At 69.4% G+C, this 57671-nt stretch carries 48 protein-coding genes and 1 pseudogene (2 of these 49 cut by a window edge); 34 read left to right on the top strand and 15 right to left on the bottom strand.

Features of this window, described 5'->3' with window-relative positions; translation table 11 throughout:
• From glnII to ACWBNA_RS30420, 7 genes are all read left to right on the top strand, one after another.
• Window positions 1-560 carry the 3' portion of a glutamine synthetase gene (glnII, locus tag ACWBNA_RS30450; protein ID WP_482707727.1) on the top strand. The gene continues 469 nt to the left of window position 1, outside the view, so only the last 560 of its 1029 coding nucleotides appear in the window; the start codon falls outside the window, past its left edge; its stop codon occupies window positions 558-560.
• Between the two features lie 278 nt (window positions 561-838).
• Window positions 839-1684 (top strand): DUF6891 domain-containing protein, encoded by an 846-nt coding sequence (locus tag ACWBNA_RS30445; protein ID WP_482707726.1) that lies wholly within the window; start codon window positions 839-841, stop codon window positions 1682-1684.
• A gap of 333 nt (window positions 1685-2017) precedes the next feature.
• Window positions 2018-2593: a winged helix-turn-helix domain-containing protein gene (locus ACWBNA_RS30440; protein WP_482707725.1), complete on the top strand. Its 576-nt coding sequence runs from the start codon at window positions 2018-2020 to the stop codon at window positions 2591-2593.
• 87 nt (window positions 2594-2680) lie between these two features.
• Window positions 2681-3700 (top strand): SDR family oxidoreductase, encoded by a 1020-nt coding sequence (locus tag ACWBNA_RS30435; protein ID WP_482707724.1) that lies wholly within the window; start codon window positions 2681-2683, stop codon window positions 3698-3700.
• 52 nt (window positions 3701-3752) lie between these two features.
• A complete protein-coding gene (locus tag ACWBNA_RS30430; protein ID WP_482707723.1) occupies window positions 3753-5039 on the top strand; it encodes a sensor histidine kinase in 1287 nt (428 codons plus the stop codon).
• Window positions 5024-5677, top strand: a complete 654-nt coding sequence (locus tag ACWBNA_RS30425; protein ID WP_482707722.1) for a LuxR C-terminal-related transcriptional regulator — start codon at window positions 5024-5026, stop codon at window positions 5675-5677. The genes ACWBNA_RS30430 and ACWBNA_RS30425 overlap by 16 nt, the downstream gene beginning before the upstream one ends.
• A 202-nt stretch (window positions 5678-5879) precedes the next feature.
• Entirely contained in the window at window positions 5880-7442 is a 1563-nt protein-coding gene (locus ACWBNA_RS30420; RefSeq protein ID WP_482707721.1) for a DUF1996 domain-containing protein, read from the top strand.
• Between the two features lie 86 nt (window positions 7443-7528).
• Here ACWBNA_RS30420 and ACWBNA_RS30415 read toward each other — a convergent pair whose 3' ends face one another.
• Entirely contained in the window at window positions 7529-7954 is a 426-nt protein-coding gene (locus ACWBNA_RS30415; protein WP_482707720.1) for a hypothetical protein, read from the bottom strand.
• Between the two features lie 136 nt (window positions 7955-8090).
• Between ACWBNA_RS30415 and ACWBNA_RS30410 the strand changes: the two genes are divergently transcribed.
• The 3 genes from ACWBNA_RS30410 (at window position 8091) to ACWBNA_RS30400 (ending at window position 11403) form a co-directional block, all read left to right on the top strand.
• Window positions 8091-8591, top strand: coding sequence for a tetratricopeptide repeat protein (locus ACWBNA_RS30410; protein ID WP_482707719.1), 501 nt, complete (start codon window positions 8091-8093; stop codon window positions 8589-8591).
• 49 nt (window positions 8592-8640) lie between these two features.
• Complete coding sequence (locus ACWBNA_RS30405; protein WP_482707718.1) at window positions 8641-10590, top strand: hypothetical protein; 1950 nt, start codon at window positions 8641-8643, stop codon at window positions 10588-10590.
• A gap of 123 nt (window positions 10591-10713) precedes the next feature.
• Window positions 10714-11403 carry a TetR/AcrR family transcriptional regulator gene (locus ACWBNA_RS30400; RefSeq protein ID WP_482707717.1) on the top strand — a complete coding sequence of 230 codons (690 nt, stop codon included), beginning with the start codon at window positions 10714-10716 and terminating at the stop codon, window positions 11401-11403.
• A gap of 8 nt (window positions 11404-11411) precedes the next feature.
• Here the strand turns inward: ACWBNA_RS30400 and ACWBNA_RS30395 are convergent, their stop codons facing one another.
• The 8 genes from ACWBNA_RS30395 to ACWBNA_RS30360 all read right to left on the bottom strand — a co-directional run bounded on the left by ACWBNA_RS30395 (window position 11412) and on the right by ACWBNA_RS30360 (window position 25906).
• Window positions 11412-11762, bottom strand: coding sequence for a 5-carboxymethyl-2-hydroxymuconate Delta-isomerase (locus tag ACWBNA_RS30395; protein ID WP_482707716.1), 351 nt, complete (start codon window positions 11760-11762; stop codon window positions 11412-11414).
• A gap of 56 nt (window positions 11763-11818) precedes the next feature.
• On the bottom strand, window positions 11819-13441 hold the full coding sequence (locus tag ACWBNA_RS30390; RefSeq protein ID WP_482707759.1) for a SpoIIE family protein phosphatase: 1623 nt from the start codon (window positions 13439-13441) through the stop codon (window positions 11819-11821).
• 229 nt (window positions 13442-13670) lie between these two features.
• Window positions 13671-19076, bottom strand: coding sequence for a pullulanase-type alpha-1,6-glucosidase (gene pulA, locus ACWBNA_RS30385; RefSeq protein ID WP_482707715.1), 5406 nt, complete (start codon window positions 19074-19076; stop codon window positions 13671-13673).
• A gap of 106 nt (window positions 19077-19182) precedes the next feature.
• The gene (locus ACWBNA_RS30380; RefSeq protein ID WP_482707714.1) at window positions 19183-20565 is read right to left on the bottom strand and encodes an alpha-amylase; all 1383 of its coding nucleotides are present in this window, start codon (window positions 20563-20565) and stop codon (window positions 19183-19185) included.
• A 132-nt stretch (window positions 20566-20697) separates the two neighbouring features.
• Window positions 20698-22377, bottom strand: a complete 1680-nt coding sequence (locus tag ACWBNA_RS30375) for a glycoside hydrolase family 13 protein (RefSeq protein WP_482707758.1) — start codon at window positions 22375-22377, stop codon at window positions 20698-20700.
• Window positions 22378-22528: 151 nt separating this feature from the next.
• Window positions 22529-23440, bottom strand: coding sequence for a sugar ABC transporter permease (locus ACWBNA_RS30370; protein WP_482707713.1), 912 nt, complete (start codon window positions 23438-23440; stop codon window positions 22529-22531).
• Window positions 23441-23453: 13 nt separating this feature from the next.
• Entirely contained in the window at window positions 23454-24458 is a 1005-nt protein-coding gene (locus ACWBNA_RS30365; RefSeq protein ID WP_482707712.1) for a carbohydrate ABC transporter permease, read from the bottom strand.
• A 179-nt stretch (window positions 24459-24637) separates the two neighbouring features.
• Window positions 24638-25906, bottom strand: a complete 1269-nt coding sequence (locus ACWBNA_RS30360; RefSeq protein WP_482707711.1) for an extracellular solute-binding protein — start codon at window positions 25904-25906, stop codon at window positions 24638-24640.
• A 438-nt stretch (window positions 25907-26344) separates the two neighbouring features.
• Between ACWBNA_RS30360 and ACWBNA_RS30355 the strand changes: the two genes are divergently transcribed.
• Both ACWBNA_RS30355 and ACWBNA_RS30350 read left to right on the top strand, forming a co-directional pair.
• The gene (locus tag ACWBNA_RS30355; protein ID WP_482707710.1) at window positions 26345-27379 is read left to right on the top strand and encodes a LacI family DNA-binding transcriptional regulator; all 1035 of its coding nucleotides are present in this window, start codon (window positions 26345-26347) and stop codon (window positions 27377-27379) included.
• 159 nt (window positions 27380-27538) lie between these two features.
• On the top strand, window positions 27539-28393 hold the full coding sequence (locus tag ACWBNA_RS30350; protein ID WP_482707709.1) for a phosphatase PAP2 family protein: 855 nt from the start codon (window positions 27539-27541) through the stop codon (window positions 28391-28393).
• A 1208-nt stretch (window positions 28394-29601) separates the two neighbouring features.
• Here the strand turns inward: ACWBNA_RS30350 and ACWBNA_RS30345 are convergent.
• Together ACWBNA_RS30345 and ACWBNA_RS30340 are read right to left on the bottom strand one after the other, a co-directional pair.
• Window positions 29602-32598 carry a bifunctional [glutamine synthetase] adenylyltransferase/[glutamine synthetase]-adenylyl-L-tyrosine phosphorylase gene (locus ACWBNA_RS30345; RefSeq protein WP_482707708.1) on the bottom strand — a complete coding sequence of 999 codons (2997 nt, stop codon included), beginning with the start codon at window positions 32596-32598 and terminating at the stop codon, window positions 29602-29604.
• An 83-nt stretch (window positions 32599-32681) separates the two neighbouring features.
• Window positions 32682-32819, bottom strand: coding sequence for a hypothetical protein (locus ACWBNA_RS30340; protein WP_482707707.1), 138 nt, complete (start codon window positions 32817-32819; stop codon window positions 32682-32684).
• 130 nt (window positions 32820-32949) lie between these two features.
• On the opposite strand from ACWBNA_RS30340, the gene ACWBNA_RS30335 reads away from it, so the two are divergent.
• From ACWBNA_RS30335 to ACWBNA_RS30325, 3 genes are all read left to right on the top strand, one after another.
• Window positions 32950-33474, top strand: a complete 525-nt coding sequence (locus ACWBNA_RS30335) for a pyridoxamine 5'-phosphate oxidase family protein (RefSeq protein WP_482707706.1) — start codon at window positions 32950-32952, stop codon at window positions 33472-33474.
• Between the two features lie 43 nt (window positions 33475-33517).
• The gene (locus ACWBNA_RS30330) at window positions 33518-33964 is read left to right on the top strand and encodes a VOC family protein (RefSeq protein ID WP_482707705.1); all 447 of its coding nucleotides are present in this window, start codon (window positions 33518-33520) and stop codon (window positions 33962-33964) included.
• A 175-nt stretch (window positions 33965-34139) separates the two neighbouring features.
• On the top strand, window positions 34140-35381 hold the full coding sequence (locus tag ACWBNA_RS30325) for a hypothetical protein (protein WP_482707704.1): 1242 nt from the start codon (window positions 34140-34142) through the stop codon (window positions 35379-35381).
• A 146-nt stretch (window positions 35382-35527) separates the two neighbouring features.
• On the opposite strand, the pseudogene ACWBNA_RS30320 reads toward ACWBNA_RS30325, so the two are convergent.
• Together ACWBNA_RS30320 and ACWBNA_RS30315 are read right to left on the bottom strand one after the other, a co-directional pair.
• Window positions 35528-35614: pseudogene (locus ACWBNA_RS30320) on the bottom strand (glutamine synthetase); the annotation flags it as partial.
• 210 nt (window positions 35615-35824) lie between these two features.
• The gene (locus ACWBNA_RS30315; protein ID WP_482707703.1) at window positions 35825-36022 is read right to left on the bottom strand and encodes a hypothetical protein; all 198 of its coding nucleotides are present in this window, start codon (window positions 36020-36022) and stop codon (window positions 35825-35827) included.
• A 218-nt stretch (window positions 36023-36240) separates the two neighbouring features.
• Here ACWBNA_RS30315 and ACWBNA_RS30310 point away from each other — a divergent pair, with 218 nt between their 5' ends.
• The 3 genes from ACWBNA_RS30310 (at window position 36241) to ACWBNA_RS30300 (ending at window position 40555) form a co-directional block, all read left to right on the top strand.
• On the top strand, window positions 36241-38517 hold the full coding sequence (locus ACWBNA_RS30310) for a HEAT repeat domain-containing protein (protein ID WP_482707702.1): 2277 nt from the start codon (window positions 36241-36243) through the stop codon (window positions 38515-38517).
• Between the two features lie 242 nt (window positions 38518-38759).
• Window positions 38760-39995: a helix-turn-helix domain-containing protein gene (locus ACWBNA_RS30305; RefSeq protein ID WP_482707701.1), complete on the top strand. Its 1236-nt coding sequence runs from the start codon at window positions 38760-38762 to the stop codon at window positions 39993-39995.
• On the top strand, window positions 39977-40555 hold the full coding sequence (locus ACWBNA_RS30300) for a flavoprotein (protein ID WP_482707700.1): 579 nt from the start codon (window positions 39977-39979) through the stop codon (window positions 40553-40555). Before ACWBNA_RS30305 ends, ACWBNA_RS30300 begins: the two co-directional genes overlap by 19 nt.
• 216 nt (window positions 40556-40771) lie before the next feature.
• On the opposite strand, the gene ACWBNA_RS30295 is transcribed toward ACWBNA_RS30300, so the two are convergent.
• Window positions 40772-41167: a GntR family transcriptional regulator gene (locus ACWBNA_RS30295; protein WP_482707699.1), complete on the bottom strand. Its 396-nt coding sequence runs from the start codon at window positions 41165-41167 to the stop codon at window positions 40772-40774.
• A gap of 524 nt (window positions 41168-41691) precedes the next feature.
• Between ACWBNA_RS30295 and ACWBNA_RS30290 the strand changes: the two genes are divergently transcribed.
• From ACWBNA_RS30290 to ACWBNA_RS30230, 13 genes are all read left to right on the top strand, one after another.
• On the top strand, window positions 41692-41955 hold the full coding sequence (locus tag ACWBNA_RS30290; protein ID WP_482707698.1) for a DUF6284 family protein: 264 nt from the start codon (window positions 41692-41694) through the stop codon (window positions 41953-41955).
• A complete protein-coding gene (locus ACWBNA_RS30285; protein ID WP_482707697.1) occupies window positions 41952-42281 on the top strand; it encodes a hypothetical protein in 330 nt (109 codons plus the stop codon). The genes ACWBNA_RS30290 and ACWBNA_RS30285 overlap by 4 nt, the downstream gene beginning before the upstream one ends.
• Entirely contained in the window at window positions 42278-43159 is an 882-nt protein-coding gene (locus ACWBNA_RS30280; protein WP_482707696.1) for a DUF2637 domain-containing protein, read from the top strand. The genes ACWBNA_RS30285 and ACWBNA_RS30280 overlap by 4 nt, the downstream gene beginning before the upstream one ends.
• Window positions 43159-43977, top strand: coding sequence for a phosphoadenosine phosphosulfate reductase (locus tag ACWBNA_RS30275; RefSeq protein ID WP_482707695.1), 819 nt, complete (start codon window positions 43159-43161; stop codon window positions 43975-43977). Before ACWBNA_RS30280 ends, ACWBNA_RS30275 begins: the two co-directional genes overlap by 1 nt.
• A gap of 67 nt (window positions 43978-44044) precedes the next feature.
• The gene (locus ACWBNA_RS30270; RefSeq protein ID WP_482707693.1) at window positions 44045-44347 is read left to right on the top strand and encodes a hypothetical protein; all 303 of its coding nucleotides are present in this window, start codon (window positions 44045-44047) and stop codon (window positions 44345-44347) included.
• Window positions 44348-44426: 79 nt separating this feature from the next.
• Window positions 44427-46010 (top strand): hypothetical protein, encoded by a 1584-nt coding sequence (locus ACWBNA_RS30265; RefSeq protein ID WP_482707692.1) that lies wholly within the window; start codon window positions 44427-44429, stop codon window positions 46008-46010.
• 1 nt (window position 46011) lies between these two features.
• Window positions 46012-48114 (top strand): hypothetical protein, encoded by a 2103-nt coding sequence (locus ACWBNA_RS30260; protein ID WP_482707691.1) that lies wholly within the window; start codon window positions 46012-46014, stop codon window positions 48112-48114.
• A gap of 234 nt (window positions 48115-48348) precedes the next feature.
• Window positions 48349-48660 carry a hypothetical protein gene (locus ACWBNA_RS30255; RefSeq protein ID WP_482707690.1) on the top strand — a complete coding sequence of 104 codons (312 nt, stop codon included), beginning with the start codon at window positions 48349-48351 and terminating at the stop codon, window positions 48658-48660.
• Window positions 48661-48749: 89 nt separating this feature from the next.
• The gene (locus tag ACWBNA_RS30250) at window positions 48750-49097 is read left to right on the top strand and encodes a hypothetical protein (protein WP_482707689.1); all 348 of its coding nucleotides are present in this window, start codon (window positions 48750-48752) and stop codon (window positions 49095-49097) included.
• The gene (locus tag ACWBNA_RS30245) at window positions 49094-49942 is read left to right on the top strand and encodes a bifunctional DNA primase/polymerase (protein WP_482707687.1); all 849 of its coding nucleotides are present in this window, start codon (window positions 49094-49096) and stop codon (window positions 49940-49942) included. The genes ACWBNA_RS30250 and ACWBNA_RS30245 overlap by 4 nt, the downstream gene beginning before the upstream one ends.
• On the top strand, window positions 49935-51410 hold the full coding sequence (locus ACWBNA_RS30240; protein WP_482707686.1) for an ATP-binding protein: 1476 nt from the start codon (window positions 49935-49937) through the stop codon (window positions 51408-51410). Before ACWBNA_RS30245 ends, ACWBNA_RS30240 begins: the two co-directional genes overlap by 8 nt.
• 432 nt (window positions 51411-51842) lie before the next feature.
• Entirely contained in the window at window positions 51843-52085 is a 243-nt protein-coding gene (locus tag ACWBNA_RS30235) for a helix-turn-helix transcriptional regulator (RefSeq protein WP_482707685.1), read from the top strand.
• Window positions 52086-52163: 78 nt separating this feature from the next.
• Window positions 52164-53432 (top strand): tyrosine-type recombinase/integrase, encoded by a 1269-nt coding sequence (locus ACWBNA_RS30230; protein WP_482707684.1) that lies wholly within the window; start codon window positions 52164-52166, stop codon window positions 53430-53432.
• Window positions 53433-53507: 75 nt separating this feature from the next.
• Here ACWBNA_RS30230 and ACWBNA_RS30225 read toward each other — a convergent pair whose 3' ends face one another.
• Window positions 53508-54869 (bottom strand): glutamine synthetase family protein, encoded by a 1362-nt coding sequence (locus ACWBNA_RS30225; protein WP_217237104.1) that lies wholly within the window; start codon window positions 54867-54869, stop codon window positions 53508-53510.
• Between the two features lie 378 nt (window positions 54870-55247).
• Here ACWBNA_RS30225 and ACWBNA_RS30220 point away from each other — a divergent pair, with 378 nt between their 5' ends.
• The 3 genes from ACWBNA_RS30220 to ACWBNA_RS30210 all read left to right on the top strand — a co-directional run.
• Window positions 55248-55910 (top strand): DUF3105 domain-containing protein, encoded by a 663-nt coding sequence (locus tag ACWBNA_RS30220; RefSeq protein ID WP_482707683.1) that lies wholly within the window; start codon window positions 55248-55250, stop codon window positions 55908-55910.
• Between the two features lie 11 nt (window positions 55911-55921).
• On the top strand, window positions 55922-56524 hold the full coding sequence (locus ACWBNA_RS30215; protein WP_482707682.1) for a DUF305 domain-containing protein: 603 nt from the start codon (window positions 55922-55924) through the stop codon (window positions 56522-56524).
• A gap of 138 nt (window positions 56525-56662) precedes the next feature.
• On the top strand, window positions 56663-57671 hold the 5' portion of the coding sequence (locus ACWBNA_RS30210) for a S53 family peptidase (RefSeq protein ID WP_482707681.1). The gene runs 932 nt beyond the window's last position; 1009 of the gene's 1941 nt are visible here — the first part of the coding sequence; it begins with the start codon at window positions 56663-56665; the stop codon falls past the right edge of the window.

Genomic DNA, 57671 nt, shown 5'->3' with positions numbered 1-57671 from the left:
TGGAGAACTGCCTCAAGGCGGGCCTCGCGATCTCCGGCATCAACGCCGAGGTCATGCCCGGCCAGTGGGAGTTCCAGGTCGGCCCGGTCTCCCCGCTGGAGGTCTCCGACCACCTGTGGATCGCCCGCTGGCTGCTCTACCGCACCGCCGAGGACTTCGGCGTCGCCGCGACGCTGGACCCGAAGCCGGTGAAGGGCGACTGGAACGGCGCCGGTGCGCACACCAACTTCTCCACCAAGGCGATGCGCGAGGGCTACGACGCGATCATCACCGCGTGCGAGTCGCTCGGTGAGGGCTCCAAGCCGCTCGACCACGTCAAGCACTACGGCGCCGGCATCGACGACCGCCTGACCGGTCTGCACGAGACCGCCCCGTGGAACGAGTACTCCTACGGTGTCTCCAACCGTGGCGCCTCGGTCCGTATCCCGTGGCAGGTCGAGAAGGACGGCAAGGGCTACATCGAGGACCGCCGTCCGAACGCGAACGTCGACCCGTACCTGGTGACGCGCCTCATCGTCGACACCTGCTGCTCCGCGCTGGAGAAGGCCGGCCAGGTCTGATCACCACTGCTTCCCGCAAGGGGCGCCCGCCATCTCGGCGGGCGCCCTTTGCGCGTATCGTGCGCTGCCATGGAGACCGACGAGGGCCTCGCGATCAAGGTCGCGACGGAGAACCGGCAGACACACGCCCGGATTTCGGCGCCGCGGCTGAGCGAGCTGGTGCACCGCATCGGCGGTGAGGACGACCACTTCCTCGTCGTGCAGCGGATACCGGACCGGCCGGGGGTCTTCATCCAGGTCGCCCACGAACGGGNTCGGCGCCGCGGCTGAGCGAGCTGGTGCACCGCATCGGCGGTGAGGACGACCACTTCCTCGTCGTGCAGCGGATACCGGACCGGCCGGGGGTCTTCATCCAGGTCGCCCACGAACGGGGCGGGGTGTACGAGTTCCAGCACCGCACGGGATCCGTGCCGTACATGTGGATCACCGAGGTGCCGGACCCGGACCTCGTCGCCGCCGTGATGGCCCGCTGGGCGCGCCAGGAGACGGAATGGGACACCGGGATCACCTGGCGGCGCGACGAACTCGCGCCGCCCGAGGAGGTGCCCGAGCCCGATCCGGAGCTCGCGGCGCGGGCCGAGAGGTACGTGCGGGAGATGCTCGACGACGGCTACCTCGGCATCGAGAAGCTGATCCAGGAGACGGTGTACCTGGTGCAGGACCGCGCTGCCGAGCCGCCCCTGTCCTCGGCACAGGCGCGCCGGATCGTGGAACGGCTGTGGCTGGAGCGGGTCGAGGAACAGGCCGCGTGGACCGGCCAGACCGACCCGGACCGGCTGGAACAGGCCTTCGCCGCGCTGGAGCACCAGGGCATCGTCGCCCGCGAGAACTTCACCTGCTGTCGCAGCTGCGGCATGGCGGAGATCGGCGCCGAGGCGGACGGCAGGGAAAGGGCCCGGGGCTTCGTCTTCTTCCACCACCAGTGCACCCGCGGCGCGGCGGAAGGAGACGGACTCACGCTGCACTACGGCGGGTTCGACGACTCGCAGGAGACCACGAGGGCCGTCGGACACGACGTCGTCGCGGCGCTCGGCGCGGCCGGGCTGTCCGCACAGTGGGACGGCGATCCGGACAAGGCGATCGACGTCACGCCCCTGACCTGGCGCAAACGCCTGGTGGGGTGAGGCCGGCGCGAGCGACTTCACGCCAGGCCGCCGTCCAAGCAGTGAGAGCAGGCTCCTGTTGCGGGCCTGCGTCTGCTTCAATGGGGCCATGGCCGGCTTCCAGAACCACACCGCGACGGGTCGCCATGACCTCGAGCCGTTCTGGCCTTCCCGTCAGCACCACGACTTCGACCGGGTGTGTTGCCGCGCGATGAACGCGCCGGCCCTCTAAAGCCGCACATCCCCGGCCTTCGGCCGGCGCGAAACGACGTAGGTCCTCTCGACGAACCCGACCACGAACTCGGGGCCGTCGGCCTTCCTGACGAATCTCTCGCGCGAAAGAGCTGACCTCTCATGGCGACCACTCGTTCTCTCTCCCCCGCCGCCCTCCCCTCCTCCAACGGTTCGCGTCATCGTCTGCGCGCCGTCGACCGGGACGAGGTGATCGACGTCGCGGAGTTCCTGCCGCCGGGCGCCACCTGGCTGCCCGCTCCTCCGCACACCCTCCCCACCCTGCCGGGCCGGCCGCCGATGATCGGCTACCTGGTGCTGGTCCCGGCCGACCAGCAGCCGCCGTTCCTGCCGGTGGCGGTGCCGGACGCGCCGGCGGCCGGCACGCCGGGCGCCGACGCCGGGGACCCGCTCGTCCGCATCGACACCGTGCAGCGCACGGCCGAGGTGAACGGGCGCGAACTCGACCTCACCTACCTGGAGTTCGAGCTCCTGGCGCATCTGGTCACCCACCCCCACCGGGTGCACACCCGCGACCAGCTGGTCACCACGGTGTGGGGGTACGGCCATGTCGGCGACGGCCGCACGGTCGACGTCCACATCGCCCGGCTGCGCCGCAAGCTGGGCTCCGAGAACCGTCAGGCGATCCAGACGGTACGCCGGGTGGGCTACAAGTACGCACCGCCGACCGGGCGCTGAGCTCCCCCCTGAGCCTCCGGTTCCTCTCCGCTCTGCCGACGGCAGATCCGGGTTCCCTCCCGCCGCTCCACCGGGCACAGTCCCGGCATGAGACTTCTGATGCTGGGCGGTACGGAGTTCGTGGGACGGGCCGTCGTCGAGGCGGCCGTCGGGCGCGGCTGGGAGGTGACCGTCTTCCACCGGGGACGGCACGAACCCCCAACCGGCGTGCGGTCGCTGCACGGTGACCGCACCGCGCCCGACGGGCTCGCCGCCCTCACGGAGGGCGAGTGGGACGTCGTCGTCGACACCTGGTCGGCCGCGCCCCGTGCGGTGCGTGACTCGGCGCGGCTGCTGCGGGGCCGCGCCGAGCGGTACGTGTACGTGTCGAGCCGCTCGGTGTACGCCTGGCCTCGGGCCGCCGGACACGGCGAGGACACGCCCCTGGTGGAGGGCGCCTCGGCCGACGCCGACCAGAGCGACTACGCCCGGGACAAGCGGGGCGGCGAGTTGGCCGCCGTCGAGGCCTTCGGCACGGACCGCTCCCTGCTCGTACGGGCCGGGCTGATCCTCGGGCCGTACGAGAACATCGGCCGGCTGCCCTGGTGGCTGACCCGGATCGCCCGCGGCGGACCCGTCCTCGCGCCCGGGCCGCGTGACCTCCCCATCCAGTACGTCGACGTCCGTGACCTCGCACGATGGACCCTCGACTCGGTGGAGCGACAGGCGAGCGGACCGTACGACCTCGTCAGTCCCTCGGGGCACGCCACCATGGGCACGCTCCTCGACGCCTGCGTCGACGTCACCGGCGGGGCCGCCGAGTTGCGCTGGACCGCGCCGGACGTCGTCCTCGACGCGGGCATCGAGCCGTGGCTGCACCTGCCGGTGTGGCTGCCGCCGGACAGCGAGGGACACGCGGCCCTGCACAGGTCGGACGTCTCCAGGGCGATCGCGGCGGGCCTGCGCTGCCGCCCGGTCACCGAGACCGTGGCGGACACCTGGACCTGGCTGCGAAGCATCGGCGGCGTGCCACCACAACGTCCCGACCGGCCGGTGGTGGGACTCGATCCGGAGATCGAGGCGAAGGTCCTCGCGGCGGCCGTAGGTGTACCTGGCACCACCCCCTGACCGGCCGTCCAACCCCCGTGACCCCTGCCTGCCGCTCGGCCAGACTGACGGCATGAACACCGACACGAAAGACGACGGCGGGGGTTCGAAGGCCCGGGGGATGCTGCTCGCCGGCGTACGGGGGCTCGTGCTGGCCGTGGCCGTGCTGCCGTTCACGATCGTCTGCTACGTCCTGGCCCTGGTCTCCATCGCGCTGATTCCCCTCGGCCTCGGTGCCGTCACGACCCCGTGGATCCTGACCGCGGTGCGGGCTCTCGCGGACAACCGCCGTGAACTCGCGCAGAGATGGTGCGGCATACGCATCCCCTCGGCGTACCGGCCGCTGCCCGAGACCGCCAACCCGTTCAAGCGCACCTACGCGCTGCTGCGGGACCCGGCGACCTGGCGGGACGTGCGCTGGCTCCTGGTGGACATGACGGCGGGGTTCGTGACCGCTCTGCTGCCTGCCCTCCTGATCTTCTATCCCCTGGAGGGGTTCGCGCTGGCGGCCGGGCTGTGGCGGGTCTTCGCGGACACGACGGACGGGCCCTACTGGTACGGCTTCGTACCGGTCTCCGACCAGGCCTCCGCCTTCGGCGCCGCCGCTCTCGGCGCCGTCCTCCTCGTCCTCGCCCACCGGTACGCGGTCAGCGCGCTTCAGCTCCACTTCCGGCTCACCCGGGCGGTGCTCACTCCCAGCCAGGCCGAACTGGCCGAACGGGTGCGGGTCCTGACCGAGACCCGGCGCGACGCCGTCGACACCTCCGCCGCCGAGCTGCGGCGCATCGAGCGGGACCTGCACGACGGGGCGCAGGCCCGGCTGGTCGCGATGGGCATGGATCTCGGCACCATCGACATGCTGCTGGACAAGGACCCCGAGCAGGCACGGAAGTTGCTCGCGCAGGCCCGCCAGTCGTCCGTGGACGCCCTCGCCGAGCTGCGCGACCTGGTGCGCGGCATCCATCCGCCGGTGCTCGCCGAACGCGGACTGGGCGATGCCGTACGGGCGTTGGCGCTGCGGATGCCCGTGGCGACCGAGGTGGAGGTGGACCTGCCCGGCCGGGCGGACGAACCCGTCGAGTCGGCCGCGTACTTCGCGGTCAGCGAGGTGCTCACCAACGCGGCCAAGTACGCGGACGCCGACCGGATCTGGGTCGACCTGCACCACGTCGCGGAAGGCGGCGGCATGCTGCGGGTCTCCGTGACCGACAACGGCAGGGGAGGTGCGGTGATCGGGGCCGGTTCGGGACTGGCCGGAGTCGAGCGGCGACTGGGTACATTCGACGGCGTCCTGGCCGTCAGCAGTCCCGCGGGCGGCCCCACCATGGTCACCATGGAGATCCCTTGCGCGTTGTCCTAGCCGAAGACCTGTTCCTGCTGCGCGACGGACTCGTCCGGCTCCTGCAGGCCCACGACTTCGAGATCGTCGCGGCCGTCGAGAGCGGGCCGGAGCTGGCCGCCGCGCTGGCCGAACTGCAGCCGGACGTGGCGGTGGTCGACGTACGACTGCCGCCGACGCACACCGACGAGGGCCTGCAGTGCGCGCTGAACGCCCGCCGGGACAGACCCGGCCTGCCGGTGCTGGTCCTGTCGCAGCACGTGGAGCAGCTGTACGCACGTGAGCTGCTCGCCGACGGCAGCGGCGGGGTCGGCTATCTGCTCAAGGACCGGGTGTTCGACGCGGAGCAGTTCGTGGACGCCGTACGACGGGTCGCGGCGGGGGGAACGGCGATGGATCCGCAGGTGATCCAGCAGTTGTTGTCCCGGCGGGCGGCCGGCGACCAGCCGCTGGGCCGGCTCACGCCCCGTGAACGCGAGGTACTGGAACTGATGGCGCAGGGCCGCACCAACGCGGCGATCGCCGCCAAACTGGTGGTCACGGAGCGGGCGATCGCCAAGCACACCGCCAACATCTTCGCCAAACTGGGCCTGGAGGTGTCGGACGACGACAACCGCCGTGTTCTGGCGGTTCTCGCCTATCTCGACCACGGCCGCTGAAATGGGGACCCCGCTCGGGCACCTCCTGTGAGGGATCAACAACTCCTGGTGGTACCGGGGCAGTTGAAACCGAATTGTCTCGCGCATCTCTCACCAATTTCTGAGACGGCTGAACACCCGAGGGACTCCTTCCGTATTCAGGGACGCCGCTTCACTCCTGTCGGGCGCCTCGAATGCCCCGCAAGGAAGTCAGAGGAGTTCCATGGGACGCAACACAAGAAAACGCCGTATGCCGCTGGCCACCAAGGCCATCGCCGGAACGGCTGCCCTAGCGCTCGGTGGGGGCGGGCTGATCTGGGCCAACTTCTATGCCTCGGCGCACGAGGAGAACGGGGCCCAGAACCAGACCAAGGCCGCCGCCGCGCAGGTTGCGACGATCGACTGCCCGGATGTCGGCCAGCAGCTCACCGATGTGCCGGACAAGGCTCGGGCGGGCGTCGACAAGGAGCTGGCGCTGCTCGACCAGCAGGTCACGGAGGCCTACAAGCGTCTCGCTGACACACGCCAGGCCCAGGCGGGGGATGCCGGCTTCGTCAACAACGCCATTCTCGGCCCGCTGAAGTCCAAGCGGGTGGCCACCCTCGACCGGATCAACATCAACATCAAGCGGGTGGGCGGCCAAGCTCCGCAGGGGATGGACCAGCTCGCCGAGTGCGAAGGCGTGGTGGCCGACCAGCCGGAGGTCGTCGACGGCGAGGGCGGGGGCCAGAACAACGACGGTCAGGACCAGAACAACGACGGTCAGGACCAGGGTGGGGACCAGGGCCAGGACAACGGCCAGGACCAGGGCCAGGACAACGGCGGCCAGGAGGGCAACGGCGGTCAGGCCGGCAACGGCCCGGTGGCGGCCGACTTCCAGGACATCACCACCGTCCAGCCCAACGGCGGCCCGCAGGGCGTGAACGGCAACGGGCTCCCCGCGAACGGGAACGGCGGCTCGACGGGCACCTTCACGACGAGCTGTGGCACCAACGAGAACGAGAACCGCAACTCGGACAACGTGATCGTCGCTCCCGGTGTCAGCAATGGTGCGCAGCACCAGCACGACTACGTCGGCAACCAGGACAACGACGCGTTCGCGAGCGACGAGGACCTGGCGGCGGCGGACACCACCTGCGAGAACCAGGGCGACAAGTCGTCGTACTTCTGGCCGGTGCTGCGTGTGCAGGACGGTCAGGACGACATCGACGCGAACGCGGCCGGTGGCGGTCAGGACGGCAACGTCGGCACGATCCAGCAGGCCAGCGAGGCGCAGCTGAAGTTCGTCGGCAACAAGACGAGCGATGTCGTCGCGATGCCGAAGGCCCTGCGCATCATCACCGGTGACGCCAAGTCGTTCGTGAACGGCCTCAACAACGCCAACACGAACTGGAGCTGCACCGGCTTCGAGGACCGGCAACTGACGGACAAGTACCCGATCTGCCCCGAGGGCAGCTCGGTGGTACGGACGTCCTTCTTCCAGAGTTGCTGGGACGGCCAGAACATCGACAGTGCCAACCACCGCACCCACGTGGACTTCGTCGAGGCGGACGGCACCTGCTCCAACGGTTTCCAGGCCATCCCCCAGCTCCAGGTCCGTCTGGTCTACGACGTGCCGGCCCCGCAGATCGAGAACGGACAGGTCGTGAACCCGTTCGCGGTCGACTCCTTCCCGGACCAGCTGCACAAGCCGATCACCGACCACAACGACTTCATCAACTTCTTCGACGAGGACGTGATGAACCAGATGGTCGACTGCATCAACAGCGGTCAGCAATGCCAGTGACCTGCTAGGCATCCGGCACTGACCGACAAGGAAGCCGGCGGTGGGATCTCCCACCGCCGGCTTTCGCCTGCTCCCGCACCTCGCGGTCAGCTGGTGTGACTGTTGTGACTCCCACCGGGATTCATGTGGGCGGACCCCTCCTCCATGGTCCCGCCGAGCCGGCCGCGCAGCGCGGTGACCGTCTTCTCCTCGCCGACGGCGACCCACTTGCGACCGACCAGGTAGTAGCCGCCGTAGTCCTTCGCCCCGCTCAGCCATTCGGCCTGACCGCGGTCGGTGGAGAACGTGGCGAGGACGAACCTGCCGTCGGGGTTCTTGCAGATGGCCTGGCGGATCGTGTCCGCGTCCGTCTGCATGTTCGGATCGCACTTCGCCTCGGCGGCCAGGTGCTCCAGGCTGCCGGTCGCCGTCTCCGGCACAGCGGCCGCCTTCTCGCCGCCGGATCCGCAGCCCGTCAGCGCGAGCACCAGCGCCGCGCCGGTCAGCGCGAGCTTCGGTCGGGTCACCCTCATCTGTTCCTCCGGTCGCATGCATCAGACCATGCCTCAGCCGGCCCCGGCGAGGGGCCCGTCCCCTTCGATACGGTTCCGGAGCACGCAGCGCTCAAATCGAGTGCCCCGGCCGGCACGCCCGTGCGAAAGTGTCCCGGTGAACCAGGACTGGGAAGATCGCGTGACCACCGCGTGGGCCGGCTTCGACGACTACACGGAAGAGGATGCCGCGGCCTTCCGCGCGGTGATCGACGCACTCGTCGCCGAGCTGCCGACGGACAGCCCGCTCGGCCCCTTCGAGCAGGCCTGCGCCTGGGACTCCACGGGTCACTCGGACAAGGCGGTTCCGCTGTACCGGGAAGCGCTCGCGCGCGGTCTCGACGGCTACAAGGGGCGGCGTGCCAAGATCCAGCTGTCCAGCTCCCTGCGGAACACCGGGCGGGCGGAGGAGGGCGTCAAGCTCCTGACACCCGAACTGGACGGCCCCTCGGACGAGTTGGACGACGCGGTACGCGCGACGCTCGCCCTGTGTCTGTCGAGTCTCGGCCGTGACCGCGAGGGCCTGGCCCTCGTCCTGGGCGCCCTCGCACCCCATCTGCCGCGCTACCAGCGGTCGATGGCGAACTACGCGCGGGCCCTGGTCGAGTCGGAGGGCTGAGTCACCCGGGTGACGGTGACCAACCACCGATTCGCTCGTTCTGCTGAACGTGCAGTCACAGGATGTCGCCCCGCGCCCCGCACCCGGCTCCGGCTCCGGCTCCGCCGCCGCTTCCTCGTCGTCCGACCCGCTCGTCGACGTCGAGCAGGCCGAGGCGGCGCTCGTCGAGCACTACCCCCGGCTCGTCCGGCTCGCCTATCTGGTGCTGCCGCCGGGCCTCGGCCGCAACCGGCGCGTCCTGACCGCGCACGCGCTCACCCAGCGCGCCCTGCCCCGGGGGCGGACGCCCGCGCCGGTGATCCCCGCCCAGTCGACGGGGCGCGAGGGCGACCCGGGCTACGCCTTCGTCCGGCTCCGGGTGCTGCGTACGGCCCTGGAGGCGGGTCTGCCGCTGACGCTCAGGGCGTGGCCCAAGCGGTCGCAGCTGCCGCCGCTGCTACCCCAGGTGTGGGGCCTGCGCCTCTTCCCGCGCTCCGGCGGCGCCGACGAACTCGCCCTGGACCAGCGACTGTCCGCCCTGTCCGGACCGGCCCGCGCCGCGTACGTGCTGCGCGGCCTGGAGAAGCTCCCGGACGGCGACGTACGCGAGGTGCTGACGGCCGCGGGCGTCGACGACGTGGACGACGCGCTGGACGAGGCCGACGAGGTCGCCGCGCAGTACGCGCTGCTCGGCTCCCCCGAGTTCGACCCCTGTTCGCTGCAGGCACGGCCCACCGACCTGATGCGGCGCCGCCAGCACATGAAGGCGGCGCTCGCCGCCGCGGCGGCCGTCGCCGTGTGCGGGGCGCTGCTCGGCCTGCCCGGCGACGGCTGGGCACCCGACGGCGCCGCCGCCCCGCCGTACGCGCAGAACCCGGCGGCCCAGGCCGCCCTCGACCCGGCCCGGTTGACCAGGGTCCCGGCCACCGCCTGGCAGGCCGCCGCGCGCCACGACTTCTCCGTGTGGCCCGCCCGCGGCGACCTCACCGGCGACAAGGCGCTGCTGCGTCGCGCCCTCGCCGTCTGGGCCCGCCCCGGCGAGACCGTACAGGTCTCCGCGACCCCGGGTACCCCGTCGGGCGGCCCGGCGGGCCCGCCCCAGCTGCTGTACGCCGGGAACGTCGACAACGCGCGCGTGGTGATCCTCTACGACGGTCTGCGCATCGCCCGGTACGCGGAACCGAAGGACAGCACGAAGGGCGCCGCCCTCGACTTCGCGCGGGTGGACGGCGCGACCGGCGCCGAGGCGAACGCGGTGGTGCTGGGCCGGGCCGACGGCAACGTCCGCTATCTGACCGCCCCTTGGGTGAGGAAGGCTGCCGAGCGGGACCTGCTGAAGCCGGGCTCCGGCGCGATGGACCTCACGGTGACCGACGGCGTCACCTCGCCGCTGGCGAGCGCCGCCCAGCAGACCGGCGCGTGCACCTCGTGGAACGTGCTCCAGCTGACGGACGGCTCCGGCACCCGCCTGTCGACCGACCTCGGCGAACTGGTCCCGGCCCGCCTCACCACCGGCCGGCCGGGCTCGACGCACGACGCGTCCGGCGCGGCGGGACTGCGCGCCTGGGCACCCTTCGCCTGCTCCCTGTCCGCCGTGCGCTCCCAGGGCGTGCGGTCGGTGAACGCGTGGGAGTACGCCACCCAGCCGCTGCCCGACGCGAGCGGCTCGGCCTCGTGGGTGTGCACCCGCGCCGAGACCTGGCGGGGCGGCGGTACGCGCGTACTGGCGCAGTTCCGTACGCCGGGCGGGCCGTACGGGGCGGTGGCGGCGAAGGCCGAGAACGTACCGGCCTGCGGCCCGCGCGATCCGCACGTGCTGGCCGGGGTGCTGTGGAAGTCGGAGGCGGGTTCCTGGTACCTGCTGGCGGCGGGCAGCCGCGACACTGCGTCGATCACGACGACGGGCGGCGTCGGCGGCTTCGCCCAGGGCAACCTGCTGGCCGTGGAGACGAAGCAGGGGGCCCAGGCCGGCCTGACGGGGAAGCTGGAGAGCGGACGGTCGATCGACGCTCTGCGCTAGGCCCTGTCGTAGCGGAACAGCCGGTGCCGCATCCACTCGAAGTGATCGTCTTGTGGCGGATTCGTGAACACCGCTGGCCGCTCCGGTCCGTTCGGGGCCGGATCCGATCGGTAAGGTGTTCGTATGACTACCGGGGTACGTCGCAGAATGGGTGTCGAGGAGCGGCGGCAGCAGTTGATCGGCGTCGCCCTCGAACTGTTCAGCCGTCGTTCGCCCGACGAGGTCTCCATCGACGAGATAGCGGCGGCCGCCGGCATCTCGCGCCCGCTGGTCTACCACTACTTCCCCGGCAAACTCAGCCTGTACGAGGCCGCGTTGAAGCGTGCGTCGGAGGATCTGGCGAGCCGGTTCGTCGAACCGCGGGAGGGGCCGCTGGGGGCCCGGCTGCAGCGGGTGATGCGCCGGTTCTTCGACTTCGTCGACGATCACGGGCCCGGTTTCTCGGCGTTGATGCGCGGCGGCCCGGCCGTCGGCTCGTCGGCGACGAACGCGCTCATCGACTCCGTGCGCCAGGCCGCGTACGACCAGATCCTTTCGCATCTGCGGGTGGAGAACCCTCCCGCGCGCCTGGAACTGGTCATCCGCTCCTGGATCTCGCTCGCCGAGTCGACCGCGCTGATCTGGCTGGACGGCCGGCGCATCCCGCGCGGCGAGCTGGAGGTGCAACTCGTGCACGACTTCGCCGCGCTGGCCGCCGTGAGCGCCGCCCACGACGAGGAGATGGCCGCGCTGACGCGGCACATGTTCCGGGACGAGCCGGCCGACGGGCCGTTCACCGACCTGGCCACCCGGCTGATCGCACTGACCTCCTAGGTCTTCCCCTAGCGTTCCAGCTTGCGGTACGAGGGGTCCAGGTCGCGGACCTCGGCGGTGGCGTGCAGGGGGAAGCCCTCGTCCTTCACATGCTGGTGCAGCAGTGCCACGACGGTTTCGGTCAGCTTCGCCTTGGTCTCGTCGGTGCGCCCGGCGAGCAGGCCGATCGTGACGTGGACGACCGCGTGCCCCTCGTCGAAGCCGACCAGCGTGTACTCGCTGCTACGGAACTGCGTCTTGCACGCCTCCGGCTTGGCCGCGGCGATCTCGACCGTCGCCGAGTGCAGCGCCTCGGCGAAGCCGGCCCGGTTGAAGGCGGGAGCCATCACGGCGGAGTAGTCGACGGTGATCTGCGGCATGGGCACTCCTGTTCTAGGGGACAGGAGTCACCTTAGTTCTTCAGTCGCAGCGCCAGTTAGTTCTTCAGTTGCAGCGCCAGCATGGCGATGTCGTCCTCACGGTCGTGGCCGAAGCAGGCCAGGAGCGTGTCGCACAGGGCGTCCAGGCCGGGCAGGGCACCGGTGGCGGCCGCGCGGAGGTGCTCCATCGAGGCCGCCAGGTCCGTGCCGCGGGTCTCGATCAGGCCGTCGGTGACCATGAGGAGCCGGTCGGTCGGTTCGAGGAACAGCTCGGTGGGCGCCGGGTGGGGCAGGCCCAGGCCGAGCAGCGGGCCGGATGCCTTGGTGTAGTCGGCGCTACCGGTGTCCCGGATGATCAGCGGCGGGATGTGCCCCGCGTTGGCGATGCGGGTGCGTCCGGTGGCGGGGTCGATCAGGGCCAGGCACACGGTGGCGGTGACGTCGTCGTGGTAGTGCTGGAGCATCCGGTCGAGCCGCTCGGCGAGGACGGCCGGGTCGCTCTCGTCGACGCAGTAGGCGCGCAGCGCGTGCCGGATCTCGACCATGACCGTCGCCGCCTCCAGCGAGTGCCCGACGACGTCGCCGACCGCGGTGAGCACGCCCTCGCGGGTGCGCAGCGCGGCATAGAAGTCCCCGCCGATCTCGGTCTCCCGGGACGCGGGCACGTAGCGGACCACGACGTCCATGCCCGGCAGTACGGGCAGTCGGTGCGGCTGGGGCAGGAAGCTGTGCTGGAGGGTGAGGGCGACATGCCGCTCGACCTGGTACATCAGCAGCGGCTCGGCGGCGAGCGCGGTGGCCTGTGCGAGCCGGGCCACCAGGGCCTCGGTGTCCGGGTCCACCGGGCGCACCCCGCGGGTGGGGGTGGCCAGGCACACCGCGGAGTTGCCGTCCTGGGTGAGGATCAGCACCAGGCGGGCGTCGTGCTGCACGCCGGGCCGGAAGAACCCGGCGGGCCACAGCGGCGCGGCAACCGTGGTGATCTGCACTCCGGCCTGCCCGCGGGTGAGCCGCCGGAGCAGGCCGGCCACGGCCCGGTGGGCGCCCTCGTCCGGCAGCGCGATCGAGGTGCGGTCCCGGGAGATCCCGCGCAGCAGCACGTCGTCCGGGCCGAGGACGAAGACGGCGGCGGGCGTGCCGGTGAGCCGTGCGGTGCCCTCGGCGGCCGCCTCGGCGAGTTCCTGCAGGGAGCGGGCGGCCTGCACGGTCACGATGGTCTCCGACAGCAGCGTCAGCCGCCGTGCCAGCGCCTGGTAGTCGGCCCGCAGCCGTGCCGTGCGCACCGCGGCCCGGATGACCGCGTCGATCTCCGCGGGCTCGGCGGGCACCGTCAGATACGCCTCGCCGCCCGCGTCCAGCCCCTGGCAGCGGTCGCCCGGTTCCATGGCGGCGGCCGAGAAGTGCACGACGGGCAGGCCGGCCGTCTGCGGCCGGCCCTTGATCCGGCGGCACAGTTCGAAGCCGCTCATGTCCGGCAGGTTCACGTCGACGAGGGCGACGTCCGGGAGTGTCCCCTTGCGCAGCCGTACGTCGAGTTCCATGAGCGCCTCCGAGCCGGAGGCGACCGGGACGACCCGATGACCGGCGCGGCGCAGCACGGCGCCCATGGCGTACCGGTTGGCCGCCACGTCGTCCACGACCAGCACGGTCGTCTCGGTCCGCTTGCCGTTGACATCCATCTGCCAGTCCCAGTTCCGGTCCTTGGACACACAGGTGGGGCGGACCCGGGAACCGGGTCCGCCCCACCAAGGTAATGCCCTTGTCAGGAGGTCGGGGAGAATACCGCCACAGTCCGCCCAGGAACGATGAAGGTGCCCGATACCCGCGCGTAGGCCGAAGACTTGACGATAGGGTCCGCGCCCGACGCCTGCACCGGGTNCCCCCCCCCCCACCAAGGTAATGCCCTTGTCAGGAGGTCGGGGAGAATACCGCCACAGTCCGCCCAGGAACGATGAAGGTGCCCGATACCCGCGCGTAGGCCGAAGACTTGACGATAGGGTCCGCGCCCGACGCCTGCACCGGGTGCAGCCGGTAACCGCTGCCGGCGAGCGTGTCGATCCGCTGCTCCCGGGTGTCGGGGGTCGCGTTGAACACGACGACGAGGTCACCGAGCGTCATGGTGATCACGCCGGGTGTCTCGTCGTTTCCGGACAGCGGGAAGGAGAGCTTCGACTGCACCTGGCCGGCCGTGCCGAGGGAGAAGTCCTTCTCCGTCGTACGGATCCTCAGCAGATCCCGGTATGCCGCCGAGGCGCCCTCGATCTGCGGGCAGCCGACACCGGCCGCACTCAACAGGGGTCTGGCGTAGGGCCACTTGGATGCGTTGTCGGCGGCCGTCGGCAGTCCGCGACCGAAGCCGTTGCCGTCCCGGCAGTTCCAGTGGACGGCGTTGAACCAGTCGCCGCTGTCGTAGGAGTTGCGGTCCAGGGACTTGGAGCGCAGCAGGTCGGTGCCCGCCTGGGAGAGGGCGGGGCCCTGCGAGAGGGTGGCCGTCGCCATGGCGAGGACCTGCATGCGGGCGCGGTCGGACGCGGACGTACCCGCCGGCAGCTTGAAGGCGAGCGCGTCGAACAGCGTCTCGTTGTCGTGCGCGTCGGCGTACGCGAGGGCGTCGCCGGGTGCGTCCGCGTAGCCGGCGGGGGCGCCGTTGTAGTCGACCTCGGCGCCGGTGACCTCCTTGCCGTCGGTGCCGGTGAAGGTGAACGCCTTGAGGTTGCCGGAGAGCCCCACCTTGATCAGGTCCTGGTAGTGCAGGAGACGGGCCTTCTGCTCGGCCGAAGTGCCGTTGTTCTCGGAGGAGTTGGGGTCGGTATACAGGCCGGACGCGAAGCCCTGGACGCCGGGGTCCTCGTCGAAGGGGCCGCCGCCGCGTACGGCGTCGCGGGCCCGGTCGGAGAAGGTCGCGATGCCGGTCCCGGCCATGTTCCGCTGCGTGGCCTGCACGAAGCGGGCGTCGTCGGCGACCTCGCCGAAGTTCCAGCCCTCGCCGTACAGGATGATCTTCTTGCCGTCGACACCGTCCTTGGCGACGGTCAGCGCGTCGAGGGCCTTGCGCACCGCCAGGATGTTGGCCTTCGGGTGGTGGCCCATGAGGTCGAAGCGGAAGCCGTCGACCTTGTACTCCTTGGCCCAGGTGACGATCGAGTCGACGACCAGCTTGCCCATCATGGCGTTCTCGGTGGCCGTGTTGGCGCAGCAGGTGCTGCTCGCGACCGAGCCGTCGGCGAGCAGCCGCTGGTAGTAGCCGGGCACGATCCGGTCGAGGACGCTGGTGTCCGCCTGGCCACTGGCGGCCGTGTGGTTGTAGACGACGTCCATGACGACCCGCAGGCCGTCCTCGTTCAGCGCCTTGACCATCTTGCGGAACTCGACGGTACGGCCGGTGCCGTTCGGGTCCGTCGCGTACGAGCCCTCGGGGACCGTGTAGTGGTAGGGGTCGTAGCCCCAGTTGTAGGCGTCTTTCGCGGCGACCGCGGAGACGCATTCCTGCTGCTTGTCCGAGTCGGCCGGGTAGGAGGCCGGCTCGCAGTCGACGGTCGCCTGGTCGGACTTCTTCTCGGGGATGGTGGCGATGTCGAAGGCCGGGAGGAGGTGGACGTACGACGTCCCGGCCTTCGCCAGGTCACGCAGGTGCCGTGAGCCGTCGCTGTCCTTGTCGGTGAAGGCGAGGTAGGTGCCGGGGTGGTCGGCCGTGCGGTCCGCCACCGAGAAGTCGCGGATGTGCAGTTCCTGGATCTGGGCGTCCCGCAGAGCAACGGCCTTGGGCTTGACCAGCGAGGACCAGCCCTTGGGGGCGAGGGATCCGTCGTCGAGGTCGACGACCAGGCTGCGCTCGGAGTCGGTGGTCAGGGCGAGGGAGTAGGGGTCGGTGACCTTGTTGGTGACGACCTTGCGGACGCTGGGCGCCCACACCGTCACGACGTACCGGTATGCCTTGTTCTTCCAGGACTTGGGGCCGGTGACGGACCAGACACCGGTGCCGGCGTCGCGCCGCATGGCGACGGTGGAGCCGTCGAGTTCCAGGGCGACCTTCTGCGCGGTCGGTGCCCACACGGCGAGCGTGGGGCGGCCGTCGTGGAACGTCGGTCCGAGCCGCGCCTTCGTCGCCGCGGGGTACAGGTCGTCGAGTACGCCGGCGATCTGGACGCCCGTCGCGGCCAGTACGGCGCCGTTGGCGGCGCGCTGGGAGGCGACGACCTGGCCGCTCAGCGCCCTGCGCACCCGGTCACGGTCGCGCGGGTCGACGGACCAGGCGGTGGAGTCCTCGAGGTGCGGGAATGCGGCCTTCTGTGCGTCGGTGAGGGCGGTCCTGGAGAGCCTCAGCCATTTCGCCTCCCCCGTCAGCGTGCCCTTGTCGACGGCGATCGAGCCGTCGCGGGAGTAAAGAAGCTGGGTGGAGGCGGCCGCCTCGGAGCCGTTCCAGGCGACCGTGTTCCGGTCGATCCAGACCGCCTTGGAGGTGGTCAGGTCGAGCGCGGCGGCGGAGCCGGCCGGCTGCGGGAGCAGGTACGTCTCCTGGCCGTCCAGCAGCCACACCTCGTGGCCGTTCGCCGTGAGGTCGAGCGACTGGTCGGTGGGCAGGTCCTTCTCGTCGCCCTTGTGGATGATGTAGCTGAGGCTGCCGGCGCCCTCGGTGAGCGGTACCTCGAAGACCGCGCCGTAGCTGTCGGTCCGCACCGGCTTCAGGGGGTTCGACCAGTCGGTGGGGCTCGCGGCGCCCGTCCAGACGTGCAGGCCCCAGCCCTCGTAGTCGCCGTCGGCGCGGTGGTAGTGCAGCACGGCCTTCGACGTGTCCTGCGCGGGGTAGTCGGGCCGCTGTGTCCGTACGGTCTCCTTGCCCTGCTCGATCCAGATCTCGCCGGTCTTGGTGACGTCGATCGTGCGGTCGGCGGAGACGTCCTTGTCGCCGTCCTTGTCGATGACGAGGAAGCCGACGTTGGAGGCGCCGGGCTTCAGCTTGACGTAGGCGAAGGCGCCGTAGGCGTCCCGCCCGGTGAACGGGTGGCTCTTCGGCCAGTCGGTCGACTCGCCGTCGGCGAGGTCGCCCCAGGCGTACAGGCCCCAGTTCTCGTAATCGCCGTCGGTGCGCTGGTAGTGGACGACCGCGTAGTCTCGCGAGGAGGCGGAGGGGATCTCCTCGACGGGCGGGGTGCCGGTGACACTGTCGGCCGTGGCGCTCGCCGTACGGCCGGCCGAGTCGATGACCACCGCCTTGTAGCGCAGGGCGGTTCCGGCCGGTACGTCCTTGGCGACGGTCTGGGTGACCTTGTACGGGGCGTGGTCGGCGGACCCGAGGGTTCGCCATTCGCCGTTGCCGGTCTGGGCGGCGAAGACGACCCGGTTGAGCTGTCCGCCGTCCGGGTCCGCGGTCAGCTCGACGGTGCCGGTGGCACCGGGGGCGGGGGCCTTGAGGGTGATCGTCGGCTTGGTGGCGGGCTTGGCGGGCTTGCCGGACGCCTTGAGGACGATCGCCGAACCGGCCGGGACGGTGACGGTGATCTTCTTGTCGGTGTCGGAGGCCGCCGGTGCGGAGGTCCCGTAGATCCCCTGGAATCTCATGCCCGCCGAACCGGTCGCGAAGGTCGCCGTCCTCGCCTCGCCGGCGTTGTTGAAGGCGACGACGTACTCGGTCCTGTCGGCGGCGGTGCTCGTGCGGGAGAAGGCGTAGACGCCGGGACCGTCGGCCGCGTACCGCTCCGTCTGGACGCCGTCCGTCAGCGCCGGGTTGGCCTTGCGGAGCTCGGCGAGTTCGGCGATCCGGCGGTACAGCGGCGCGCTGGTGTCGTAGGCGTCGCTCGCGTGGGTGCGGTCGGTGCCGATCTCGTCGTCGTCGAGGTAGTCGGCGGTACGGGACGCGAACATCGTCTGTCGGGCGTCCTTGTCGCCGCCGGCGCCGGTGAAGCCCTGTTCGTCGCCGTAGTAGACGACGGGGTTGCCGCGGCTGAGGAACATCAGCTCGTTGGCGAGCCGGTCCTTGGCGAGGAGTTCGGCGTCCGTCGCCTTCGGGTTGTCCTGGTTCAGGAAGTGCCCGACGCGGCCCATGTCGTGGTTGCCGAGGAAGGTGACCTGCTCGTACGCGTTGGCCTTGTCGGTCGTGTACCTGTAGTCGTCGGCGAAGACCGAGGCGAGTTTCCGCGCGCTGCCGCCCTGGGAGGCGTACTGGCGGGCCGCCTCCTGGAAGGGGAAGTCGAGCGTGGCGTCGAGGCGGCCCTGGGTGACGTACGGCGAGGTGACCGACGTGTCGGCGGAGTAGACCTCGCCGAACATGAAGAAGTCGTCGCGTCCCCGCTTGGCCGCGTAGGCGTCCAGGGCCGTCGCCCACTGGGTCCAGAACTCCATGTTCACGTGCTTCACGGTGTCGATGCGGAAGCCGTCGATGTCGAAGTCCCTGACCCACCGCCGGTAGATCTTCTCCATCCCGCTGACGACCTCGGGACGTTCGGTCCACAGGTCGTCGAGGCCGGAGAAGTCTCCGTACGTGGTCGACTCGCCGGCGTAGGTCGAGTCGCCGCGGTTGTGGTACATCGTCGCGTCGTTGAGCCAGGAGGGAACCTTGGTGTTCTTCTTCGCGTCGGCCACGACGGGCGTCCGCGGGAACGCGTCGGCGTCGACCGGGGGGAAGTCCTCGTTGCCGTCCGCGTAGTCGGCGTCGTCGAAGGGCTCGCCGTCCTTGGTCAGGTACGGGAACGCGCCCTTGGAGAGGTAGTCGTAGGACTTCTCCTCGTAGTCGACGACGTCGGCGGTGTGGTTGGTGATGACGTCGAAGAAGACCTTCATGCCCTTGGCGTGGGCCTTGGAGATCAGCGTCTCCAGGTCTTTGTTGGTGCCGAAGTGCGGGTCGACCTGGGTGAAGTCGGTGATCCAGTAACCGTGGTAGCCGGCCGAGGCGTTGGTGCCCTCGCCCTGCACGGGCTGGTTCTTGAAGATGGGGGCCATCCAGATGGCGGTGGTGCCGAGGCCCTTGATGTAGTCGAGCCTCTTTGTCAGACCCTTGAGGTCGCCGCCCTGGTAGAAGCCCTTGTCGGTGGGGTCGTAGCCGGTACTCAGGCGTGAACCGGTCAGGCCGCCCCGGTCGTTGCCGGTGTCGCCGTTGGCGAAGCGGTCCGGCAGGACGAAGTAGAACTGCTCACGGGTGGCGTCGTGCCGGGCGGGCTCGGCGGCGAGCCTCGCGTCGGACGGCGGTGCGGGCGGGGTGTCCGCTCGGGCGGCCAGGGGCTGGACGAGCGCTGCGGCCAACGCGGTCACGGTGACCGCAGCGACCCGGCCGGCATGGGCAGTACGGCACCTCGGCGGCGCCGACCATCTCGGTATCACGGACGTGGACTCCTTGCGATGACGGCTTACGTGGGTCCGACCCCGCGCGACCGTATCGCCGTGGAAACACTTACAGCAAGAGTCCTGAAAGCATGAGAAAGAACTTTCAACAGCTCGACTTGCCCGCGTAGATCGCCAGAGCCGTGTCGGCGCCCAGCGTCGCGGTGAACTGGCCGCTCGCGTTCACCGACACCGTCGAGTTGTTCTGCACGTTGCAGTACGTCCCCGCGGGCAGCGAGGTCTGGAAGGTGCGGCTCAGGCTGCCCGACTCGTGGTTGACGGCGACGTAGCCCTTGGTGCCCCGGCCGAAGGCGATGGCGTCGGCGCCGTTGTCCCACCAGTTGCCGACCGGCTCGCCGCGCACGGCGTTGCGGAAGGCGACCATCGACCTGATCTCCGGCCAGGCGTGCTGGCACTTCCAGCCGTCCTGCCAGCAGGCACTGACCGAACCGCCGCCCGGCGGCCCCGCGTCCGTGTCGGAGAACTCGTAGCCGGAGTTGACGTCCGGGGCGCCGTACGGGTAGGCGAGCATGAAGACGTTGGCCAGTGTGTAGGCGGCGCCGTTCTTGTAGTTCAGGGTGCTGCCGCCCCGCTCGGTGTCGTGGTTGTCGACGAAGACACCGGAGACCGAGCTGTTCAGGTACCCCCAGCCCTCGCCGTAGTTCTTCAGGTAGGCGAGGTTCTCGTTGTTGAAGACGCGCTTGAGGTCGTAGGCGTAGCGGAACTCCTGGACGTCGCCGTTGCCGGTGTACTCGGTCGGCTGGACGGCCTCCCCGCTGCCGTAGATGACCTCCTGCTTCCAGTACACGGACGGGTTCGTCAGCCGGGACTTGATGTTCGCGAGGTCGGTCGCCGGGATGTGCTTGGCCGCGTCGATGCGGAAGCCGTCGACGCCGTACCCGAGCAGGGAGTTCAGGTAGCCGGCGATCGCCGAGCGGACGTAGTCCTCGCCCGTGTCCAGGTCGGCGAGGCCGACGAGTTCGCAGTTCTGGACGTTGCCGCGGTTGGTGTAGTCGGTGATCCTGGCCGTGCAGTCGTCGAAGTCGTACGAGGAGTACAGGCCCGGGTAGCTGTACTTCGTGTACGAGGAACCGCCGGTGCCGGTGCCGGTGCCCGCGGACATGTGGTTGACGACGGCGTCGACGACGACCTTCACTCCGGCGGCGTGACACGTGTCGACCATGTTCTTGAAGGCGGTGGCGTCACCGAGCCGGCCGGCGATCCGGTAGCTGACCGGCTGGTACGACGTCCACCACTGCGAGCCCTGTATGTGCTCGGCGGGCGGGGAGACCTGGACGTAGCCGTACCCGGCCGGGCCGAGCGTGGTGGTGCACTCCTTGGCGACCGACGCGAAGTTCCACTCGAAGAGGACGGCGGTGACGTCCTTGGTGCCGGGTGGCGCCGCCTGCGCGGGGCCGGCGGGGGCGATCACTGCGGCTGCGGCGCCCGCCACGAGGGCGCATGCTCCGGCTAGAGCTCTTCTGGCCATGTGGGGTTCCTTCTCCGTTGAAGGTTCTTGCTGAAAGCTTGCAAAGCCGTGCGGTGCCGCAGATCGTAGAGGCCCGCCTCCCGAAGCGGAAGGCGGGCCTCTGAAAATTCCTGGAACTTCTTGCAGGGACGGTCAGTTGGCCGTCCACCACACCGTCGTGTCCGCGGGCAGCTTGGCCTCGCCGTCCGTCTCGGCGACCTCGCCGCTGGCGAGGAGCAGACGGCCGTACGCCGGGGTGGTCACCGACTCGGTGCCGGTGTTGGCGACGCACACGAACTCGCCCCGGCGGAAGGCGAGGACGCCTTCGGGGGCCTTGAGCCACTCCACCGAGTCGCCCGCGCCGAGGTCGGGCTGTTCGCGGCGGACGGCGAAGGCGGAGCGGTAGAGCTCCAGGGTGGAGCCGGGGACGCCGGTCTGGGCCTCGACGCTCAGCTCCCCCCAGCCCTCGGGCTGCGGCAGCCAGCTGCCGCCCGCGCCGAAGCCGTACGACGATCCCTCGCGCGTCCACGGGATCGGCACCCGGCAGCCGTCACGGAAGCCGTCCTGGCCGGCGCCCCGGAAGTAGGCGGGGTCCTGGCGCACCTCGTCGGTCAGGTCGACGACGTCCGGGAGGCCGAGTTCCTCGCCCTGGTAGACGTAGGCCGATCCGGGCAGCGCCAGCATGAGGAGGGTCGCGGCCCGGGCCCGGCGCAGGCCGAGTTCGCGGTCGCCCGCCGTGCGGATCTGGGTGCCGAGGCCGGGCGGGTTGGCGAAGCGGGTGGCGTGGCGGGTGACGTCGTGGTTGGAGAGGACCCAGGTGGCGGGGGCGCCCACCGGGCGCATCGCCTCCAGGGTGCGGTCGATGACCGCGCGCAGTTCGTCCGCGTCCCACTCCGTGCTCAGGTACTGGAAGTTGAATGCCTGGTGGAGTTCGTCGGGGCGGACGTAGTTCGCGGTGCGCTCGACCGTCGGCGTCCACGCCTCGGCGACGAAGATGCGCTCGCCCGCGTACTCGTCGAGGACCGTGCGCCACTGGCGGTAGATGGCGTGTACGCCGTCCTGGTCGAAGAACGGCATGACATCGTTGCCCAGCAGCTTGAGCTGACCGTGGGATCCGAGGTCCGGGAGCCCCTCCGCCTTCACCAGGCCGTGCGCCACGTCGATGCGGAAGCCGTCGACGCCCATGTCGAGCCAGAAGCGCAGGATGGAGCGGAACTCGTCGCCGACGGCCGGGTGGTCCCAGTTGAAGTCGGGCTGCTCGGGGGCGAAGAGGTGCAGGTACCACTCGCCGGGGGTGCCGTCCGGTTCGGTGACGCGGGTCCACGCCGGGCCGCCGAAGATCGACTCCCAGTCGTTGGGCGGGATCTCGCCGTCGTCGCCCTTGCCGGGCCGGAAGTGGTAGCGCTCCCGCAGCGGCGAGCCGGGGCCCTCCGCGATCGCCCGCTTGAACCACTCGTGCTGGTCGGAGGAGTGGTTGGGGACCAGGTCGACGATGATCCTCAGGCCCAGCTCGCGGGCGTCGCGGATCAGGGCGTCGGCGTCGAGGAGGTTGCCGAACATGGGGTCGACGGCCCGGTAGTCGGCGACGTCGTAGCCGGCGTCCGCCTGCGGGGAGGCGTAGAAGGGGCTGAGCCACACGGCGTCCACGCCGAGGTCGCGCAGGTACGGAAGTCGGGTGCGGATGCCCTCCAGGTCGCCCATGCCGTCGCCGTTGCTGTCGGCGAAGCTGCGCGGATAGACCTGGTAGATCACCGCGTCGCGCCACCAGTCGCGGCGCTTGACGACGGTGGCGACGGCGGAGTTTTCGGCCCGGTCGGCGGAGTGCTGGCTCATGGCGTCCTTGATACGTGACGAGGTTTCGGTCATGGAGGCGTGCGTACGGAGGCGGGGCGGGTGACGAGGCGGCCGCGGTGCCTGCGGGGTCGGATGGACACCGCGGCCGCCACCCGCGCGCCTGGGCGCGCGGGAGTCGTGACGGAAGGGGCTAGCCCTTCGTGCCGCCCGCGGTGAGGCCGGTCACCAGGTTCTTCTGTACGAAATAGAAGAACGCGGAGACGGGTATGGCAATCAGCACCGCGGTGGCGGCCATGAGATTGCGCTGCGCGTCGTGCTCGCTGACGAAGGTCTGCAGACCGACGGCGAAGGTGTACTTCGTGTCGGACAGCATGAACGTCGCGGCGAACGCGACCTCGCCGAATGCGGTGAGGAAACTGTAGAAGGCGGCGACCGCCAGGCCCGGCTTGGCGAGCGGCAGGATCAGTCGCGCGAACGTGCCGAAGGGGGTCAGCCCGTCGACCCGTCCCGCCTCGTCGATCTCGAACGGGATGGTGTCGAAGTAGCCCTTCATCAGCCATGCGCAGTACGGGACCGTGGTCGTGCAGTACACCAGGATGAGACCAAGGTAGCTGTCGATGAGCTGCAGTTCCGACAGGATCTGGTACATCGGCACCATGAGTACGGCCACCGGGAACATCTGCGTGACCAGCAGCACCCACATGAACTTCCGGTAGCCCGGGAAGCGCATGCGCGAGACCGCGTAGCCGGTGGTGGCGGAGATGACGACACCGATGAGCGTGGTGCCCAGGGTGACGATCATCGTGGTCTGCAGCCAGTCGAAGAACTTCGTCTCCTGAAGCACGAACGTGTAGTTGTCGAACGTCATCTTGCCCCAGATGCGCCCGGGATGCAGGTAGTCGTCCTTGTCCGGGCCGAGGGACAGGAACACCAGCCAGGCGACCGGGAAGAGCGCGATCAGGCTCGCGGCGATCAGGATGCCGTGGGAGACGAGGCGGACGGCGGGGGTGCTCTCGCCGCGCCTGGTCCCCTTCTTCGGTGAGGTGGCCATGGAGTCCTCCTTGTTCACCGGGGCGGAGGTCTCGACGGTGGTCGTGCTCATGGTGACTCCTGCCTCAGATCGCGAGCTGCTGGTCATTGCGGTTCAGCCAGCGGCGGTAGAAGGAGGTGAAGACGATCAGGATGGCCAGCAGCAGGATGCCGTAGGCCGCCGACTGCGCGAAGTCGCGCGGCTGCTGTCCGAAGCCGAGGTAGTAGGCCCAGGTGACGAGGATCTGCGCGTCGGGGGCGGTGTTGCCGAACAGCAGGAAGATGATCGCGAACTGGTTGAAGGTCCAGATGATGCCGAGGAGCACGACGGTGGAGCTGACGGACCTCAGGCCCGGCAGGGTGACGTACCTGAAGCGCTGCCAGGCGTTGGCGCCGTCCATCTCGGAGGCCTCGTACAGCGAGGTGTCGATGGACTGCAGGCCGCCGAGCAGCGACAGCATCATGAAGGGCACGCCGCACCAGGTGTTGACCATGATCGCGGCGAACCGCTGCCAGAAGGTGTCCTCCAGCCACAGCGGTGTCGGCAGGTGGAGCGTGTCCAGGAAGGAGTTGATGATGCCGCCGTCGGCGAGCATGAACCGCCAGCCGAAGACGGTCACGAAGGTCGGCACGGCCCACGGCAGGATCAGGACCAGCCGGTAGAAGGTGCGGCCGCGCAGCTTCTGGTTGAGCAGCAGGGCGAGGCCGAGGCCGATCGTGTAGTGCAGGGTGACGCAGAGCGCGGTCCAGACGATCGTCCAGATGAAGTGCGACCAGAAGCGGTCGTAGGCCGTGTCGCCCCACAGGATGTCGGCGTAGTTGTCGAGGCCGATGAACTTGTAGGTGGCGTCGATGTGATTGACGCCGATCGTGCGGGCGGTGTTGAGGCTGTTGGCGTCGGTGAGCGTGAGGTACAGGCCGTACGCCAGGGGGTAGAGCACGAGGACGCCGAGGACGACCACCACCGGGGCGATCATCGCGTACGCGTACCAGTGCTTCTGGTAGCCGCGCCTCAGGCGCCCGCCCCCACCGGGCTTCGGCGCACGGTCACCGCGGCGCTTGCCGGTCGCGCGGTCGATGGCGACTGTCATGGGTTCGACACCTTCTTCGACACCTTCTGAAAGATCTTCGGCCTGAACGGCCTGAACGGCCTGCACTGGCTTGCCCCGGCTGTACGGCTGTACGGCTGTACGGCTGTACGGCCGGCCACAGGCCGGTGGCCGCCGGATCCCTTCCCCGGGTTCGCGGGGGATCCAGCGGCCACTCGAGGTCACTTGCTGAAGTCAGGGACCAGCTTGGCGATCGCGGTCTCCGCGTTGCCCAGGCCCTTGTCGAGGGACTCCTTGCCCCCGGCGACCTGCGGCAGCTCGGTGTCCAGCGGGCCCCACAGGGAGCTGTACTCGGGCAGCGCCGGGCGCGGCTGGGCGGCAGGCAGGACACCCTGGAAGCCGGCGATGCCCGGGTCGGCCTTGACCTCGGCGGTGTAGGCGTCGTCGCGGGTCGGCAGGGTGGAGTTCTTCAGCGCGATGCTCGCCTGGGACTTCGCGGAGGTCATGAAGTTGACGAACTTCAGGGCCGCCTTCTGGTGCGCGGAGTCCGAGCCGGCGTACACGGAGAGGTTGTGGCCGCCGGTCGGGGCGCCCGCCTTGCCGGTGGAGCCGGCCGGGACGGTGGCGATGCCGAGGTTGTTCTTGTCCTTGAAGGCGGTGCCCTTGTAGAAGTTGGTGATCTCCCAGGGGCCCTGGATGATCGAGGCGACCTTGCCGCTGACGAACGCCTCCTGGATGTGGGCGTAGGCGTCGGCGGTGGTGTCGGCCTTGTGCAGGCCCTTGCCGTCGAACAGGCTCAGCCAGGTGCCGTAGCCCTTCTTGGCGGGCGCCGAGTTCACGGTGACCTTCTTGGCGACGGCGTCGACGGTGTCGGTGCCCTCGCCGTAGAGGAAGGTCTGCGCGTAGTAGGCCTGGGTGGAGCCCCAGTAGCCGTCGACGCCGGTCTTGCCCTTGACCGTGGCGGCGGCCTTCTTCAGGTCGTCCCAGGTCTTCGGGGCCTCGACACCGGCCTTCGCGAAGAGCTCCTTGTTGTAGACCAGCGCGAGGGTGTCGGTGACCAGCGGCACGCCGTAGGTCTTGCCGTCGTACTTGGCCTGCTCGATCAGGTTGGGCTGGAACTTGCTCTCGTCGGCGAGGGCCTCGGTGCCGTCCAGCGGCAGGAAGTAGCCCTTCTTCGCGAAGGCGGGGGTCCAGCCGACCTCGGAGCGCAGGATGTCCGGGGCGCCCTTGGAGCCGGCGGCGGTGTCGAACTTGTTCTGCGCCTGGTCGAAGGGCACGTTGACGTACTTGACCTTGACGTCCTTGTTGGCGGCCTCGAACTCCTTGATCAAGGCCTGGTACGTCGGCGCCTCATTCGTGGCGTTGGAGGTGTCCCACCAGGTGATGGTGACCGGACCGTCGGCCGAGTCGCCGCCGTCACTTCCGCCGCAGGCCGTCGCCGCGAGGGCGAAAGACGCCATCAACGCGGTGGCCGCTATGCCACGCCGCATGAGTTCTCCTTGAGGGTGAAAGCCCGTGTGCTCACAGAAGACGGCCCCGTCTGCCGCCCCTGGTGACTTGCCGACTGCGCCGTTGCCGCCGCCGGGCGACGTGAACGTAACAGCGATGTAAGCGCCGCCGAAAGTCCTTGCAGCAAAAAAGTGCAAGACGTGCCGAGAGTTATCCCGCCGTAACCTCGTGTCGACCGTCGCGAGACCCTGAGAACCGGGATTTGCCGCTGTCCAGCGGGTATGGGGACAGTTGTGCAAGACTCTGCAAGCTCTTGCCACACGCTTCCACCGCGCGGGACCATCTGTCGCGGAACCGGACGCCGACGACGAACACGAGGGACCGCGATGAGGCAACAACCCCCTGCGGGCCGTTCCACCGGCCGCGCACGGCGTCCGATCGGTGTGCAGGGCGAGGGCCGGCCGGTACAGTCCACCCCTGTGACCACACGGCTTGCCGACATCGCTGCCCAGGCGGGGGTGAGCGAAGCGACCGTCAGCCGCGTCCTCAACGGGAAGCCGGGCGTCGCCGCCACCACCCGCCAGTCCGTGCTGGCCGCCCTCGACGTGCTGGGCTACGAACGCCCGGTGCGGCTGCGGCAGCGCAGCGAGGGCCTGGTGGGCCTGATAACCCCGGAGCTGGAGAACCCCATATTCCCGGCGCTGGCCCAGGTCATCGGCCAGGCGCTGACCCGGCAGGGCTACACGCCGGTGCTCGCCACCCAGACCCCGGGCGGTTCCACGGAGGACGAGCTGACGGAGATGCTCGTCGACCGGGGCGTGGCCGGCATCATCTTCGTCTCCGGGCTGCACGCGGACACCTCCGCCGACATGCAGCGCTACGACCAGCTGCGCGCACAGGGCGTGCCCTTCGTCCTGGTGGACGGCTTCTCGCCGAAGGTGCAGGCGCCGTTCATCTCCCCCGACGACCGCGCGGCGATGACCCTCGCGGTCACGCACCTGGTGTCGCTGGGGCACACGAGGATCGGGCTGGCGCTCGGCCCCAAGCGGTTCGTGCCCGTGCAGCGCAAGATCGAGGGCTTCGTCCGCAGCATGCAGGACCAGCTGGGTCTGGGCACGGAGGCCATCGAGACGGAGTTCGTCCAGCACTCCCTCTACACCCTGGAGGGCGGCCAGGCGGCGGCCGCCGCGCTCATGGACCGTGACTGCACGGCCGTGGTGTGCGCCAGCGACATGATGGCGCTGGGTGCGATACGGGCGGCCCGGCAGCGCGGCTTGGACGTCCCCAAGGACGTCTCGGTCGTCGGCTTCGACGACTCCCCCCTGATCGCCTTCACCGACCCGCCGCTGACGACGATCCGCAAGCCCGTCCCGGCGATGGGACAGGCGGCGGTGCGCACCCTCCTGGAGGAGATCGGCGGGACGCCCGCGCCGCACAGCGAGTTCGTGTTCATGCCGGAACTGGTGGTGCGCGGCTCGACCGCCTCGGCTCCCGGGGAACGCGGACGCCACTGAGGCGTACGGCTCGTCCGGCTCGTTCTCAGGGCGGAGAAAGCGACCTTCGGCAGTGCGCTGGTAGGAGGTCTCAGAGGTCTTCCGGGTGTAGGACGTGCGGCCCGGACCCGACCGGGGGATGATCGGTGAGGGGTCCCTTTTCTGGCAGACTCTGTGCCTATGACTGAGACGACCGTGACGACGCAGGAAGGGTCCGACGAGACCCCTCCGCAGTCCGTCACGGCCGGGATCGGGCCGGGTTTCCTGCGCCGGCCGCGCACCCCGCGCCGACCCCGGCTCTGGTTCGAGATCCTTTTGATCGGCGTGAGTTACTGGACGTACTCACTGGTCCGCAACGCGGTCCCGGAACAGCGGCCCGAGGCGCTGCGCAACGCCGACTGGATCTGGAAGGTCGAGCACCATCTCGGCATCGCCGTCGAGGAGTCCGTCAACCACGCCGTGAACTCGGTGACTTGGCTCATCGTCGCCATGAACTACTACTACGCGACCCTGCACTTCGTGGTGACGCTCTGTGTGCTCGTGTGGCTCTTCCGCAGTCATCCGGGCCGCTACGCCGCGGCCCGCCTCGTGCTCTTCTCGACCACCGTCGTCGCCCTGGTCGGTTACTACCTGTATCCGCTCGCCCCGCCGCGCCTGATGAACGGCGGCGACTTCGTCGACACCGTCATGGTCCACCAGACGTGGGGCTCGATGGCCTCCGGCGACCTGAAGAACATGTCGAACCAGTACGCCGCCATGCCGTCCATGCACATCGGCTGGTCCCTGTGGTGCGGCCTGACGATCTTCGCGCTGGCGTCGGTCCCGTGGGTGCGGGTCCTCGGCCTCCTCTACCCGGTGGCCACGATGGTGGTCATCGTCGCCACCGCCAACCACTTCTGGCTCGACGCGGTGGGCGGCGTCCTCTGCCTCGCCTTCGGCTTCGCGATGGCCCGGCTCTGGTACGGGACACTGCCATACGCGCTGCCGAAGCGGGTGCCGGGCCGTGAACGGTCCCTGCGTCCGACGAAGGTCTAGCCGGGGGCTGGACCGGGGGCCGGAGGCCGGGGGCCAGGGGCCGGGGGCCAGGGGCCGAACGCCGGGGGCCAGGGGGCCGGGGACCGGACGCCAGGGACCGGGGGCCAGGGGCCAGGGACCGAGGGCCAGGGACCGGACGCCGGGGGCCAGGGGCCAGGGGACCGGACGCCAGGGGCCAGGGACCGAGGGCCGCCCCGGGTCGGTGGTCGTCCGCCCGAGGGCGGGTCCGGCGGCGCCGGGTGCGGGTGAGCGCAAGGCGGCGGAGCGTTCCGATGCCACCGACGTACTGGTGCCATCCCGGACTCGCCTCACCTCACCTCACCTCACCTCACCTCACCTCACGGAGGATGACTCCCGTGCTCGCCCGAGATCTGGCGACCAGGGTCCGCGGCAGGCACCCGCGATGTTCGTGTCGCCGCCGCGCCGGAGGGGCCCGGCGTGCGGGCCCTGCTGTTCACGGGCGGGCTGCGCGCCGCCGACCGCGCCCGCTGCTGCGACCGGCGAGCGCGTGCGTGCCGGTCACCTCCGGGCATGCGGAACCATGTCGGACAGCACCCCAGCCCGCCGCCTCCCGCAACGCCTGTCTCCCGTTGGGCCACGTGGATGCCGCGACCGGCTCCGGACGCCCAACCGGGCGTGCGACCACGTCGGCGTGCCGGCCTCCCAGCCCCAGGCGCGGAACCGGACTGACTCCCGGCCCGGCCGCCACGAAGCCCTGCGCGGTCAGGTGGTTCTCGCTCTCGACCACGAACCTCGACCGGGACCCGGCGGCCTCGCGGGCGCGCGGAGCTGTGCGGCCGGCTCCACGCCACCGACCGGGCCCTGCACCCCCTGCGCCTGGCCGGTCTGCTCCTCGGGTTCGCCGGAAGGTTGCTGATCTTCACGGCCTGGCACCGGTCGGGGCCGCCGAGCTGGAGCGCCCTGGCGCTGCCGGCCGGACGCTGCCGTGAGCGACGCCGTGGCGTTCGCGTCATGGCCCGCGGGTTCACCGCCGGCCGGGACCCGCTCGCTGTCTCCCCGGCCGGCCTCACCAGGCTGCTCGCGGTCGCCGCGCTCAGGGGCCTCGGCACGACGCGCCGCTCCTGGGCGAGAACGTCGGGCCGCGGGTGCCGGCCGGCATGGTGGTGGTGCTGTGGGTGGCGGTGACCCGCGAGCGGTGGTCGGTGGGCGGCGGAGAAGGTGGTGGGTGTCCCCGCGTCCGAGGCGGCCTACGCCCCGTAGAACAGGTCGTCCACCACGCCCCGCGCCCGGCGTGCCGTACGCCGGTAGTCGTCGAGCATGTCGCCCACGTGGCCGGGGCCGTAGCCCAGGTATCGCCCTACCGCACCCAGTTCGCGGGCGTCGGAGGGGAAGGTGTCGCCGGCCCGGCCGCGGACGAGCATCACGGCGTTGCGTACGCGGGTGGCGAGGACCCAGGCCTCGTCGAGGGTGGCGGCGTCCTCGTCGGAGAGGAGGCCGGCCGTGCGGGCGGCGGCGAGGGCGGCGCGGGTGCGGGTGGTGCGCAGGCCCGCCACCTCCGCGCCGTGCCGCATCTGGATGAGCTGCACCGTCCACTCGACGTCGGACAGGCCGCCGGGTCCGAGCTTGGTGTGCAGCTTCGGGTCGGCACCGCGCGGCATCCGCTCCGACTCCATCCGGGCCTTCAGGCGCCGGATCTCGCGGACGGCGTCGTCGCCGAGGCCGGCCGTCGGGTACCGCAGCGGATCGATCAGCTCGATGAAGCGGCGGCTCAACTCCTCGTCCCCTGCGACGGGTTCGGCCCGCAGCAGGGCCTGCGACTCCCAGCCCAGGGACCAGCGGCGGTAGTAGGCCGCGTACGAGTTCAACGTCCGTACGAGCGGCCCGGACTTGCCCTCGGGGCGCAGGTCGGCGTCGATGAGCAGGGGCGGGTCGGCGCTGGGGATCTGGAGCAGGCGGCGCATCTCGGAGACGACCTTGTTGGCCGCGTCGGAGGCCTCGCGTTCGTCGACGCCGTCGCGCGGCTCGTGCACGAAGAGCACGTCGGCGTCGGAGCCGTAGCCGAGTTCGTGGCCGCCGAAGCGGCCCATGCCTATGACGGCGAACCGGGTGGGCAGGGTCTCGCCCCAGCCGTCCCGGACCACCGCGCGCAGCGTCCCGGAGAGCGTGGCCGCCGTCAGGTCGGACACCGCGCCGCCGACCCGGTCCACGAGGGCGCCCTGGTCGGCCTCGACCGGCTGGGCCTCGGTGCCGTAGGAGCCGACGATGTCCGCGGCGGCCGTACGGAACAGTTCGCGGCGGCGGACACCGCGGGCGGCCGTGACCGCCTGCACGGCGCCGGGCGCGCGGCCGACCGCGGCGAGGATCTCCGGCTCCAGGTGGTCCCGGCCGCGTGGTTCCAGGCCGGCCGCGTCGCCGTCGCCGAGCAGGGCGACCGCCTCGGGGGCGCGCATCAGCAGGTCGGGGGCGAGCCGGCCGGCGGACAGGACCCGGGCGAGGTTCTCGGCGGCGGCGCCCTCGTCCCTCAACAGCCGCAGATACCAGGGTGTCTTGCCGAGCGCGTCCGACACCTTGCGGAAGTTGAGCAGCCCCGCGTCCGGATCGGCCGAGTCGGCGAACCAGCCGAGCAGCACCGGCAGCAGGGTGCGCTGGATGGCCGCCTTACGGGTGACCCCGGACGCCAGCGCCTCGAGGTGCCGCAGTGCCGCCGCCGGGTCCGCGTACCCGAGCGCGACGAGCCGCTCCCGGGCCGCCTCGGGGCTCAACCGGCTCTCGCCGGGGGCGAGTTGGGCGACCGCATCGAGCAGGGGGCGGTAGAAGAGCTTCTCGTGCAGCCGTCGTACGACACTGGTGTGCCGTTTCCACTCGCGGGTCAGCTCGGCGACCGGGTCGGCGCGCAGGCCCAGGGAGCGGCCGAGGCGGCGCAGGTCGGCCTCCTCCTCGGGGACGAGGTGGGTGCGGCGCAGCCGGTAGAGCTGGATGCGGTGCTCCATGGAGCGCAGGAAGCGGTAGGCGTCGTCGAGCTGGACGGCGTCGGAGCGGCCGACGTAGCCGCCGGTGGCCAGGGCCTGCAGGGCGTCCAGGGTGGTGCCGCTGCGGAGGGAGACGTCGGCCCGCCCGTGCACCAACTGCAGGAGCTGGACGGCGAATTCGACGTCCCTGAGGCCGCCGGGGCCGAGCTTCAGCTCCCGTTCGATCTCGGCGACGGGGATGTTCTCGACGACGCGGCGGCGCATCTTCTGCACGTCGGCGACGAAGTTGTCGCGCTCGGCGGCCTTCCAGACCAGGGGTTCGAGGGCGGCGACGTACTCCTCGCCGAGGTCGAGGTCACCGGCCACCGGGCGGGCCTTGAGCAGGGCCTGGAACTCCCAGGTCTTGGCCCAGCGCTGGTAGTAGGCGAGGTGGCTGCTGAGCGTGCGCACCAGCGGACCGTTTCTGCCCTCGGGCCGCAGGTTGGCGTCCACGGGCCAGATCGAGCCCTCGATCGTCGTCTCCGAGCAGATCCGCATCATGTGCGAGGCGAGCTTGGTGGCCGACCGCAGGGCCTTGCCCTCGTCGGCGCCCTCGACGGCCTCCCCGACGAAGATCACGTCGACGTCGGAGACGTAGTTCAGCTCATGGCCGCCGCACTTGCCCATCGCGATGACCGCGAGCCGGCACAGCGCGGCGTCGTCGGGTGCCGCGGTGCGGGCGATGGCGAGGGCGGCGCGCAGGGTCGCGGTGGCGAGGTCGGCGAGCTCGGCGGCGGTCTCGGCGATGTCGGTGGTGCCGCACACGTCTCGGGCGGCGATCGACAGCAGGCAGCGGCGGTAGGCGACGCGCAGCAGTACGGGATCGGCCGCCTCCGCGAGGCCCCGCTCGAACTCCTCCACTCCGGGGTGGAGGTCGCTCGGCTCGTACATGACGAGGGCGCGCCAGTCGCCCGGATGCCGGGCGAGGTGGTCGGCGAGCGCGGCGGAGGCGCCGAGCACGCCGAGCAGCCGGTCGCGCAGCGGCTTGGCCGCTATCACCGTGTCGAGCAGTTCCCGCCGGGCGGTGGGCGCGGGCTGCGCCTCCAGCAGGCGGACCAGCCCGTGCAGGGCCAGGTCCGGGTCGGCGGTCGCGCCCAGCGCCTCCAGCAGGACCGGGTCGTCCCGGACGTGCGCGAGTTCCGTGCTGTCCAGGAGCCGCTCGGCGGCGGAGGGGTCGGTGAAGCCGTGCCGCAGCAGCCGCGTGAAGGTACTGCTTCTGCGCCCCGGCGCCGTCATCCCGGCCTCCTGTCGGATCAAGGTCGTACGGCCACGAGCCTAACCGGAGAAGCCGGGGGAAGCGCTGGGGCGCCGGAGCGGTTTCAGCGGGTCACCATCACCGTGGGCGGCCGCGAAGGGTCGGCCAGGACCGTGTCGCCGGGCATGCGGCCCGCGACCACGGTGCCGTCGAGGGGCGGTACCACCGTCGCCGCGGCCGGCCGCCGGACGATCGGCACCACGATCCGTTACACCATGCCGCGCCACACGCCACCGGCCGTCGCGGCGTACCGCACGGCGGGACGCTGCCGCCGCGGTGCCCCGGGTGTTCTCCGGGGCACCCTGGGAAGAGACATGTCAGGAGGGCTGCTGATGACCGACAAGGAAACCGAGCGGATGCCCGAGGCCCGTCTCGACCCCCGCTACAGCGACGAGGCCGCCACCGCGATCTCCTGGCCCGCGGCCGAGGCGCTGCTCTCCTCGGCCGAGTTGTTCTGGATCTCGACGGTGCGCCCGGACGGGCGGCCGCACGTGACGCCGCTGCCAGCGGTGTGGGCGCACGGTGCGCTGCACTTCTGCACGGGTCCCGAGGAGCGCAAGGCGAAGAACCTCGCGCACAATCCGAACGTCGTGCTGACCACCGGCACGAACACCTGGGACAAGGGCTACGACCTGGTGGTGGAGGGCGAGGCGGTGCGCGTGTCCGACGACGGCAGGCTGCGGGAGCTGGCCGCCGCGTGGGAGACGAAGTACGGCGAATTCTGGCGCTTCGAGGTACGGGAGGGGTATTTCCACCACGGTCCTGGGCACGCCGTCGTCTTCGCGCTGGCGCCGCGCACGGTTTTCGGCTTCGGTAAGGGAGAGCCGTTCAGCCAGACGCGCTGGCGGTTCGTCTGACACTCACCTGCCACTCCCGTCAACGGCGACTTGGAGACCAGCGATGGAGTTCACCCTCGAAGTGATCCCGCTGCCCGTGAGCGACATCGACCGGGCCCGCGACTTCTACCGGGACAGGGTCGGTTTTCACGTGGACATCGACCAGGAGGTGATGCCGGGCATGCGGATCGTCCAGCTGACCCCTCCGGGCTCCGGCTGCTCGATCGCCCTCGGCGACAGCATCTGGGAGATGGTCGAGGGCCAGCGCCCGGCCCCCGGTTCCTACCAGGGGCTCCAGCTCTGTGTGACCGACATCAAGGCCGCCCACGCCGAGCTGGTGGAGCGCGGTTTGGAGGTCTCCGAGCCGGTCCAGTACGCCCCCGACGACGGCGCGACCTTCATGTACTTCCAGGACCCGGACGGCAACGGCTGGGCGATCCAGGAGTACCGGCGCCGGGTGACGGAACCCCTGCACAAGGTGCTCGCGGACCTGGCCGGGCGGCAGGACTAGCGGCGGAAGCGGACGGCACGGGAGAGCCGCGGCTCCTCAAAGTCGCGGCTCTCCCGTCCTTGGTACGCGCCGGGCAGCGGCGGAACAAATAGATTGCACGGCCTATTCTCGAACAGAAATTCAGTCACCGTTTATCGCTTGGCAAGAGCCAACAGCATATGATTAAAATCGCCACATGGTCACCTTGGGGGATGCCGGCCGCTCAGCGACCAGCACCTATCGCGGGATACGCGCCGTCCAACGCGTGGTACATCTACGGGCGATCCTGAAAGACATTCGATACAGAGCCGTGGTCGAGGCAATTCATCCGAGACAGAGAAGAGATGAACCGACACCACCAGAAGTCGCGCAATCCGCCAGAATACTGTGCGACGAACTGGACCACACTCCGGTACCAGGGGAAAGAACCCGCGGGATCTTCCGAGCCACCGCGCGTGCGACCCGCGAGCACGTGGTGCAGGGCCTCCGCTTTCCGGAGTGGCGTCACGGTACGAACGCCACATTCCTGAACCGGTGCACGCTGTGGGCGTCGAAGGCAGCGGCCGGAGAGAAGGGTGCCGAGGCCCTCGACATGATCGGCCTGGAACGCACTCCCCAGCGGGATGCGCTCTTCGGAGCCAGGTTCGCCGCCGCCGTCCAGGGACTCCTCCTGGAACCCCGAGGGATGTCGGAGGGCCAGGAAGCAGTCCGTGTCGACCTGGTCAACGAGATCCAGCACGGCATCTCGGACGAGGCTCGCCTGGCCCGGTACCGACTCATGCAGGACGGTGTCAACGCCTTCGCGGCAGGCCTCGGAACCTTCGTCACCAGCTATCTGGGATTCAGCCAACCGCTGCAAAGCGCTCTGGAATTCGGTGGCGCGAGCTTCGGGGTGGGAGCCGGTGTCGCATTGGCCCGCCAACTGGGCATCCGGTTCCTCGGCGAAAAACAGATCGAAGCACGTCGGCAGGCCAAGTACTGGCTTTTCTCACTGCAAGCGTGGATGGTCGGATACGTCGTATGGGGGCGGGACGCGGTAGGAGCCGGCGAATACCAAGGCCTCGACCAGCTCGTCTACATCGCACGGGCGCTCGGCGAAAAGCAAGCAGAAATCCCCGAGCTCCCTCGGGACCAGGACATCCAAGAAGATCTGGCCCTGTTGATCGAGAACTCCGAGAGAGCGGCGGACGGGGAGCTGACGTCAGCCCTGATGCGTCTCCAGGGAGTGCTCCGGTGGCGCAGCGAACAGTTGGGACCCGCCATCGGCAACTTGGTGGCCCTGGTGCAGAGCATTCCCGACTCCGGTGAAGACCCTCATGCACCCGTCTCTCTGCCGAACGGCGGTGCGGGGCCTCCCCTGCTGCCCGGCGCCCGGACAAATCCGGATCCTGATCCGGTCCCGGAGCCCGGACCTGGCCGAGGCGGATCCGGCCCCTGACCTCTCGGCCACAGGTGAACGCAGGTCACGACACCGAGGGCGACCTCGTCGCGAAGAGACCTCACTCGTCCCACAAGGGGGCCGACGGTTCACAGAACCGTCGCCCCCCTGCGCATCTCGCGGTGTGCGCCCCCGCGAGGCGACGCCTACAGCACCGGCAAGTTCTTCCGCAGCTCGAACGCGGTGACCTCCGAGCGGTACTCCTCCCACTCCTGGCGCTTGTTGCGCAGGAAGTGACGATCGACCGGACCGACCTCCGGCGATCGGCATTGGCGCAGCGCCGCGCAGCGCTCGAACGGTCGTCGTTGGTCGTCGTTGGTCACTGTGGGTTCCTGTTCGACGGCCCACAGACGGCCCGGCTTCAGTGCTGCGACAGAGTCACAGCGGCATGGGCAGCCGGGGCTCCCATCCTCGCGCCTACGAGGCGAACCAGCGTGCCCGCCTCAACTGGGGATGTCACAGTCGTTGGCCTCAGACCTGTCCCGCCTGCACCACTTCTGAAAGACCCACGTCCCCACCGAGCAGACGAGCGCGGCGGCAAGCGCGCCAATGAACTCCGGTACTGCGGACAAGATCACATGCTCGATGCCGGTGACCTGGCTGCTCAGAATGACGGAGTCCATGCTTGCGATGTCGTACATGGGCATAGCCACTGTTGCTCTCCTCAGCACATTTACGGGAAGCCGCTTACCTGCGTAGGCCGGCTGAGGCGAGAATCGTGATGGGGCAGGGTGCCCCCAACCTTCACCGGGACAGTCTGGGACGCCTTGAGCGCTCTGGGGACTTGAGCTGGGGCGACATCCGCGTCCCCGCTCTGTCCCAGGGACGCCCCAGGGGCAGAGCAGGGACGGATGGGGACGTGACACAGTCAGTAGATCGGGACGAGGGAGCCGATAAGGCCCTGGGACAGTTCTTGCTGGACCAGAGTCGCGCGGCCGGCCTCAGTGCGAGGGAAATCGAACAGCGTTTCCAGGAACGCGCCGATCAGGAGCGGGCGCGAATCGAGGCTGGGCAAGCCAGGCCAGTCGATCCAGTGAGTGGAATGAACTTCTCCAAATCACACCTGGATCGACTGTTCAAGGGGGCAGCCTCCCCGCCTTCCAAGCGCTTCGTCATGATGTTCCTAGAGATCACCAGCAGTGCTGTTGGCATGAATCCTGCGCTCCACCAAAGGCTATGCCGCAGGGCAGACGATCTATTGACCGCCGTTCACCAATATCGCCGCTACAAACGCGCGGAGAAGTCTGCCGCGCCAACGCCGTCCCCGTCCCCGGAAGCCACTGTTGCCACCCTTCAAATTCATCTAGAACTTGAGCGTGCTCATCGCATCGAGGACAGACTCCGGTGGGCTTTGAGTGATGCCCAACTGTTAATGACCACCCTGCTGCAGATCATCAGCTCATTGCGGGGCATCATTATAGATCTGGACACCAAACAGATTCAGGAGCTCCACCGGGGCGCCGACTCTCTCGCACCGGAACCTGCGACAAGCTCTCGACTGCAAGCACTTTCTCAAAAGGCCACCGCAGAATCGCAGCTGGCCAGAGTAAACGAACGTCGCCTCCTATTGGAGACTCTATGGGAACAGGCGCACGCTAACGTGCACCGCTTGTCTCAACACCCCGACGTGCCGAAGATCGAAACCCTCCCAACTGGCCCTGCCCTGCCACAGCACGAAATTTTACCTACGGAATTTTCAGCAAAGCCCGCACTTGATGACATTGCCACCGCCCTGATTAAGGCAGAAAGCATCAACATTGCAGAAGACCGCAAAACCCACGAATGGCAAGAAAAGGTCGCTCCCGCCGCCGACCTAGAGCCAGCCGACGAACAGGCGATTCTCCTTGCAGCAACTCGACTGACTGACGCTGAAAATCGAAAGATGGCCCTATCTGCTCTTACCAAGAATTGGCCTTATAGCCTCACGACTCGTGACGCCTTGGTTCGGCTGACTTGCGACGAACAATCGGAAATTCGCCAAACTGCAACGCGGACTTTGGGCCGAGATTGGTCCGATGACGATGTGGCCCGGCAGGCCGTCATTGCAGCAACGCGCGATCCTGACCCTAAGGTCCAAGCTGTCGCGGTATGGATATTGGCCCAGGTTTGGCGAGGTGATTCCATCGCTCGTGACGCCGTGGTAGCGCTAACTGTCGACGACTCTGAAGAGGCCCGAGAAACTGCCATTGAGGGTCTAGCGGAAGGATGGCCGGGCGACACGACAGGCCGTGACGCTCTCGTACGTCTCACCTATGACCGCGCCAGTCGTGTGAGCAAGACCGCTGTTGAAGTGTTACTGGAAGGCTGGCCGGGAGATGTCTCCGCCCGAGACACGCTCCTCAACCTTGTCCACTCCAACGATGTCTCCATGAGAGAGGTTGCCGCAGCAAGCCTCTGTGCTGGCTGGTCCGGAGACCCGTCAGTGACCGCCGCCTTTCTTGAGCTCCAGCACGACGACGTTCCAATTATTCGATGGGCAGCCGAACGAGGATTGGTTCAAGAGGGATACCCGCTGAACCCGCGCCAGAGAAACCTCACCCAGCCAGCCCAATCCGCTGACTCCAACGATCATGGCGCGCTGATAGCATCACGCGTTCCCTATGATTACAGCACCGAAAAGCCTCTTGAAGCGATCTGGGCGCTACGTCAGGGAATCAGTTTCGATCCCGGAATCAACGTCATATCAGGCAGAAACGCATCAGGAAAAACAATTCTACTGGAGGCGTTAGCCCTTCGAATAGGAGTCGTAACATGGAGGGAGATCGGAAGAAACTATGGCCATCCCCTCGCCGTGGAAGTCGCGGACAACTTGGAACTATTGTGGCGCGGCAAGCTCCTACCGGAAGAGTGCTTCTACCTCAACCCAAAGTCTTCCAATATAAACAGGATGGCTCATCTAGAGAACGCATTGGGCAAGCAAGGTAAGTATCGCTTGTACCTACTCGACGAGCCGACGGGGGCATGGGATCTAGCTGTGACGCAATCAATCTACTCCAGGATAAATAAACTCGCTCAACAGGGCTGCCAGTTCATCATATCGACCGCAGACTTGAAGCGCGTCGGTTTCAGCGGCGGCAAAATCATCCGCCTTGGAAGGCGCCGAATTCGCGAGCGCGGGAACATCCTCAGCTGGTAGTCAAAATTACTACACCGGGCATTGGGACGTTACCTCGCATAGGTTGCGACTGCCCTCACAGGAGCACCTTAGGCCCACCGGCTGTTCACGGCGCGCATGGCGAGGGGACCCGGACACTGTGTCCGGGTCCCCTCGCCATGCGCCACTCACCCTTGTTCTTGCCCTGCAACGAGCAAGGCCAACTACTGCCAGGGCTCTGTACCGTGAGACGGGCCCCTTCAACCCGCAGGAGGCAACACGTAATGCGTGGTCTAGGAGATCACCTCAGCATTGGCGAGCGGATCGCGTTCTACCGGAAGCGTCGCGGCTACACGCAAGAGGTGCTCGCCGGTCTGGCGGGGCGTAGCACTGACTGGTTGGCGAAGATCGAGACGGGGCGCCGGAAGCCTCCCCGGATCGACATGCTCGCGGAGCTGTCACGCATCCTGCGCGTGCCCCTGGGCGACCTGCTCGGTCAGACCGTGCTCGTGGAGGACGAGAAGCAGCAGGACGACGTTCCGGCCGTGCGCGACGCGCTCATGAGCCCGCGCCGGCTGTCTCGCCTGCTCTTCGGCCCTGAGGCTGAGGTGCAACTCCCCATGCCCGCGCCTGTGGCCGTACGCGTAGAGCAGGCATGGAACGACTACCAGGGTGGGCGGCTCGGCAGCGTCATCGCGGCGCTTCCCGCGCTCCTCCAGACTGCGCAAGAGCTGGAGGAGCGAGCCGCACGGCGCGGGGAGGACCGTAGCGACTGCTGGGCAGTGTCGGCCCGTACCCACCACCTCGCAGCAACGACGCTCGCGAAGATCGGTGAATCGGACATCTCATGGCTCGCGGCCGAGCGCGCGATGCGGGCCGCAGACGAGTCTGACGACCCGCTCGTGTTGGCGTCCGCCGCACGGTCCGGCACGCACGCGCTGCTGGCCAACGGCCGATACGACGACGCGTTGGAGCTGGGCAACACGGCCGCTGCATGGCTCTCGTCTCAGGTGACCGACAATGACCCCGCGGCACTGAGTTTGTTGGGGATGATCCACCTGCGAGCCGCTGTGGCGGCGGCCCGCCACCAGGACCGACCTACCGCAACCGGCCTGCTGGATCGAGCCGAGGCACTCGCGGATGACCTCGGCTCGGATGAGAACTACTGGCAGACCAGCTTTGGACCTACGAACGCCCTGCTTCACCGTCTGTCGGTTGAGCTGGACCTCGACAACGTGTCGTACGTTGTGGAACACGGCCGGATCAACGTCGACCACATGCCGCAGGAACGCAGCGTGTCGCACCGCATCGACTTCGCGCGTGCCCTGTCGCTCAACGGACAGGGCGATGAGGCGTTCACGGAACTCCGCACGGCTGAGCGCACGTCGCCTCAGCTCGTGCGCAACAGTCCCAGGGTGCGCGAGACGCTGCGGGATCTGATCAAGCAATCACCGGTCACCGGTGGCTCGCGATCGTCCGAGGTGTTCGTGATGGCTCAACGGTGCAGGGCGGTGCAGTGAGTTCAGGCAAGCGCGGAGTGCTCGGGGTCGTCGGATCGGCAGCCGGGGGCGTAGAGGCGCTGCGCACTGGCCTGGTTGAGCCCGCGATGGAGCGCGGATGGCAGGTGGCCGTCACTCTGACGCCGACCGCAGGTCAGTGGCTGCGGATGAGCGGCGAGGTCGAGCAGCTGGAGAAGCTGACCGGCCTGCCCGTGCGTGATGAACCGCGCTTGCCCGGCGAGGCCCGGCCGCACCCGCCGGTGGACTGCTACGTGGTAGCCCCCGCGTCGGCCAACATGGTGGCCAAGCTCGCCACGGGCCTGATGGACAACCAGGCGCTGACGCAGGTAGGCGAGGCGATCGGCACCCTCGGGTTGCCGGTAGTCGTCTTCCCGCGGGTGAACGCGGCGCACGCTCGTCACCCGGCATGGCAGCACCACATCGAGACCCTTAAGGCGGGAGGCGTGCGCATCATCTCCGGCCCGGAGGTGTGGCCGCTGTACGAGCCGCGCGAGGCGCCGGCGGGGCGGGAACTCCCCTGGGGGGCAGTGCTGGACGCTGTGGACGAAGTCTCCAGGTGACGAGTCGTCAACCCTCCTGACCTGCAAGGAAAGAGGACCCGGACACTCTGTCCGGGTCCTCTGCCTTTCACGGCTACATGCTCATTGGCATGTCAGGGATCAATGAGCGAAGCGGCGAGCTGGAAGGCATGACTCCTGCTGAACTCGCTTTGATCAAAGCGAGTTTGAGGGATGCCCGCGTCAAGGTTGAGCGACTGCTGAGGCGCGCGGACGAACTCACGACGCAGGTGGAGTCTCGCTACCCACAAGCCGCTCAAGCCGGTCAAGCCGCTCCCCGAGCAAATGGAGAGCGTCATGAATCGTGCTGAGCTCTGCGGCCAGGGCCGCGAAAGCAGGGCTGCTGCCCGGCTCAGTGCCGAGGGGTACTGCAGGATCACGGACGAACGTCCCACGTCCCTGCTGAGTGAGGATCAGCCCCTCGTCACGGAGTTGGCCGTATGCACTCTGAACGGTCATGAGCTGCACGCCAAGTTCCTTGGCGAGCGAGCGAGCAGCCGGGAGCCGCTCCCCCGGGCCGTACTCGCGACCGGGGCCCGTGATCTTCTCGCGGAACTGCGCCGCAATCTCCTTGGCAGTAGGCGTGGGCTTGGGCACTTCGGGGCTCTGATCCATACCCCCGAGAGTAACTGGACCTAGGTCAATCTCTAGTTCTCCCGCCGCACTCCCTTGACAGTTCAGATTGACATAGGTCAATCTGAACTCAACTCGCGCCGGAACGCCAGGCCCGAAAGGGCTTCACCGGCCGTGCCAGTGCCCCGGAAGCAAGGCCCGGATTCCGCACTGCGACGAACTCAACAGAGTGCCGGCCCAGCCACCTGAACACGGGTGGTCGACGGGCGCGGGTCATCACCCCGACCGCCCATGTCGGGCCGGGTGACCTGCCCGGATCTGCCCCTCGGGGCGGTGACGGCATCGCTTGATCTGACTGCGCAGAACCTTTCGCGGACCCGTTCGAGGCCCGCGCTGAGCACCAGTGCTCACGGTTCCCGACACCGCCGCCGTAAGCGGCGTCTCGTGCCGGGTTTCCGTGGTCGCTCGTGCCACACGAGAGGCCCAACCACAACGGCACGCGGCTCCGGTGCTGGAACACCGGAGCCGCTTTTTTCGGGCCGTTCACCTGAGAGGAACACGACCCAATGAACCACATCGTCACTGTTCAGGACGCTGTTACCGCGTTCGCCGACTGGAACGAGCCGACGGCCGCTGAGCTGGACGCGATCGAGCGGGAGCTCCCGCTGATCGAGGCGGAAGTTGAGTTGCTGGACGTGCAGATCAGCCTGCTGGACCAGCCGGTCACCGTGCTGGACGGGCGCCGTCTGCGGCGGGCCCGGCGCAAGGTGCTCGCCGCCCGCCGCGACCTGACCAACCAGGCCGCGGCCGGAACGGCGGTGGCCGCGTGAGCGAGACCCTGACCCTGGACGACCTGGCCGCCCCGCTGCGGGCGCTGCGTTCGCTGGCCGTGGACTTCGGGCACCTGCCGGCGCCAGAGGTCCACGTGTCCGCGATCTACCCGGATCGGCTGGAGCTGACGTTCCACCGAGGCCTGCCGGACTTCGAGGCGTGGCGAGAGGCGTTGGGCATCGCCCCGGACGCCGTGGCCTACTGCGAGCAGACCGACGGCCGCACGCGGGTGCTGAAGGCGACCGTCGACTACGCGGGCGCCACGTTGGAGCTGACCGGCTACGGCGACGTGCGGGCCCCCGAACTGGTCGGGGGCGCGGCATGAACCGGACCGGGAAGACGCTGCTGGTGCTGGCCCTGGTCGCGGTGGTCGTCATGGCGTTCCGGGTGTCGTGGAACGCACTGCGGGACGTGGCCCGCGTGGTCGGCGCAGACGCCACCGCCGCAACGCTGTACCCGTTCGTGGTCGACGGCCTGATGGCGCTCGCCCTGGTCGCCACGCTCGTGCTGACCGACACCCGCGACAAGCGGTTCGCGCTGCGCGTGCTGGCCGTCTACACCCTCGCCTCACTCGTCCTCAACTACGTCCACGGACTCGTGCCCGAGCTGCACGGCCGCGCCGTGGACTGGGGACGGCTGGCCGACTGGGACCCCGCGAACTGGGCCCTGGTGCTACTGGCCACCTCCCTCCCTGTCGGGTCGATCTACTTCGGTTCCGACCTGGTGGCCAAGGTGCTACACCACCAGCCCACCGACGTCGTGCGGGCCCCGGACGGGGAGCGTGCGGATGAGCCCGCACGGCATCCGCACACCCCCGCCGACACCCCGCACGCTCTCCCCGACACCACCCCCACCGACACCCGCCCGGACACGGCTCCGGCCGTATCGGCGCAGGTCGAGGAGCGTGCGGATACCGTGCGGGCCGACGACCCGCACACCCCGCACACCTCCCGCACGGCGGAGCTGAGCGCGGAGGAGGAAGCCGCAAGGCAGGCCCAGTTCGAGGATGCCGAGCTTGAGCGTGTGCGGCAGGACGCACGCCGTACGTACGCCGAATCCGTACAGGCCGCACGCCCCCTGTCCGCCCGCGCGCTCGGTGAGGCCTACGGCATGAGCGAGTCGTGGGCACGCAAGCAGATCCTCGCCGTCCGCAGCGCCGACGAGAACGACCGGCCGCATCTGGTCGCCGTGGGTGGTGACTGATGACGAACCCACAGCCGTTCAAGGCGTTCAGCTTCGGCGGTGGCGTCCAGTCGACGGCCGCGCTGGTCATGGCTGCGTCCGGGGAGCTGGACTACCGCACGTTCCTAATGGCCAACGTCGGCGACGACTCCGAGCATCCGGGCACGCTGCGCTACCTGCGCAAGTACGCCATCCCGTACGCCGAAGCGCACGGGATCGACCTGGTCGTCCTGGACCGGGTGATGAAGCGCTCGGGTGAGACCCGCACGCTGTATCAGGACCTGACCCGCGAGGGTTCACGGTCATTGAAGATCCCGGTGCGGATGTCGAACGGGGCCCCCGGCACCCGCTCCTGCACGGCCAGCTTCAAAATCGCGGTCATCGGCGACGAACTCAAACGCCGTGGCGCGAGCAAGGAAGCGCCGGCCACGGTCGGCATCGGGATCAGCCTCGACGAGATCCACCGGGCCAACAACCGGCGCTGCGAGCCGCACGAGCAGATCGAATACCCGCTGCTGGAACGCGGTATCCGGCGGATCGACTGCGCTCGCATCATCCGCCGCGCGGGTCTGCCAGTGCCGCCGAAGTCGTCGTGCTGGTTCTGCCCGTTCCACCGGCCTGAGACCTGGCACGACATGCGCCGCAACGAACCCGAGCTGTTCGAGCGAGCGTGCCAGCTCGAAGAACTCCTCAACCGCCGCCGCGACGAACTCGGCAAAGACCACGTCTGGCTGACCCGGTTCAACCGGCCCCTACGCAAGGCCATCCCGGACGGCGTGGACACCCTCCCGTTCGACGAGTGGGACTCCGGCTGTGACTCCGGCTGGTGCATGACCTGACCCCCGTCCCGCACTCCCGAGGAACCGCGCACCGCCTGAACACCGCAGCCTGTAAAGGGAGTTCCGAGTGAAAGACCCACGTCACCGCATCCGGATCACCGGCGCGGTCGCCGTCAGTGGGGCTCTGGCCGTCGCGATCGGCGTGCGGCTGTCCGGCTACGGCGTGCCGCTCGCGCTGCTGGTGGCCTGCTCCGCGTCCTGCCTGGCCACGTTCTCCAGCCTGCTGTTCCGCGTGATCGAGGCGTGGTCGACGACCACGCACCGCTGCACGCGGCCCGGCTGCGACTTCCGAGTGAGCCTCACCCGCGCGAACGCTGCGGACAACCGGCACTGGCAGGAGATCGCCGCTCACCACCCGCACCGCAACTGACCTGCCGCATTCGGCGGGCCCGGCCACAACTTCCTAGGGCTCTGGCCGGGCCCTACTCCCGTGAAGGAGTGCTCTCAGCATGACGGAACTCAGCACCGAGCCGGTAGCCGTTCAGCCGGTACCGGCCAGTCCGCCCCCGCCGCCCGACACCCCGCCCGCTGCGGCGGTGCGGGAGGTGAAGGAGGTGGAGAACACCCCGGGCGGCTGGCCGATCGTGCCGCTGGCTCTGTCCGGGGCGAACAGCACCGTGGGCACCGTCGCCGCTGCCTCCCTGGTCGGCGGGCCGGTCGCCGCGATGGTGGCCGCGACCGGCATGGTCGTCCTCGGCACTGTCGCCGCCGCCCGCTCCCGCACCCCCAACCCCCGTCGCGAGGCTCGCCGGGCCGCCGCCCGTGCGGCAGGTCGCAGCGCCGCCCGCAGCGCGGGCCTGCGAAGCAACGGCACCGGCACCCGCGGCGCCGGGGGTCGTTCGGCCGGTACTCGGGCTGGTGGGTCCGGTGGCCGGTCGGGTAAGGCGCCCGGCCAGCATCGCCGCACCGCCGGCCCCGCCGCTGGTCACGCCAGCACCGCGACCGGGGGGAAGACCCGCAGCAAGCCCGGCAACGGCCCCGCCAAGCGCGTGGCCGGCGGCGCCGGGAAGGCGGCGGGTAAGGCCGGGCAGGTCAAGGCGCTGCGCGCCGCACAGAAAGCTGCCGCTGCCTCGCGCGCCGGGCAGCGGGCGCAGACCACCACCGCCCGGCGCGCGGTCGCCGACGCGCGCCGCAACGCCAAGGCCACCGCCAGCAAGGCTGGTTCGGGTAAGCGGGCGGGGCTGGCCGGTCGTCTGATGGGCGGTGCCGCGAGGAAAGCGCGGGCCGGGCGGGACGCCGCGGTCGCCAAGTCCCGTGCTCAGCGCGACGCGAAGACCGGCGCCACCGTCAAGGCTCAGCGTGCCGCCGTCCGCAAGGCTCCGGCCCGCAAGGCGGCCCGGCGGGCGCTGCGCCGGTCTGCGGCCCGGTTCCAGGGCCGTCGGCTGCTGGCCGCGCTGCTCGCCCTGCCGGTCGGTCTGCTGGGCTGTCTGACCACCCCGATCGGCCGCAAGTTCGGCATCGCGTGGCTGATGCACCCCGGCCGTCGCCTGTACCGGCGGATGGTCGACACGGCTGCCGAGCAGGCCGCGGAGCGCGACGAGAACACCCGCAAGACCCTGCGCGAGGAGGAGGCCGCCGCCGACGCCGAAGCCACCGAGGACGGCACCGGCGGGATCGCCAATCAGGTCGAGCGGCCGGCCGAGAACGTTCCGACCCCTGCAACATCCCAGGTCAGTGAAGGAGAGAACGTGTCTGGTTTCCGGTTCGAAGAGGCGGCCGAGGAGATGGAGCAGGCTGCCAACGCCTACGACCCCGAGAACGCCATGGAGATCCTGGCCATGGTCGAGGGACTCCCGGCCGCGCTGACCAGCGTGGCGAACGTGATGAAGATCCTGGCGGAGCGTTCCGACTCGGAGTTTCCGCTGGAGAAGGAAGTCGCGGACGGCTTCAACGACATCTTCGGCGCCGTGATGAGCGCCGTGGCCGTGGCGGAGGACATGGGGCCGCTGTTCCGGCAGGCGCACGAGCAGGACATCGCCCGCCACGAGGACCCCCGCAACGGACCCGAGGCCGAGAAGGGCTGGAACGTCTGAGATGAGCAGCACCGCCACCGCCAAGAAGAACGTCGCGAGCAGTGGCCCGGTGCTGGACTGGGCGGCCGGTCACGGACCCGTGACCGGCTCCCTGTCCGCCACCACCGGAGCCTTCGCCGTCGCCACCACCGGCGCCGCGACCGCCATGCCGCCCGGCTGGGCGCTCGCCGTCGGCGCCGCCGGCGCCCTCGGTCACACCGTCGCCGGTCTGCGGGTGCGCAACGCCGGCCGCACCCTGGCCACCCGCGCCGCCTCCTGGCTCGTCGGCGCCGGATGGACCACATGGGCCATGACCCACGGCCCCCTCACCTGGGCCGCCCTCGGATCACTGGCCACGATCGGAGTCGGGATCGGGGCCGCCGCCCGCTCCGCCGCCCTGTACGAGGAAGCGCGCGAGGAGGAAGCGCTCGCCGTCGAACAGCGGCAGATCATGCAGGAGTTGTCCGCCGAACGGCGCGCGATCGCCGCCGAATGGATCGAGCGTATTCAGCGGATCTGCCACATCACCGTGCGGGTGCTCGGGGTGGAGAAGTGGGAGACCGGGGCCGGGTACTCCCTCGACCTCGAACCCCAGGGCGGCATCACCTACGACCGCATCGCGCAGCACTCGGTGGCGCTGTCGGCGGATGCCAAGCTGCCGCACGGCTGCACGGCAACCGCGGGGCCCGGTGTCCATCAGGGCCGCACGATCCTGGACGTGACCACCGTCAACGTCCTCAAGGACGACTGCCCCTACCCCGACGACTACAGCGCCCTGTCCGTGCTCACCGGCCTGCCGTGGGGTGTGCGGACCAACGGCGAGACAGTTTCCGCCTACCTGCGGGAACAGTGCGCGCTGGTCGTGGGTCCGACCGGATCGGGCAAGACGAACATGGTCCACGACATCCTGGCCAGCTTCGCCCGCGCCGAGGACGTGCTCACGTGGGTGATCGACCTCAACGCCGGTTCGGCCGGTCTGCCCTGGGTCCTCCCGGCCCTGAAGGGGGAGTTGGAGGGGGAGGACGGCAAGCCGGTCCGGCCGGGTATCGACTGGCTCGCCGGCACGCATGAGGAAGCCCTCACGATGCTCGATGCGGCCCTCGCGGTCGGGCTGCACCGCAAGAAGGCGTATCAGGATGTGCTGGCCAAGGCGAACACCGATCTCCTGCCGATCAGCCCGAAGATTCCGCAGATCATGCTGGTGATCGATGAAGGTGCAGAGATCCTGGTGAGCACCGATCGGCAGATGAAGGAGCTGGCGAAGAAGATCCTGGAAGTCATCCGGATGCTGCGCGCCATGGGCGTGCGTACCGTGCTGACCGCGCTTGGGGCCACCGGGAGTGTGCTGGGCAACCTGATGATCCGCCGTGAGGGCAAGGTGCGTGTCGCGCTGACCGGTGGTGAGACCGAGGGCATGGACCTGGGCAAGCTGTTCCCCGGCCGCCGGGGCCTGCGGGTGGAACAGGCGCCGTACAAGGGGGCCGGGTTCATGGGCACCCCGGAGTCTCCGGCCGCGCTGTTCAAGGCGTGGCGGATCCTGCCCAACCAGATCCGCGAGATCACCGCCGCCACCTCCGACCGCCACCCCCGACTCGACGAGATCTCCGCCAAGGCCGCCGGCCCCGACTACGCCCGCCGCTGGGACGCCGGCCGCACCGCATGGATGCTCGACCACACCCCCGACGACAGCACCGACGCCGGCCCGTCGCAGGGTTCGGGTCTGCGGCTGTCCGCGCTCAGCGGGCGGGAGGCGGAGCGGGTCTCGCCGGAAGACGAGATGCTCGCCCGTTTCCGGGCCGAGATCGACGCCCAGTTCGCCACCACCACCGACCCGAACACCCCCGCCACCGAGGAGTCGGCGGCGGCCGGTGGGTTGAATCTGTCGGCGCTGCGGGGCGAGCAGGACAGTCCCGCGCAGCAGGCCGCGCTCACCGCGCTGCTCGCCGCGGGGCGGGCAGGCACCGGAGCATCCGCGATCGCCCGAGCGCTCACAGACACGTATGGCACGACGCGTCAGACGGTCGTCGGCTGGCTGAAAACGTGGATGCGGGACGGCACCTGCGTACGCGTCGGGGAGGGCACCAAAGCCCGCTACGTCCACCGCTCGCACGCGTCCGACGACTGATCACTCGTCGCTTGTCGCCCCCGCTTCACCACACGCCTGCTAGCGGGGCCGTGGGGCGCGGAAACGGCTTGTGAGCTGGGAGGCGACAAGCGACAAGACAAGCGACAAGACAAGGCAGACGACAAGCCGCACGACAAGAGAGACGACAAGCAACGCGACAAGCACAGCATCCACCCGCACGGGCCCGCGCCACCTGTTGGCGCGGGCCCGCGGCACACCCCGAGGGAGCCAGAAATGAGCCAGCACACCCCGCCCGGCCAGATGGCCCCGCACATCCCCGCCGACGACTGGCATCGCGCCCAAGCCACCGGACAGCCGGTCGTCATCGTCGTCCCGACCACCGCCCCGCCCGGTGTCCCGTGGCGGCGCCTGCTCATCCCGTTCGCGATCGCCGGCGCGACGGTCGCGGGCGGCTGGGGACTGGTCGCCGCCCTGTGCTTCCTGCTGGACGCCGCCGCCCACACCGTCACCGTCATCGCCGGGGCCGCCGGGCCCATCGGGATCGGCGGCATCACCCTCAAACTCGCCCGCAGCAAAGGCGCCTAGCTGCGCCAAGGGCGGCCCCCATCGTCTCGCCAAAGCCGCGGGGCCGCCCTTGTCAGCCAGCACCCCTCAAGGAACTGGAGACATCCAGCATGACCGACCACAGCCACATCCCGCGAGTGCCGGACGCCCCGGAACGGGTGACCATGGTCCGCACCGAGCCCCGCGCCGATGGCAGCACTGTCCTTGTCCTGCTCACCGTCGGGCCGCCGATGGTCCTGATCGAGCACCGCTTCTTCCTGGACCGGTACCTGACCCGGGCCCTGCTGCACACCCTCGACCGCGACCTCGACGGCATCCCGAACCCCGGCCCCACTCCCGAGACCGCCGCCCTGCTGGACGCGTTGCGCGCTGGCGACGGGGAAGCCTTCAACGCCGCCATGGACGGCTACAGCTCCCGCATCCTCAGCCTGTGGACGGACGGGGGCACCGCCGCATGAGTGGACACCTGCGCACCGCCCTCGACCTGGCCGCCTCGCGGATCCCCGTGTTGCCGCTGCGGGTGGGCAAGGTCCCGTTCGGCAACTGCCGCCGCTGCCAGGACAACGCCTGCGGCGGCCGGCCGAACATGAAGAACCCCGGACCGTGCACCTGCCCCGGACCCTGCCACGGCTGGGCCGCCGCGACCACCGACCCCGACGTCATCAACTCCGGCATCTGGCGGCGGGCATGGCTGCGCGCGAGCGCGGTCGCCTACCACCCCGGCGGGGCGGGGCTGACGGTCGTCGACCTGGACAACGCCGACGCGATCACGTGGGCCCACGAGAACCTACCCACCACGCAGACCGTGCCCACCACCCGGGGTGAGCACTGGCTCTACCTCGGCCGGATGCAGTCCGCGAACGCCGTCCGCCCCGGCGTGGACATCAAATCCACCATGGCCTACGCCCGCTGGCGCGGCTTCGGCACCGGCACCATGACCGCACTACCGGACGCCGTGCGCGCGCTGGCCGTCGACAAGCCCTCCCCGGTCCGGCCGGCGCCGCCCGCCGTCACCGTGCCCGCGCCGGCTGGGGGCGGGGAGTGCCCTCACCGCACGCCCGCCTATCTGGACCGTGGGATCGCGATGGCGGAGCAGCGCATCACCGCGGCTTCCAGTGCGGTGCACTCAACCGTCTACCGCACGTTCCTCGCGGTGCTGTCCACCCATGGCAGGTGCGGATGCCTCACCGACGCCCACACCGCGCGGCTGTTCACCGCAGCGCAGAGCAAGGGCGAATCGCCCCGGCACTGCACTGACGCGTGGACGAACGCTCTGAACACGTTGGGACTGAGCCATGTCTGAGGACGACAAGACTCCCGCCCGCGAAGTAATCGCGGACTACGCGCAGGAGCACTTCCGGTACTTCCGCACCGCCGAAGGGACCGTGTACGCGCAGAAGAACGGCCACCCCGTCGCCCGCCCGATCCGCTCCCAGGGCACCACCGGCAGCCACCGCCAGGAACTCATGGTCGGCCTGTACAAGGACGGGCGCGGCGCGTTCAACGGGTCGGCCCTCAAAGAGGCGTTGGACCTGATCGAAGCACTGGCCCTGTCTGAGGACGTCCAGCCCGTCCACATCCGCGTCGCTCCGGGATTCGACGGGGCGACGTGGCTGGACCTGGGCCGCGATGACGGGCAGTCCGTCCGCATCCACCCCACCGGCTGGGACATCCTCACCCCCGACCCGCGCGAAGTCTGCTGGCGGCGCACACAGCTCACCGGGGAACTTCCACTGCCGGCCAAGGACACGGGCGGCAAGGGCATCGACCTGCTGATGCGGCTGTGCAACTTCGCCAACGCCGAGACAGAGTGCCTGGCCATCGTGTGGCTGATCGGCTGCCTCGGTCCCTCGGTGCCCGTGCCCGCGCCGTTCCTCACCGGCCCGCAGGGAGCAGGCAAGTCCACCGGGGGCCGGATGCTCACCAGGATCATTGAGGGAATGAGCGGTGACCTGCGCCGGGCACCGAAGGATGAGGAGAACCTGATCGCGGCTGTCGCGGCCGGATGGGTCACCGCGCTGGACAACCTCTCCCATGTCACGCCGGATCTGTCGGACGCAATGTGCTGCATCGTGACCGGGGTCGAGAGCGTCAAGCGTGCGCTGTTCACCGACGGGGACGTATTCCGCGTCGGCTACCGCCGGCCCCTGCTGCTGACCGGTATCGACGTCGGTGTCATCCGGCCCGACCTCGCGGACCGGCTCCTGCCACTGCGGTTGGAGCGGCCCCGCGTGCGGCGTACCGAGGCGGAGCTGTGGGCGGACTACGCGGAAATCCTCCCCGTCGTTCTCGGCTCGCTCCTGGACCTCACGGTCAAGGTCCGCGCAGCCGAGGCAGAGACTCCAACCGACCTGCGGATGGCGGACTTCGCTCACCTGTGCGCGCAGTTCGACGCAGCAACCGGCCTGGGAGCTCTACCCGCCTACCGGGCCAGCCTGGACGACCTGAACGACGACGTGATCGAGGGTGACCTCCTCGCGCAGACCGTCCTCCAGCACGCCGAGACCATCGAGCCCGGCGCCGCGCAGCGGATGACGTCCACCGAGTGGCTGTCCTGCCTCAGCCGCCTCTACAGCGGCGACGACTGCCGTCCCCTGCCCAAGGGGTGGCCGACGACCGGCAAAGTCCTCTCCGACCGGCTCAAGCGCCTCCAACCGACGCTGGCCGCCCGGCGCGTCCTTGTCGACGCTGGCCGCACCAGCGCGGGCCGCTACCTCGAAATGACCCGCACACTCCCACCAGCCCCGCACGAGCAAGCACGGGCATTCTGACCGCGATCCGCAGGCACAAGCGAACAGCAAGAGGAGCACGTGCTCCTCTTGCTGTTCGGCGGACGCCGCCCCAAGGTCGCGCCGCGCAGCGGCTCCTTCTTCACGCTGTGAGGCGCACCGACCACAACAGACACACCCCTTCTTTGTCCTAAGAAGGAAGACGCTGCGACATGCGCGTCATGTAAGCCGGGAAACGGCCGCTGACCTGCAACGACAGTCATGACGCAGACGGCCGGCTCTGCGTCATCCTGCGTCATCTGCGTCATCCGATGACGCACCCATGACGCCGGCATGACGCACGCCCTAACCACTGCGTCGGACAAAACCCCAGGTCAGATCCCTACGTGACGCTCATGACGCCATGACGCAGAAATCCGCACCTCGGACAGGCACGCCGAATCAAGACCCTCGCCCGCGCACGGAGGACACGCCATGAGCACCGCACGTGAACAGCCGGACCCGCGCGCCACGCTCCGCAGCGGGTTGCCGGACCGCTACCTCACCCCCGCCGACATCGCCGAAATCTTCGAGGTACCCAAAGAGACCGTCTACCAGTGGCGCAAGAAGCGCATGGGACCACCCGGATTCCGCATCGGCAAGTACATCCGCTACGACCCCGCCGACGTGCTCGCCCACGTCGCCGAACGCAAGCGCACCGACCAGGACGCCGCTTAACCCAACACCCACCGCAGACAGCAGGGAGAGCCGCCACCAGCGGCTCTCCCTGCTGCGTGCTGAGAGGACCGCCGCCACATGGCAGGCCACATCCAAGACCGCTGGTTCAAGACCGAGACCAACCCCGACGGCAAGACCGTCCGCGTGAAAAGCGACCGCCATGGTACCGGCATGCGCTACCGCGCCAGGTACATCGGCCCCGACGGCACCGAGAAGTCCAAGAGCTTCCCCGACGGGCAGAAGCGCCTCGCCGAGAAGTGGCTCACCAACATCGAGGCCGACATGTCGCGCGGCCAGTACGTCGACCCCGCCGCCAGTCGCGTGACCTTCCGGCAGTACGCGGAAAAGTGGCTGAGCACGCAGACCACCGCCATGACGACCCGAGAGTCCGTCCAATCGTCCCTCAGGGGTCACGCAATCCCCTACCTCGGGCCGCGCCCACTCGGTTCCTTCAAGCCGGAACACATCCGGGACTGGCTGAGCAACCTGGAGTCCGTGGTACCCGCGTCGTCATACCGTCGCGTGATCTACAACAACGTATCGACGGTCCTTAACGCCGCCGTCGACGACGGTCACCTGTCGAAGAACCCGTGCCACGCGCAATCTGTTCGTCCCCCGGCACCTGGGACGGGCCGCATTGTGCCGTGGGACGCCGAGCGCGCCTTCGCCATACGTGCGGCCCTCCCCGAGCGCTTCCGCGCGACAGTCGACGTCGGCGGCGGATGCGGCCTGCGGCAAGGCGAGATCTTCGGCCTGCCTGTCGAAGCGATCGGGTTCGACACTGGATGGCTGCACATCGCCAATCAGGTGAAGGTGGCCAGAGGCCATCTCGTGTTCGCCCCTCCCAAGCGGGAAAAAGAGCGCGATGTTCCCCTCCCTGACCGCGTAGCGCAGATCCTCAAGCAGCACATGGAGGACTTCCCGCCGGTCAACGTCACCTTGCCCTGGCTGCGGCCGGACGGTCCCCCTGTCACGAAGCGACTGGTGTTCACCCGCCTCGACGGGGCCGGCGCAGTCCGACGGACCGACTTCAATCTTCGGGCGTGGAAGCCCGCGCTCGTCGCCGCCGGCGTCATTCCCGAGCCCAAGCCTGGCGAGCGTCACCAGGCCGCCCGCGAGCACGGCATGCACGCTCTCAGGCACTTTTACGCGTCCGTTCTGCTGGACGCTGGCGAGAACGTCAAAGCACTCAGCGCCTACCTCGGACATAACGACCCGGGGTTCACGCTTCGCGTCTACACGCACCTCATGCCGAGCAGCGACGCGCGGGCCCGCAAGGCCGTGGACAGTCTGTACGAGGGCACCGTTTCGGGGCCGGACGGCCCACAGACGGCCCAGGGCCAGTGAGACACCGTGGGGCCGACGGTCCACGACGGTCGCCCCCACGTGTCGTCAAAGCGGAAAATCCGCTCTGACCTGCGCTTACAGCACCGGCAGGTTCTTCCGCAGCTCGAAGGCCGTGACCTCGCTGCGGTACTCCTCCCACTCCTGGCGCTTGTTGCGCAGGAAGAAGTCGAAGACGTGCTCGCCCAGTGTCTCGGCGACCAGGTCGCTCCGCTCCATCAGCGTCAGTGCCTCGCCCAGGTTCTGGGGCAGGGGCTCGATGCCCATCGCGCGGCGCTCGGCGTCGGACAGGGCCCAGACGTCGTCCTCGGCGCCCGGCGGGAGCTCGTAGCCCTCCTCGACGCCCTTCAGGCCGGCGGCCAGGAGCATGGCGTACGCCAGGTACGGGTTGGCGCCGGAGTCGATGGAGCGGACCTCGATGCGGGCCGAGCCGGTCTTGCCGGGCTTGTACATCGGGACGCGGACCAGGGCGGAGCGGTTGTTGTGGCCCCAGCAGATGTAGGAGGGGGCCTCGCCGCCGGCGCCGGCCGTGCGCTCCGAGCCGCCCCAGATGCGCTTGTAGGAGTTGACCCACTGGTTGGTGACCGCCGCGATCTCCGCCGCGTGCTTGAGCAGACCCGCGATGAAGGAGCGGCCGACCTTGGAGAGCTGGTACTCGGCTCCCGACTCGTAGAAGGCGTTGCGGTCGCCCTCGAACAACGACAGGTGGGTGTGCATGCCGCTGCCGGGGTGCTCGGAGAACGGCTTCGGCATGAAGGTCGCCTGGACCCCCTGCTCCAGCGCGACCTGCTTCATGACCAGGCGGAACGTCATGATGTTGTCCGCCGTGGAGAGCGCGTCGGCGTAGCGCAGGTCGATCTCCTGCTGGCCCGGGGCGCCCTCGTGGTGGGAGAACTCGACCGAGATGCCCATCGACTCCAGCATGGTGATCGCCTGGCGGCGGAAGTCCATGCCGATGTTCTGCGGGGTGTGGTCGAAGTAGCCGGAGTTGTCGGCCGGGGTGGGCCGGGTGCCGTCGAGGGGCTTGTCCTTCAGCAGGAAGAACTCGATCTCCGGGTGGGTGTAGAAGGTGAAGCCCAGGTCGGAGGTGCGGGCGAGGGCGCGCTTGAGCACGTACCTCGGGTCCGCGAAGGACGGGGAGCCGTCCGGCATGAGGATGTCGCAGAACATCCGGGCGGTGCCGGGGGCCTCCGCACGCCACGGCAGGACCTGGAAGGTCGACGGGTCGGGCTTGGCGATCATGTCCGACTCGTATACGCGGGCGAAGCCCTCGATCGCCGAGCCGTCGAAGCCGATGCCCTCGTCGAAGGCCTGTTCCAGCTCGGCCGGGGCCACGGCGACGGACTTGAGGAAGCCCAGCACGTCCGTGAACCACAGGCGTACGAACCGGATGTCACGCTCCTCCAACGTCCGGAGCACGAACTCCTGCTGCTTGTCCATCTTGCGCTTCCCCATCCTTGCTGGTCAGGCCGCCTGTCCCCCGTACCACGGGAGGCGGTCGGGCACCTGGGCATCCCACCACAACACCATTTCATGAGTGTTGCGCACCTTGATCGTCCGGCCGACCTCGGGGTGAACGCCTCACGTCGGGCAGCTGCACTGCTCTGCCGCCCATCTTGCCTGCTCGGACCGACATACGTAATGCCGGGACTCCCGCAACCTCCCGGGGCCTGGGTCAAGGCCGGATCTCCCGGGTACCCGATCTTCCCCGGGTATCCGATCTTCGGCCATTCCTGTGCCCTCCCTGCGAGAGTGCACCGCTCCCCCATTACGATCAGCGAACCCGACCAGCTCCCTTTCCCCCAGAAGGACACACGCATGGGCTCCGCCAAGAACAGCAGCAGCGCCGCCCGCAAGGCGCGAATAGAGGAGATGCGACGCGCCGAGCAGTCCCGTGAGCGCCGCAGCCGGATCCTCACCGTCGCCGCCAGCGCCGTGGTCGTCGCCGGTCTCGTGGTCGGCGGCGTGGTCCTGGTGAACTCGCAGTCCGACGACGACAGCACCGCGGCCGACGCGAAGACCACGGGCAAGCTCGTCACCGGAGCGGACGGGGTGAAGACGTGGAGCGGCAAGCTGAGCCAGACCCACGTCACCAAGAGGGTGAAGTACCCCACGGAGCCCCCGGTCGGCGGTGACCACAACCAGGTGTGGATGAACTGCAACGGCGACGTCTACACCGAGGCGCTCGACAACATGAACGCCGTGCACTCGCTGGAGCACGGCGCGGTGTGGGTGACGTACACCAGCAAGGCCCCGAAGGCCGACGTGGAGGCGCTGGCGGCGAAGGTGAAGGCGACGCCGTACACGCTGATGAGCCCGGACGAGAAGCAGGCCGACCCGATCATGCTCACCGCGTGGGGGAACCAGCGCACGGTGACCGGTGCCGACGACCCGAACGTCGCCAAGTTCCTCGAGAAGTTCGTGCAGGGCAAGCAGACGCCCGAGCCGGGCGCGGCGTGCACGGGTGGTCTGTCGAAGTGAGGCTCGCGTCAGTGGCCGTCGCCGCGGCGGGAGTGCTCGTCGCGGCCGGTGCCATCACCTACGCCGTAGCCGAGGACGACGGTTCCGGCACGGTCCCCGCGGCCGACTCCGCGGACGCGGGGTTCGCGCGGGACATGGCGGTGCACCACCAGCAGGCCGTCGAGATGTCGTACATCGTGCGCGACCGCACCGACGACGAACAGGTGCGGCGCCTCGCGTACGACATCGCGCAGACCCAGGCCAACCAGCGCGGCATGCTGCTGGGCTGGCTCGACCTGTGGGGCCTGCCGAAGGTGTCCGCCGACTCGCCGATGACCTGGATGGGCATGGGTGACATGCCGTCCGGCAAGGACGGGGCGCTGATGCCGGGCATGGCGACCAACACCGAGCTGAAGAAGCTGGACACGCTGAGCGGCAAGCAGGCCGAGGTCTTCTATCTGCAGTTGATGACGGACCATCACAAGGGCGGGATCCACATGGCCGAGGGCTGTGTGGACCGGTGCACGGTCGGCGTGGAGAAGCGGCTCGCGCAGGGCATGGTCGACGCGCAGGAGTCGGAGATCGACCTGATGACGGACCTGCTCAAGGAGCGCGGAGCCGAACCGCGTTCGTGACGCGTTAACCCTCAAATGGCCTTGTCATTAGGTTAATTGAGCCCTTCTTGGCACGCGCATTCCCCTGGCATGAACAGTTCATCGCGAGAGTGGCCACCGTCGAGTGATCCACTCGCGACGAACCGCACAGGGGGTTCCATGAGATCCAACCGCGCCAAGCTGCGCGCCGGGGTGAGCATGGCAGCGACACTGCCGATGCTCGCGGGCGCGCTGGCGCTCGGCATACCCGCGGCGCACGCGGCGGGCAACCCGGGCCGGGACACGCTGACCGGGACCAAGCCCGCGTGGGCCACCGCCAAGGCCGACAAGGGCGCCACCGCCGACAGCTCCCAGGTCTCCGCCCGGGTCTACCTCGCCGGCCGGGACGCCGCCGGCCTCGCCGCGTACGCGAAGGCCGTGTCCGACCCGTCCTCCGCTTCGTACGGCAAGTACCTCGGCGCGCAGCAGGCGCAGGCCCGCTTCGGCGCGACCGAGGCACAGGTGGCGGCGGTGAAGTCCTGGCTGACGTCGGCCGGTCTGAAGGTGACGGGCGTGACGCAGCACTACGTCGCCGTCTCCGGTGACGTGTCCGCCGCCGAGCGGGCCTTCGGCACCCAGCTGCACAACTACGCCAAGGGTTCCAAGACCTACCGCGCGCCCGCCAAGGCGGCCTCCGCGCCGGACGGCCTGAACGGTGCCGTCCTGACCGTCACCGGCCTGGACAACGCGCCGCACAAGGCGACCCACAGCGACACGCTGCCGCCGCCGGACGCCGTGTTCAAGAACTCCGGGCCGTTCTCCTCGTACTACGGCTCCAACGTGGCGACCACGCTGCCGGACGCGTACGGCGGGAAGATCCCGTACGCCGTCCAGGGCTACACCGGCAAGCAGCTGCGGGCCGCGTACGGCGCGGGCAGCTACACGGGCCAGGGGGTCCGGGTCGCCATCACCGACGCGTACGCCTCACCGACCATCGCCTACGACGCGGCCACCTACGCGAAGAAGCACGGCGACGCGGCCTACACCAGTGGCCAGCTGCGCCAGGTCCTGCCCAAGAAGTACGCCCACACCGACGAGTGCGGGGCGGCCGGCTGGTACGGCGAGGAGACCCTCGACGTCGAGGCCGTGCACGCGGTCGCACCCGCCGCGAACATCACGTACGTCGGCG

It is taken from the genome of Streptomyces sp. Q2, assembly GCF_056820935.1.
Note: the sequence above shows the minus strand (reverse complement) of the source record. Positions and strands in the feature narration are given on the sequence as shown.

Excerpts from the sequence above, each read along its gene's own strand:
- ACWBNA_RS30290 (WP_482707698.1), top strand. The coding sequence starts at position 41,692 with ATGAACCACATCGTCACTGTTCAGGACGCTGTTACCGCGTTCGCCGAC.
- ACWBNA_RS30230 (WP_482707684.1), top strand. The coding sequence starts at position 52,164 with ATGGCAGGCCACATCCAAGACCGCTGGTTCAAGACCGAGACCAACCCC.
- ACWBNA_RS30390 (WP_482707759.1), bottom strand. The coding sequence starts at position 13,441 with ATGGATGTCAACGGCAAGCGGACCGAGACGACCGTGCTGGTCGTGGAC.
- ACWBNA_RS30415 (WP_482707720.1), bottom strand. The coding sequence starts at position 7,954 with ATGAGGGTGACCCGACCGAAGCTCGCGCTGACCGGCGCGGCGCTGGTG.
- ACWBNA_RS30245 (WP_482707687.1), top strand. The coding sequence starts at position 49,094 with ATGAGTGGACACCTGCGCACCGCCCTCGACCTGGCCGCCTCGCGGATC.
- ACWBNA_RS30325 (WP_482707704.1), top strand. The coding sequence starts at position 34,140 with ATGGTCACCTTGGGGGATGCCGGCCGCTCAGCGACCAGCACCTATCGC.
- ACWBNA_RS30255 (WP_482707690.1), top strand. The coding sequence starts at position 48,349 with ATGAGCCAGCACACCCCGCCCGGCCAGATGGCCCCGCACATCCCCGCC.
- ACWBNA_RS30345 (WP_482707708.1), bottom strand. The coding sequence starts at position 32,598 with ATGACGGCGCCGGGGCGCAGAAGCAGTACCTTCACGCGGCTGCTGCGG.
- ACWBNA_RS30260 (WP_482707691.1), top strand. The coding sequence starts at position 46,012 with ATGAGCAGCACCGCCACCGCCAAGAAGAACGTCGCGAGCAGTGGCCCG.
- ACWBNA_RS30380 (WP_482707714.1), bottom strand. The coding sequence starts at position 20,565 with ATGGCCAGAAGAGCTCTAGCCGGAGCATGCGCCCTCGTGGCGGGCGCC.
- ACWBNA_RS30370 (WP_482707713.1), bottom strand. The coding sequence starts at position 23,440 with ATGAGCACGACCACCGTCGAGACCTCCGCCCCGGTGAACAAGGAGGAC.
- ACWBNA_RS30360 (WP_482707711.1), bottom strand. The coding sequence starts at position 25,906 with ATGCGGCGTGGCATAGCGGCCACCGCGTTGATGGCGTCTTTCGCCCTC.
- ACWBNA_RS30395 (WP_482707716.1), bottom strand. The coding sequence starts at position 11,762 with ATGCCGCAGATCACCGTCGACTACTCCGCCGTGATGGCTCCCGCCTTC.
- ACWBNA_RS30330 (WP_482707705.1), top strand. The coding sequence starts at position 33,518 with ATGGAGTTCACCCTCGAAGTGATCCCGCTGCCCGTGAGCGACATCGAC.
- ACWBNA_RS30250 (WP_482707689.1), top strand. The coding sequence starts at position 48,750 with ATGACCGACCACAGCCACATCCCGCGAGTGCCGGACGCCCCGGAACGG.
- ACWBNA_RS30275 (WP_482707695.1), top strand. The coding sequence starts at position 43,159 with ATGACGAACCCACAGCCGTTCAAGGCGTTCAGCTTCGGCGGTGGCGTC.
- ACWBNA_RS30400 (WP_482707717.1), top strand. The coding sequence starts at position 10,714 with ATGACTACCGGGGTACGTCGCAGAATGGGTGTCGAGGAGCGGCGGCAG.
- ACWBNA_RS30315 (WP_482707703.1), bottom strand. The coding sequence starts at position 36,022 with ATGTACGACATCGCAAGCATGGACTCCGTCATTCTGAGCAGCCAGGTC.
- ACWBNA_RS30265 (WP_482707692.1), top strand. The coding sequence starts at position 44,427 with ATGACGGAACTCAGCACCGAGCCGGTAGCCGTTCAGCCGGTACCGGCC.
- ACWBNA_RS30225 (WP_217237104.1), bottom strand. The coding sequence starts at position 54,869 with ATGGACAAGCAGCAGGAGTTCGTGCTCCGGACGTTGGAGGAGCGTGAC.
- ACWBNA_RS30375 (WP_482707758.1), bottom strand. The coding sequence starts at position 22,377 with ATGAGCCAGCACTCCGCCGACCGGGCCGAAAACTCCGCCGTCGCCACC.
- ACWBNA_RS30240 (WP_482707686.1), top strand. The coding sequence starts at position 49,935 with ATGTCTGAGGACGACAAGACTCCCGCCCGCGAAGTAATCGCGGACTAC.
- ACWBNA_RS30430 (WP_482707723.1), top strand. The coding sequence starts at position 3,753 with ATGAACACCGACACGAAAGACGACGGCGGGGGTTCGAAGGCCCGGGGG.
- ACWBNA_RS30235 (WP_482707685.1), top strand. The coding sequence starts at position 51,843 with ATGAGCACCGCACGTGAACAGCCGGACCCGCGCGCCACGCTCCGCAGC.
- ACWBNA_RS30435 (WP_482707724.1), top strand. The coding sequence starts at position 2,681 with ATGAGACTTCTGATGCTGGGCGGTACGGAGTTCGTGGGACGGGCCGTC.
- ACWBNA_RS30280 (WP_482707696.1), top strand. The coding sequence starts at position 42,278 with ATGAACCGGACCGGGAAGACGCTGCTGGTGCTGGCCCTGGTCGCGGTG.
- ACWBNA_RS30420 (WP_482707721.1), top strand. The coding sequence starts at position 5,880 with ATGGGACGCAACACAAGAAAACGCCGTATGCCGCTGGCCACCAAGGCC.
- ACWBNA_RS30305 (WP_482707701.1), top strand. The coding sequence starts at position 38,760 with ATGCGTGGTCTAGGAGATCACCTCAGCATTGGCGAGCGGATCGCGTTC.
- ACWBNA_RS30295 (WP_482707699.1), bottom strand. The coding sequence starts at position 41,167 with ATGGATCAGAGCCCCGAAGTGCCCAAGCCCACGCCTACTGCCAAGGAG.
- ACWBNA_RS30335 (WP_482707706.1), top strand. The coding sequence starts at position 32,950 with ATGACCGACAAGGAAACCGAGCGGATGCCCGAGGCCCGTCTCGACCCC.
- ACWBNA_RS30350 (WP_482707709.1), top strand. The coding sequence starts at position 27,539 with ATGACTGAGACGACCGTGACGACGCAGGAAGGGTCCGACGAGACCCCT.
- ACWBNA_RS30365 (WP_482707712.1), bottom strand. The coding sequence starts at position 24,458 with ATGACAGTCGCCATCGACCGCGCGACCGGCAAGCGCCGCGGTGACCGT.
- ACWBNA_RS30220 (WP_482707683.1), top strand. The coding sequence starts at position 55,248 with ATGGGCTCCGCCAAGAACAGCAGCAGCGCCGCCCGCAAGGCGCGAATA.
- ACWBNA_RS30440 (WP_482707725.1), top strand. The coding sequence starts at position 2,018 with ATGGCGACCACTCGTTCTCTCTCCCCCGCCGCCCTCCCCTCCTCCAAC.